At 68.4% G+C, this 45276-nt stretch carries 39 protein-coding genes and 1 tRNA gene (1 of these 40 only partly in view); 22 read left to right on the top strand and 18 right to left on the bottom strand.

The window, feature by feature from the left end; translation table 11 throughout:
• The 3 genes from B7L05_RS04795 to B7L05_RS04785 all read right to left on the bottom strand — a co-directional run.
• On the bottom strand, positions 1–2852 hold a 2852-nt coding region (locus tag B7L05_RS04795; protein ID WP_256926601.1), incomplete at its 3' end, for a TonB-dependent receptor.
• 382 nt (positions 2853–3234) lie between these two features.
• Positions 3235–5661: a zinc-dependent metalloprotease gene (locus B7L05_RS04790; RefSeq protein ID WP_085809039.1), complete on the bottom strand. Its 2427-nt coding sequence runs from the start codon at positions 5659–5661 to the stop codon at positions 3235–3237.
• A 98-nt stretch (positions 5662–5759) separates the two neighbouring features.
• Positions 5760–6647: a DMT family transporter gene (locus B7L05_RS04785; RefSeq protein ID WP_085809038.1), complete on the bottom strand. Its 888-nt coding sequence runs from the start codon at positions 6645–6647 to the stop codon at positions 5760–5762.
• A 41-nt stretch (positions 6648–6688) separates the two neighbouring features.
• Here B7L05_RS04785 and B7L05_RS04780 point away from each other — a divergent pair, with 41 nt between their 5' ends.
• From B7L05_RS04780 to B7L05_RS04770, 3 genes are all read left to right on the top strand, one after another.
• Positions 6689–6949, top strand: coding sequence for a hypothetical protein (locus tag B7L05_RS04780; RefSeq protein WP_085809037.1), 261 nt, complete (start codon positions 6689–6691; stop codon positions 6947–6949).
• A gap of 374 nt (positions 6950–7323) precedes the next feature.
• Positions 7324–7851: a VOC family protein gene (locus tag B7L05_RS04775; protein ID WP_179187117.1), complete on the top strand. Its 528-nt coding sequence runs from the start codon at positions 7324–7326 to the stop codon at positions 7849–7851.
• A 139-nt stretch (positions 7852–7990) separates the two neighbouring features.
• Positions 7991–8311, top strand: a complete 321-nt coding sequence (locus B7L05_RS04770; RefSeq protein WP_085809035.1) for a multidrug efflux SMR transporter — start codon at positions 7991–7993, stop codon at positions 8309–8311.
• A gap of 4 nt (positions 8312–8315) precedes the next feature.
• On the opposite strand, the gene B7L05_RS04765 is transcribed toward B7L05_RS04770, so the two are convergent.
• Positions 8316–9029 carry a hypothetical protein gene (locus tag B7L05_RS04765; RefSeq protein ID WP_144037124.1) on the bottom strand — a complete coding sequence of 238 codons (714 nt, stop codon included), beginning with the start codon at positions 9027–9029 and terminating at the stop codon, positions 8316–8318.
• A 135-nt stretch (positions 9030–9164) separates the two neighbouring features.
• Here B7L05_RS04765 and B7L05_RS04760 point away from each other — a divergent pair, with 135 nt between their 5' ends.
• Positions 9165–10052 (top strand): fatty acid desaturase family protein, encoded by an 888-nt coding sequence (locus B7L05_RS04760; RefSeq protein ID WP_085809033.1) that lies wholly within the window; start codon positions 9165–9167, stop codon positions 10050–10052.
• A 29-nt stretch (positions 10053–10081) separates the two neighbouring features.
• Here the strand turns inward: B7L05_RS04760 and B7L05_RS04755 are convergent, their stop codons facing one another.
• The 5 genes from B7L05_RS04755 to nadB form a co-directional block, all read right to left on the bottom strand.
• Positions 10082–10552 (bottom strand): PaaI family thioesterase, encoded by a 471-nt coding sequence (locus B7L05_RS04755; RefSeq protein ID WP_085809032.1) that lies wholly within the window; start codon positions 10550–10552, stop codon positions 10082–10084.
• Between the two features lie 20 nt (positions 10553–10572).
• Entirely contained in the window at positions 10573–12090 is a 1518-nt protein-coding gene (locus B7L05_RS04750; RefSeq protein ID WP_085809031.1) for a lipopolysaccharide biosynthesis protein, read from the bottom strand.
• A 55-nt stretch (positions 12091–12145) separates the two neighbouring features.
• On the bottom strand, positions 12146–14926 hold the full coding sequence (gene polA / locus B7L05_RS04745; protein WP_085809030.1) for a DNA polymerase I: 2781 nt from the start codon (positions 14924–14926) through the stop codon (positions 12146–12148).
• Between the two features lie 67 nt (positions 14927–14993).
• Entirely contained in the window at positions 14994–16124 is a 1131-nt protein-coding gene (locus B7L05_RS04740; protein ID WP_085809029.1) for a serine hydrolase, read from the bottom strand.
• Positions 16125–16245: 121 nt separating this feature from the next.
• Positions 16246–17823 (bottom strand): L-aspartate oxidase, encoded by a 1578-nt coding sequence (gene nadB, locus B7L05_RS04735; protein ID WP_085809028.1) that lies wholly within the window; start codon positions 17821–17823, stop codon positions 16246–16248.
• A gap of 131 nt (positions 17824–17954) precedes the next feature.
• Between nadB and B7L05_RS04730 the strand changes: the two genes are divergently transcribed.
• Positions 17955–19757 (top strand): aminopeptidase P family protein, encoded by a 1803-nt coding sequence (locus B7L05_RS04730; protein ID WP_085809027.1) that lies wholly within the window; start codon positions 17955–17957, stop codon positions 19755–19757.
• A gap of 33 nt (positions 19758–19790) precedes the next feature.
• Here B7L05_RS04730 and B7L05_RS04725 read toward each other — a convergent pair whose 3' ends face one another.
• Positions 19791–19976 (bottom strand): hypothetical protein, encoded by a 186-nt coding sequence (locus B7L05_RS04725; RefSeq protein ID WP_085809026.1) that lies wholly within the window; start codon positions 19974–19976, stop codon positions 19791–19793.
• Positions 19977–20070: 94 nt separating this feature from the next.
• Here B7L05_RS04725 and B7L05_RS04720 point away from each other — a divergent pair.
• Positions 20071–20145, top strand: a tRNA-Thr gene (locus tag B7L05_RS04720).
• A 63-nt stretch (positions 20146–20208) separates the two neighbouring features.
• Here B7L05_RS04720 and hslU read toward each other — a convergent pair.
• Both hslU and mutS read right to left on the bottom strand, forming a co-directional pair.
• Entirely contained in the window at positions 20209–21504 is a 1296-nt protein-coding gene (gene hslU, locus B7L05_RS04715) for an ATP-dependent protease ATPase subunit HslU (protein ID WP_085809025.1), read from the bottom strand.
• A 76-nt stretch (positions 21505–21580) separates the two neighbouring features.
• Complete coding sequence (gene mutS / locus B7L05_RS04710; protein ID WP_085809109.1) at positions 21581–24175, bottom strand: DNA mismatch repair protein MutS; 2595 nt, start codon at positions 24173–24175, stop codon at positions 21581–21583.
• 160 nt (positions 24176–24335) lie between these two features.
• On the opposite strand from mutS, the gene B7L05_RS04705 reads away from it, so the two are divergent.
• The 4 genes from B7L05_RS04705 to B7L05_RS04690 all read left to right on the top strand — a co-directional run bounded on the left by B7L05_RS04705 (position 24336) and on the right by B7L05_RS04690 (position 29301).
• A complete protein-coding gene (locus tag B7L05_RS04705) occupies positions 24336–24872 on the top strand; it encodes a methylated-DNA--[protein]-cysteine S-methyltransferase (RefSeq protein ID WP_085809024.1) in 537 nt (178 codons plus the stop codon).
• A gap of 48 nt (positions 24873–24920) precedes the next feature.
• Positions 24921–27185: an NADP-dependent malic enzyme gene (locus B7L05_RS04700; protein ID WP_085809023.1), complete on the top strand. Its 2265-nt coding sequence runs from the start codon at positions 24921–24923 to the stop codon at positions 27183–27185.
• Between the two features lie 104 nt (positions 27186–27289).
• Positions 27290–27703 carry a glycine zipper 2TM domain-containing protein gene (locus B7L05_RS04695; protein ID WP_144037123.1) on the top strand — a complete coding sequence of 138 codons (414 nt, stop codon included), beginning with the start codon at positions 27290–27292 and terminating at the stop codon, positions 27701–27703.
• A gap of 137 nt (positions 27704–27840) precedes the next feature.
• Positions 27841–29301, top strand: a complete 1461-nt coding sequence (locus B7L05_RS04690; protein WP_305852072.1) for an NAD(P)/FAD-dependent oxidoreductase — start codon at positions 27841–27843, stop codon at positions 29299–29301.
• 79 nt (positions 29302–29380) lie between these two features.
• On the opposite strand, the gene murA is transcribed toward B7L05_RS04690, so the two are convergent.
• Positions 29381–30679 (bottom strand): UDP-N-acetylglucosamine 1-carboxyvinyltransferase, encoded by a 1299-nt coding sequence (murA, locus tag B7L05_RS04685; RefSeq protein WP_085809021.1) that lies wholly within the window; start codon positions 30677–30679, stop codon positions 29381–29383.
• Between the two features lie 126 nt (positions 30680–30805).
• Here murA and B7L05_RS04680 point away from each other — a divergent pair, with 126 nt between their 5' ends.
• On the top strand, positions 30806–31540 hold the full coding sequence (locus B7L05_RS04680; RefSeq protein ID WP_085809020.1) for a Crp/Fnr family transcriptional regulator: 735 nt from the start codon (positions 30806–30808) through the stop codon (positions 31538–31540).
• Positions 31541–31563: 23 nt separating this feature from the next.
• Here the strand turns inward: B7L05_RS04680 and B7L05_RS04675 are convergent, their stop codons facing one another.
• The 4 genes from B7L05_RS04675 to B7L05_RS04660 all read right to left on the bottom strand — a co-directional run bounded on the left by B7L05_RS04675 (position 31564) and on the right by B7L05_RS04660 (position 34944).
• Positions 31564–31881, bottom strand: coding sequence for a hypothetical protein (locus tag B7L05_RS04675; RefSeq protein WP_085809019.1), 318 nt, complete (start codon positions 31879–31881; stop codon positions 31564–31566).
• 19 nt (positions 31882–31900) lie between these two features.
• On the bottom strand, positions 31901–32227 hold the full coding sequence (gene clpS / locus B7L05_RS04670) for an ATP-dependent Clp protease adapter ClpS (protein WP_085809018.1): 327 nt from the start codon (positions 32225–32227) through the stop codon (positions 31901–31903).
• Between the two features lie 192 nt (positions 32228–32419).
• Positions 32420–33091, bottom strand: a complete 672-nt coding sequence (locus B7L05_RS04665) for a phasin family protein (RefSeq protein WP_085809017.1) — start codon at positions 33089–33091, stop codon at positions 32420–32422.
• A 92-nt stretch (positions 33092–33183) separates the two neighbouring features.
• On the bottom strand, positions 33184–34944 hold the full coding sequence (locus B7L05_RS04660) for an alpha/beta hydrolase (protein ID WP_085809016.1): 1761 nt from the start codon (positions 34942–34944) through the stop codon (positions 33184–33186).
• 115 nt (positions 34945–35059) lie between these two features.
• Between B7L05_RS04660 and B7L05_RS04655 the strand changes: the two genes are divergently transcribed.
• The 9 genes from B7L05_RS04655 (at position 35060) to B7L05_RS04615 (ending at position 42903) form a co-directional block, all read left to right on the top strand.
• Complete coding sequence (locus B7L05_RS04655) at positions 35060–36268, top strand: LL-diaminopimelate aminotransferase (protein ID WP_085809015.1); 1209 nt, start codon at positions 35060–35062, stop codon at positions 36266–36268.
• Between the two features lie 97 nt (positions 36269–36365).
• Positions 36366–37145, top strand: a complete 780-nt coding sequence (locus B7L05_RS04650; protein WP_085809107.1) for a sulfite exporter TauE/SafE family protein — start codon at positions 36366–36368, stop codon at positions 37143–37145.
• Between the two features lie 79 nt (positions 37146–37224).
• Positions 37225–37668 (top strand): thioesterase family protein, encoded by a 444-nt coding sequence (locus B7L05_RS04645; RefSeq protein ID WP_085809014.1) that lies wholly within the window; start codon positions 37225–37227, stop codon positions 37666–37668.
• A 10-nt stretch (positions 37669–37678) separates the two neighbouring features.
• A complete protein-coding gene (locus B7L05_RS04640; protein WP_085809013.1) occupies positions 37679–37903 on the top strand; it encodes a DUF1272 domain-containing protein in 225 nt (74 codons plus the stop codon).
• A gap of 58 nt (positions 37904–37961) precedes the next feature.
• Positions 37962–39104: a bifunctional hydroxymethylpyrimidine kinase/phosphomethylpyrimidine kinase gene (gene thiD / locus B7L05_RS04635; protein WP_085809012.1), complete on the top strand. Its 1143-nt coding sequence runs from the start codon at positions 37962–37964 to the stop codon at positions 39102–39104.
• Positions 39092–39700, top strand: coding sequence for a ribonuclease HII (locus B7L05_RS04630; protein WP_085809011.1), 609 nt, complete (start codon positions 39092–39094; stop codon positions 39698–39700). The genes thiD and B7L05_RS04630 overlap by 13 nt, the downstream gene beginning before the upstream one ends.
• Positions 39701–39877: 177 nt before the next feature.
• Entirely contained in the window at positions 39878–41029 is a 1152-nt protein-coding gene (locus B7L05_RS04625) for a site-specific DNA-methyltransferase (protein ID WP_085809010.1), read from the top strand.
• Positions 41030–41114: 85 nt separating this feature from the next.
• Positions 41115–42161, top strand: coding sequence for a dihydropteroate synthase (gene folP / locus B7L05_RS04620; RefSeq protein ID WP_085809009.1), 1047 nt, complete (start codon positions 41115–41117; stop codon positions 42159–42161).
• Between the two features lie 25 nt (positions 42162–42186).
• Positions 42187–42903, top strand: coding sequence for an NRDE family protein (locus B7L05_RS04615; RefSeq protein ID WP_085809008.1), 717 nt, complete (start codon positions 42187–42189; stop codon positions 42901–42903).
• On the opposite strand, the gene B7L05_RS04610 is transcribed toward B7L05_RS04615, so the two are convergent.
• Positions 42900–44309 carry an amino acid permease gene (locus tag B7L05_RS04610; protein ID WP_085809007.1) on the bottom strand — a complete coding sequence of 470 codons (1410 nt, stop codon included), beginning with the start codon at positions 44307–44309 and terminating at the stop codon, positions 42900–42902. The genes B7L05_RS04615 and B7L05_RS04610 overlap by 4 nt on opposite strands.
• A 131-nt stretch (positions 44310–44440) precedes the next feature.
• On the opposite strand from B7L05_RS04610, the gene B7L05_RS04605 reads away from it, so the two are divergent.
• Positions 44441–45016, top strand: a complete 576-nt coding sequence (locus B7L05_RS04605) for an alpha/beta hydrolase (protein ID WP_179187115.1) — start codon at positions 44441–44443, stop codon at positions 45014–45016.
• Positions 45017–45099: 83 nt separating this feature from the next.
• On the top strand, positions 45100–45276 hold the start of the coding sequence (purE, locus tag B7L05_RS04600) for a 5-(carboxyamino)imidazole ribonucleotide mutase (RefSeq protein ID WP_085809005.1). Its footprint extends 300 nt past the window's final position; the window shows 177 of its 477 coding nt (coding positions 1–177); the start codon lies at positions 45100–45102; the stop codon falls past the right edge of the window.

Genomic DNA, 45276 nt, shown 5'->3' with positions numbered 1-45276 from the left:
CCGCGGACGAACCAGCGCTCGTCCATGCCGTTGAGCTGGATCTGCGCGTTGACCTGCTCGTAGCCCTGGATGCGATTGATCCGGCCGTTGAAGATGTTGCCGAAGCTTTCGCCGGTGTAGGTCAGGTCGGCGCGGGGCACGAGGCTCATGCCGTTGGCGAAGTCGAACGTCTTCTGCACGCCGGCGGAGAATTTCACCACCGGTGCCTGTGGCAGTTCGTTGCCCTTCAGGCTGACACCGATACCCTCCAGCACGCTGATCGCGCCCGCCGTGCCGGACGACGCGCCGGTCAGTACCGAGCAGAGGCCGAACGCGCCCGTCGCCGCGCCGAGATTGGCGTCGGTCGGGAAGGCCGCCGGCCCGCGCAGCCCGAGCGCCGCGTTGACGCCGGCGACGAATGCCTGCGCCGTCGCCGCGCCGCCGGTGTTGGCGCGAACCACGCAGTTCGAACCGTTGCCGATGTCCTTGATGATGACGGTGTTCGGGTTGCCGCCCGATACGTCGCGCTGGTTGATGAACGGCGCGTCCGAGGTGACTTCGGTATTGAGATAGCTCGCGCCGAAGTTGATCACCCAGCCCGGGCCCGGCCGCACCACCGATTCGAGCTCGACGCCCCAGATGTCGGCATCGATATTGTCGTTGATCGAAGTGCGCGCGACGATGCGGCTGAGCTGCAGCCCCTTATACTTGTAGTAGAAGCCGGTGAGATTGAGCGTCAGCTTGCCGTCGGCGAAGGTGTTCTTTGATCCGATCTCGAACGCGTTGATGATTTCGGGCTGGAACGCGTCGGGCACCGTCAACCCCGGCACCTGCACCGGCGGGTTGAAGCCGCCCGACTTGTAGCCGCGCGAGTAGGAGGCATAGAGCAAATTATTGTCGGTGATCTTGAAGTCGAGTACTGCGCGGCCAGTGATCTCGTCGAACGTCTTGTTGCGCACGGCATAGGGCTGGATACCGGCGATGACGGGGTCGGCGTCGTACAGCGCGGCGCGCGGCGCGTCGAACGCGCTGCCCGTCTGCGTGTATGGCACCGGGAAGCTCGCCAGTGTCGAGCGCGAGCGGACGAACTTCTTGTCGTTGTTGTAACGCGCACCCAGCGTCAGCTTGAGCGTGTCGGTGAAGTCGAAATAGGTTTCGCCGAAGATGCCGTAGGACTTCAGGCGGAACAGATCGGTGTTGCTGCGGAAGAACGGCGTCGCCGAGAATTCCGGCGCGCGGCCGGCGCCCAGCGCGCCGAACGTGCCGAGGATGCCGGTGACATAGTCGATCGCGAAGGCGTTGACGTAATAGTCACCGTCGCGGACCTTGGCGTCGACGTAGATGCCGCCGAGCAGGAAGTTGAACATGCCGTCGAAATCCGACGAGATGATCGCTTCGGCCGACCAGTCGCGCGTCCGCTGCACCGACCGGTCATAGGCATTGGGGACCGGCCCGCAGCGGCTAAAACCGCCATAGACGCCGAGGCCCGATTTCTCGGGCAGCGACGTGCACAGATCGCCCTGCGGCCCGTTGGGGATCAGCGCGCGCGCGATCGGTTGGAAATACGCCGCCGGCAGCCCGGGCACGCCGCCCGCCGCGGCCGCCGCCAGCGTGTTGAGCGTCGGCTGGATTAGCGAGCGGTTGCTGACGCCAAGGTTGTAGTCTTGCGATGAATCGACCGTCGTCTCGTGGTAGAAACCGGTCAGCTGTGCCTTGATCGGCCCGAAATTATGCTCGAGCCGTCCCTGCACCGTCAGTTCGTCGGTCTTGTAGGTCGGGTTGAACGCGGTGAACACCTCGCGCGGATCGGTGAGGATCGGGTTCCCGGCATAGCCATCCTGGCCGTACAGGCTGCCGAGGCCGAATGCGTTGCCCAGTGCCGGATTGGCGAAGGCGATCGACAGGAATTCGCGGCTGCCCAGCGTGCCGGTGAAGGTTGAGTTGGTATTGGTACGCCCCGCGTCGCGGCGATTGTTAAGGCAGCCGAGCACGCCGGTCGGATCGGTCTGGCACAGCTGCTTCTGGATGCGCAGGCGATCGTCGTCTTCCTTGAAGTACGACACGAGGACGTCGACGGTGGTGTCGACCGACGGCTCCCAACGGATCGAGCCACGCACCGAATACATATCGCGGCCGTCGATGCTGGTATTGTCGAAGAGATTGCGCGTGTAGCCGTCGCGATTGAGGTAGAAGCCCGCGAGGCGCACGGCGAGCGTCTCGCCCAACGGCACGTTGATCATCGCTTTGGCGCGGATCGAATCGTAGTTGCCGTATTCCGCCTCGGCCGAGGCGGCGAACTTGTCGGTGCGTGGCTTGGCGCTGATGAAGTTGACCACGCCCGACGATGCCGAGCGGCCGAACAGCGTGCCCTGCGGGCCGCGCAGCACCTCGACGCGCTCGAGATCGAAATATTCGGTCTCGAAGATGCGTGTGGCGAGCAGCGGCGAGCCGTTGAGGTGGATCGCGGTCGCGGCGTCGCACGAGATGCCGACGCACAGGTCGCCGATACCGCGGATGGTGAAGCTCGCACCCGAGAAATTGCCCTTGGAGAAGGTGACGTTGGGCAGCGTCAGCTGGAGGTCGGACGCGTTGTCGATCTGCTGCGCCTCGAGTGCGGCGGCGGAGAAGGCGCTGACCGCGATCGGCACTTCCTGCAGTGTCTGCGCCTGGCGCTGCGCGGTGACGACGATGTCGGCGCCGTAGCCGGTGCTCGAAGCGTCGCTGCCCGTACCTCCTGTCGCGCCCGTGCCCTGCGCCGGTGCCGCGCCCTGCGTCACCGTGGCATCTGCGGGCGCGTTCTGCGCCAGCGCCGCCCCCGGCAGCAGCGCGACCAACGCCATGGCGGTCGCGCCGAACAATTCGATCTTACGCATCGACATCCTCCCCTAAGGCCCGCGCCGGCTTGAGCCGGTCTACGGTTCATTCGTTATGCCAATTAAAACTGCGCCTGAAAATTTCGTGCGTCAAGTTGTTCGCGCAACGATGTTGCACAGTGAAACGGTCGTGTTTTCCGGAGCCTAGTTGAAAACCACTCGTTTGTGCGATGCGGCAGAGATGAAATTAAATTTGCAATTGAAAACACGATAAACTGTGAACGAACATTCCTTCTCATCGCGACTAGATAATGACGTTGCCGTGAGGCAGCAGCGTTGACCTACCCGGAGAAGCCCTTTGAATACCGCGGATGAGTAAACGGTCTTACTATACTATGTTATGCACGATCGCTGCCCGATCGGCCACGCTTGGGCCCGCCGGTCAAAGATCATCGCTGCCGATCGGCATGCCCGGCGGGATTTCGGGAGCCGCGTTCTCCCGTGCGAGTTCATCGCGCAGCGCGTCGCGATCGAGCAGCAGCCGCGCGGTCGCGGCGGCGTATCGCTCGTCCTTGCTGCGCCGCACCTGCGCCTGCGCCCAGTCGGTGACCGCTGCGTCGATCATGCCTGCGGCGAGCGTGCCCGTCGCCGGATCGCGCGCGGCCTTCGCCAGGCTCAGCAGGATACGCCGTCCGACCACCTGCCGTACCGCGTCCGTGCGCGGCGTCGCGGCGCGATTCGATGCGATCGCGATCAGCCGTGCGGCAAGCTCGGCGGGGCCGGGCACGCTTGAATCACGCCGGTGCTGATCGGCGATGCGGGCGAGCCGCGCGGGGGCGAGCAGTGCACCCAACGTCACCTGCGCGGCGACGTCGGCCGCGACGAGCGGGTCGAACACCGTGCCCCCCGCGGTGCGCATCACCTCGATATCGAACTGGCGGTCGTTGTCGCCCGACCAACCCGCCGACAGCGCGGGGATCAGCGCCTCGGGCACGTCGAGCGCGGCGGGATCAAGCGTCGCGAGCAGCGCGTCGAGCGCTGTCGCCTGCGCTGATCCGGGCACCGCCGCCGCCGCGCCGTGCCCGTCACCGGCCATCGCATATTCGGACTGCACCCCGCCGACGAGCTTCGCCGCCGCCTCCACCTGATAGCGGTGCAGCAGCCAGATTGGCACGAACTTGCGCCGGAGGTTCGCCGCCGGCTCGTCCGCGGCAAGCGCGCCCGGCCCGAACCGCGCGATCGCGGCGGCACGCACCTGCATCATCCGCGCGAGTTCGGCGGCGGGATCGGCGCCGTCGTCCCACAGGCTGCCCCAGGGCTGCGCACTCGGCGCGGCGCGCGCGTTCTCGTCCGCGACGAAGCGCAGCCCGCGCGCCTGCGCCGCGGCGGCCTTGGTGCGCGCCGCGGCGTCGGGATCAGCCCCCGCCGGATCGCCGTACAGCCAGTCGATCGCATAGGCGTCCCACGCGCCAAGCCCCACGCCATAAGCGTCCGACAGATCAGGCGCGCCGTCGACCAGCCCGATGCGCGGGGCGGGATAATCCATCACCGATGCGCGATCCTGCGTGCTGCCCGCGAAATTATGGAGAAGGCCGAGCGCGTGACCCACTTCGTGCGCGGCGAGCTGGCGGATGCGCGCGAGTGCGACCTGCGCGGGATCGTTCGGGCCGCCGCTACCGGTCTTCGCCGCGCCGACCAACCCCTCGTAGATAAGCATGTCTTGTCGCACGCGCAGTGAGCCGAGCAGCACCGCGCCCTTCAGGATCTCGCCGGTGCGCGGATCGGTGACGGCATAACCGTACGACCAGCCGCGCGTCGCGCGATTGACCCAGTTGACGACGTTGTAGCGCATGTCGAGCGGGTCGGCGTCGTCGGGCAGGATCTCGACGCGATAGGCATCGATATAGCCCGCGGCGTCGAACGCCTGCTTCCACCACGACGCGCCTTCTTGCAGCGCCGTGCGGATCGGCTCAGGCGCGGCATTGTCGATGTAGAAGACGATTGGCTTGGTGACGCGCGATCGCGCGGCCGCGGGATCGGTCTTCTCCAGCCGGAAGCGATTGGCAAGGTTGCGGACGATCTGCCGCCCGAGCGGCGCGCCAAAATCGAGGATTTGCGTCGAGAAGCTGCCGCCGCGCGGATCGAACGCGCGCGGCACGTAGCCGCCGGCGGGAAGGGCGACGAAGCTGTGCCGCACCACCAAAGTGAACTGGCGCGGATCGGGCGCGATGTTGCGCACCTCCGCGCCGGGCGTGTCGCTGGCAAAGGTTTGCCGCGCCTCGAACTCGAGGTTGAGCGGGAATGCCTTCACCGCATTGACGTCCGCAGCGCTCAGCTCGCCGACGAGCTTCCAGCCCTTCTCGCCGCCGGCCTTAAGCTGGTCGGCGATCCCCTTGGTATCGCGCGCGAGGAAGGGCGCAATGTCGACCAGCAGGCGGCCGTCGGCGGCGGGGATCGCGTCGCCCAGCCACAGCGTCGAGGTTGCAAAGGCGTCGCTAGCTGCCGCGGCCTCGGCGGCCGACGCGCCCGTCGCGCGGAAACGTGGATTTTCCAGCTCGAACGCCACCTTCTTGCCCAGCCGGCGGACGAGCAGCATCTGCGCCGGCCCGGGCTGCGCGCGATCGAGCCCGATCGGCGCCGAGCCGAGCCCGGTGCGCAGCGCAGTAGTGTAGAGCATCCGCGTCACCACGCCGTCCTTGCCCGCCGGCGGCAGCGACAGCAGGATGCGCCCGTCGGCGCGATCGACGTGCACCGGCACCAGCCCGTCGAGCCGCTCGGTGCCTGCCAGCGGATCCTTCGCCGCTTGCGCGGTCGCGACCGGCGCGATGGCCAGCGCCACCCCTAGCAGCAGCGTCGATCGGATTATCATGGCGTCGTTTCCCCCGAGAAGTGCGGACGACCGTAGAAACGTGTGCCGCGCTTGCAAATGCCTTTGCGCGAGGCCGCGGGGAGCTGCGGCGAAGGGGGCTAGGCCTGTTCGCGCTCCGCCAGCAGCGCGCTCGCCGGGCGCTGGCGCAGCGCCACCACCAGAACGCCGGCAAGCGCCAGAACCGCGCCCGCCACCATCCGCGCGTCGAGCCGGTCGCTCGTCAGCATCACGCCGAACGCGATCGTGAATATCGGCGTCATCAGCGTCAGCGGCGCGAGGAGATTGGCCTCGTAGCGCTGGATCAACCCATAGTAGCTCGTGTGCCCAAGCACCGAGACGACGAGCGCGGCAAACAGCACCGCGCCGACGAACGGCCAGCCGACCGCCGCCGCGCTTCCCCACTGGTTATGTTCGAACGCGGCGGAGGCGAGCGCGAGCGGCACGAACGAAACCAGCCCGACCCACGCCTGGAAGCGCAGCGGCTTCACGTCCTCCACCTGCTTCATCAGCACGGCGCCGAGCGATCCGGTGAACGCCGCGCCGACGACGAACCACAGCCCGGTCGACAGGGCGATACCGTCGGGGTTCCACACCACCAGCAGCACGCCGGCCAGCGTCAGCGCGATGCCAAGGGCGCGGCGCCAGTGGATCCGCTCGCCCAGCACCACGATCGACAGCAGCGTCGTGAACGGCACGCCGATCTGGATCACCACCGCCGCCGCCGACGGGCTGGCGCTCTGCAACCCGATGAACAGCAGTGCGAAATTGCCCGCACCCATCAGGATGCCGATCGCGACGATCCGCCAGCGCGGGCGCGGCATCGGCAGCAGCCACGGCAGCGTCGCCGCGATGACGATGGCGAAGCGGATCGCGGCGAAGAACAGCGGCGGCACCGCCCACTGCCCGACGACGATCTTGCTCAGCACGTTGCTATAGCCCCATACGAGGCACACCAGCACCAAGAGCAGGAAATCGCGGAGCTTCATCGTGGGGGCGCCGTGGCAGAGACGAGCGCGAGACGCCACCCATGGCCAGAAAGAAGCGATACCTGACGGCGACAATGCCCGACGGCTACACCAAGACGATCGGGCCGACCGCGGCGCCGTTCACGCATTACTGGCGGATCGTCGCCGAGTTGGCGAACGGCCGCACCGAGGTGTTTTGGGGGCATGAGAAATCGCTGAAGGATGCGCAGGCGAAGGACGCGGCGACACGCGACGCCGCCCGTCAGCGCGGCTGGACGCGCTACGTTTTCGAAATCGCGCCGCTGGTCGAGACCGCCGCGTGAGCCGGAGCCGCGATCCCGTCCCGCTCGGCTATTACGCATGGATCGTGCTGTTCGCGCTGTGGTGGCTGGTCGGCTACGTTATGGGCGAGCGCGGCGGCTGACAAACAGGACGCCTATCAGCCCGCGCCGAAGAACTTCCCCTTTCGCCGGCTGGTGAGGTGGAAGTGCCCGCAGCGATCGCAACGATACGATCGCAAGCTGCCGTCCCACGTCGCTGCCGCCAGCGCCACGTCAGCGCTGGGGTAGCGCGCCTTGCGCCGGCAGGTGCTCAGCTTGCTGCGCATTGGCTATGCGCCGGTGACGAGGGAAGCGGGCTTGATCATGCAACCGTCCGCCGCCCCCCGCTGTTCTCGCCTGCGTATCGGGAGACGCACGTGGGCAACATCAAGGGCATCGAACATATCGGCATCACCGTGCCGCAGATCGAACAGGCGGAGGAATTCTTCAAGGCGGCGTTTGGCGCCGAGACGCTGTACGCGTTGATCGAGAAGGGCGGCAAGCCGCAGGTCGGCGAGGAGATGCACGGGAAGAACGGGCTCGAGCCCGGTGCGCGGATCATCGCGATGCGGATGATGCGCATCGCCGACGGCGCGAATGTCGAGCTGTTCGAGGTCGACGGCGTGCATGGTTCCACTCCCGACGGCCCGACGCGCATGGGGCTGCACCATTTCGCGCTCTACGTCGACGATCTCGGCGCCGCGGCAGAGCGTTTTCGCCAAGCGGGCGGCACGATGCTCGACGGGCCGATTGATCTCGGCGGCAAGGAGAAGGGGCCTGGTAACCAATGCTGGTTCGGCAACACGCCGTGGGGGCTGCACGTCGAATTCGTCCATTTGCCCGCCCCGATTGCGCTCGACGATCCCGATCGCACCGGCCCGCGCTGGATGCCCGCCGGCGTCTGACGTGCCGGTCCGGCGCTGAATAGCGCCGGGTGGACAGGCGGGCTGGGGCGCTCTATCGCGCGCGGCGTCGCGTGCGCCTCTTACGGGTTTCCGGCCGCCGCATCTTCAACAGAGCCCGCAAGATCAGGAGCCAGGCCATATGGCATGGGTCATCCTCGGCGTTGCCGTCGTCACCGAAATCATCTGGGCGCTGAGCCTCAAATGGGCCGCGATGCAGGGGACGCTGCTCGCCTCGGCGGTGCCGATCACGCTCAGCTTCGTCAACATGGGGCTGCTCGCGCTCGCGATGCGCGGGCTGTCGGCGGGTACCGCTTATGCGGTGTGGACCGGGCTCGGCGCGGTCGGCGTCACCATCTTCGGCGCGGTGATCTTCGGCGAGCGGCTGGCACCGATCCAGATCGGCTTCATCGCGCTGATCATCGTCGGCGTCGTCGGCACCAAGTTCTTCGCGCCCGCCTGACCGTTCAGTCGATCTTCGCCCATGCGGCTTTGCCGATCGCGTCGTAGCGGCGCATCGCCGCGATCATCGCCGCGCGCAGATCGGTGTCGATCATCGCAGCGGGCAGCAGCGGATCGCGGTTGATCGCGCGGATCACCGCCTGGCCGAGCAGCAGCGTCTCGCGCGCCGCCGCCTCCGGCGACAGCGCGGGGAGGCGCGCCTCGCTCGTCGCTATTTCGGCGATCCAGTGGCGATAGCCGCACTCGATCGCGGCGGCCGGCCACAAGTTGCGCCACGCCGCATTGTCTGCCGCCGCGGCACTCGCGTTGCCGAGGATCGTCGCCCCGTCATCGAGCCCCAGTGCCACCAGTCGTGCAGCGATCGCGTCGCGCGATGCGGCGAGATTATCGGGGCGCACCCACGCGCCCCAGTCGGTCCGTGCCAGCCCCTGCAACGCGAGCGCGCGCTCGCGCTGTCGCAGCCGGCGCTTGTCGGTCCGCCCGAGATGATCGGTCACCACCACCAGCCACCCGCCGTGCCAGTCGCGCACCCGGGTCTCCGCCGTGCGCCAACCGCGCGCGAGATCGTTCAGCGCGACCCCCGTCGTGCCGATCGCATAGACGCCGCGCTCGACCTGGCGCACGCGCCCCTCGCGCACCAGCCGCGCCAGCGCCATGCGCACCGCCGCGGCATCCGCGCCGACGATCCCCGCGCGCCGCACCAGCGCACCGACGCGCATCGTCGCCCCGCCGCTGGTCGACAAAAAGGCAAGAACCAGCGCCCGCGCGGTCGGTACCTCATGCCAGTCTTGTAACTCGAATTGACTCAGAGCGGCGCTCGCTGTTACATGATGATCGAACCGAGGGCCTATAGCATGACCGCCGCACGCTTCACCGATGTCTTGTCGCGCGACGAGCTCGCCGCGCTGACGCGCGCGTCCGACTGGCGCGGGGCCTGGACGGTGGCGGTCAACTGGGCGCTGATCGCCGGTGCCTTCGGGCTTGTGGCGGCGTGGCCCAATCCGCTGACGATCGTGCTCGCGATCCTGGTGCTGGCGGGGCGGCAGCTCGGACTCGGCATCATCGTCCACGACTGCGCGCACCACGCGCTGTTCCGCTCGCGCCGTCTCAACGAGCGTGTCGGCCAGTGGCTCGCGGGGGTGCCGATGAACACCTCGCTTGCAAAGTATCGCAGCTACCACCTCAAGCACCATCAATACGCCGGCACGCCGCGCGATCCCGACATCGGCTTCGTCAAGAGTTACCCGGTCGAGCGCGTGTCGCTGCGGCGCAAATTCGTCCGCGATCTGACGGGACGCACCGGCATCCGCGACCTGCGCCAGTCGCTCGCGCGGTTCAGCTGGCGCGAGCAGGGGCCGTGGGTCGGTTTCCACCTCGCATTGTTCGGCGTGCTCGCCGCGGCGGGCGCGGCCTGGACCTACGCCTTGTGGTGGGTCGCCTATCTGTTCGTCTATCCCGCGATCGTCCGGCTGCGGCAGATCGGCGAGCACGGTGTCGCGGCGGACCGCGGCGAGCTCGACCCACGGCGCAACACCTCGACGACGCTTGCGCGCTGGTGGGAGCGGCTGTTCGTCGCGCCCAACCACGTCCATTACCATCTGGAGCATCACATGGCGGCGACGGTGCCGCCGTATCGCCTCGCCGCCATGCACCGGCTGCTCAAGGCGCGTGGCTTCTACGACGGGCATGATTGCGTGCGGCGGGGCTATGGCGACGTGCTGCGCCGTGCGGTGCGCGCCTGACGCGCGGGTGCGCCTGATTTGAGGGGGGCCTAGTCGGCGCGCCCGCCCGGCCGCCGCGTGATCTTCTTGATCACGCCCGAGAAGCTCATCACCGGCTCACCTGCATCGTCGATTAAACCGCGTACGAAAATGAGGCTGCGTCCCGCCTTGGTCACCTCGCCGCGCGCCGTCAGCAGGTGATCGGGGCGGGCGGCCCCGACGAATTCGGCGTTGAGCGTCGCCGTCACGCCGTAGAATTCTGGCAGCGCGGCGGACGCGATCATGAACAGCGAGAAATCGGCAAAGGTCAGCAGCGCGCCGCCGTGGACGTTGCCGCCCCCGTTGCGGTTCTTCGCTTCCGGCCGGAAGCCGCACTCGATCGCCCCGTCGGCCGTGTAGCGCGCGAAGAACGGCCCGGTATGGTCTTCGAACGGGTCGGTGCCCGGCCAGCGCAGCCAGTCCTGCCACGGTCCATCATTAACCGGCACCAGCCGGACGCCCGGCGTCGTCGTCGTATCCAAGTGCTTTCCCCCTTATCCGTCTAGCGCGCGGGCGAGCCGACATGCGGCAGCGTCGCCTCGTCGGCGCGCGGCATGCGACCGAACAGCGCGCGATCCTCCGGCCCGAATGCCCAGCGCCACAGGATGAGGAGGTACGTCGCCGCGATCGCCGGAATGCCGATCACGATCTCCGCCCATTCGAAGCGCTGCGGCAGCGCGGTGAACGCCGCGCCGACCGCGAGCGCCGCCAGCGTCGCCCACAATAGCGGCCAGCGCAGCGGCGAGACGGGCGCGGCCAGGATGCGCTTCAGCAGCCAAACCTTGATCGCCGACGTCAGCCCGACGCTGATCATCAGCGCCACCGCCGGCCCCGCCGCCTGGAACGCGGGCGGCCAGCCCAGACCACGCATCGCGCCGATCAGCGCGAAGCTCAGCACCACCTGGAAACCCAGCATCACCGCCGAGATCATCAGGTTGCGGTGCCGCGCGGTATAGACCAGCGCGGTCTCGCAAACCGCGCCGGTCGACGCGAGCACCTCTGCGGTCAGCAGGAAGACGAGCGCGGCGGTACCGGCGACGAATTGCGGGCCGACGATCCCCATCACCGCCTCGCCCGGGATCGATCCCATCAGCGTCAGGCAGCCCTGCGCGGCGACGATCCAAAACGCCACCTGCCGCACCTGCCGTGCGATCGCGGGCAGATCGTTCGCGGCAAGGCTCTTGGTGATGACGGGGCCGAGTATCGGATCGAACGACGTCTTCAATTTCTGCGGCAGGCTCGCGACCTGCTGCGCCATGTAATAGATGCCGACCACCTTGGGTTCGAACATCACGCCCAGGATGAAGCGGTCGACGTTGCGCGTGCCCCATTCGAGCGCGTCGGCGCCGGCGAGCGGCACGTTGTCGCGGATCAGCGTCAGCAACTCGGTGAAGTGCGGCTGCCAGCCGCGCGGCACGCCGTAACTGCGCACCAGCGGCACGATCGACGCGATCAGCGCCGCGATCATCGAGGCGACGTAGCTCAGCACCAGCCCGTCGCGCGTGGTAAAGAAGGAGAAGACCCATGCCGCGATCGAGATCGTCCACGGCTCAACCACCGCGCGCGCCGTCACCGCCGCTTTCACATTGTGGCGATAGGCGAGCGCGGCGAGGCTGACGTCGGACCAGGCGACCGCGAGGATGATCAGCGGCAGCCAACGGTCGAGCCCGACGATCGGCGTGTTGGGATACATCACCTGCGGGAACAGCCACAGCACCGCGCTGGCGATCAGCGACAGGATCGCCGCCACCATCAGCGCGTCGCACACGACGTGCGCGTGCGGCCGCTCGGTGCGGCTCAGCGCCTGCGCCAGCCCGCGCTTCAGGCCCAGCGTCGCGACCAGTGCGGCGAGCTCCACCACGACCACCGCGATCGCGAACCGCCCGACGAGATCGGGGCCGTAGAGCCGCCCGGCGATGAACAGGAACGGGATGCGCGCCGCGAGCCGCAGGATGAAGCCTGCAACGTTCGTCCGCCCCCCCTTGGCGAGCTGCGCGATATCCTGCGACGTCTCGGTCACCGACGCGGCCTTCCGGCCACGGCGGTGACGAGTATTGTCCGCGTGCGCCCGCGCACTAGTGCGCCGCGCCCCAGCTCGCGCCCGTGCCGATCTCGACTGCGAGCGGCACGTCGAGCGTGACATAGGGCTCCGCCGCGGTTGCCATCACGCGCTCGATCACTGGCTTCGCAGCCTCGACTTCGGCGTCGGGCACCTCGAAGACGAGTTCGTCGTGCACCTGCAGCAGCATCCGCGTGCCGGTGAGCCCGGCGTCGGCCAAAGCCGGCTCCATCCGTGCCATCGCGCGCTTAATGATATCGGCGCTCGTGCCCTGGATCGGCGCGTTGATCGCGGCGCGCTCGGCGCCCTGCCGCTCGTGCTGCACCTTGCTCTTGATCCGCGAGAAGTGCGTCTTGCGACCGAACAGCGTCTCGGTGAACCCCTGTTCGCGCACCGATTGCAGCGTCTCGGCGATGTAGCGGTTGATGCCGGGGAAGCGCTCGAAATAGCGATCGATCATCGCCTGCGCCTCGTCCGCGCTGACATCCAGCCGCCCGGCCAACCCCCAGCGGCTGATGCCGTAGAGGATCGCGAAGTTGATCGTCTTGGCACGCCCGCGCGTGTCGCGATCGACGGTACCGAACAGTTCCTGCGCGGTCAGCGAGTGGATGTCGTCGCCGCGCGCGAAGGCTTCCTTCAGCGCCGGCACGTCTGCCATGTGCGCCGCTAGCCGAAGCTCGATCTGCGAATAGTCCGCCGCCAGGATGACGTGCCCCGGTTCGGCAACGAAGGCGTCGCGGATCTGCCGCCCCGTCTCGGTGCGGATCGGGATGTTCTGGAGGTTGGGATCGGTCGAGGACAGGCGCCCGGTCTGCGCGCCGGTCAGCGAGTAGCTGGTGTGGACGCGGCCGGTGGCGGGGTGGATCTGCTCCTGCAGGCTGTCGGTGTAGGTCGATTTGAGCTTCGACAGCTGGCGCCATTCGAGCACCTTGGCGGCGATCTCGGCGCCCGGGCCGTCCTTGTCCGCCGCAATCCGCTCGAGCTCGTTGACGTCGGTCGAATAGACGCCGCTCTTGCCCTTTCGCCCGCCCTTGATCCCCATCTTCTCGAACAGGACGTCGCCCAATTGCTTCGGGCTTCCGATTGTGAACGGCGCGCCGGCGATGCCGTGAATCACGCCTTCCAGCTGCGCCATCTGCGTCGCGAACTCGCCCGACAGCTGCGCCAGCCGCTCGCGATCGACCTTGATCCCGTGCCGCTCCATCCGCGCGATGACGGCGACGAGCGGCCGGTCGACCATCTCGTACACCCGCGTCGCGCGCTCGATCGGCAGACGTGCGCGGAAACGCCGCCACAGCCGCAGCGTCACGTCAGCATCTTCCGCGGCGTAGCGCGTCGCCGCCTTCAGATCGACCTGATGGAAGCCGATCGCCTTTTTGCCGCTACCGGTCACGTCCTTGTACGCGATGCAGCTGTGCGACAGGTGTGTCGCCGCGAGCTCGTCCATCCCATGACCGTGCAGCCCGGCGTCGAGATCGAAGCTCATCACGATCGTGTCGTCGTACGGCGCGACCGCGATGCCCAGCCGGTCGAGCACGATCATGTCGTATTTCAGATTGTGCCCGATTTTGAGCACCGCCGGATCCTCCAGCAGCGGCTTCAGCGCCGCCAGCGCCGCGTCGCGATCGAGCTGCACCGGCCGGTCGGCGAACATGTCGGCGCCGCCCGCCTCGCCCTCGTGGCCGAGCGGCACGTAGCAGGCGCGATTGGGCGCGAGTGCGAGCGATACGCCGACCAGTTCGGCCAGCATCGGGTCCTTCGCCGTCGTCTCGGTATCGATCGCCAGCCACCCCTGGTGGCGCGCTGCCGTGATCCATTCGTCGAGCGCCGACTCGTCGACGACGGTTTCATAGCCGTCGTGGTTGCACGGCGGCTCTTCCTCGTGCGGTACGCCGCTCGGCTCGGGCGGCGTCGGATCGACGCCCTCGTTCTGATCCGCCAGCAGCTTGGCGAGCAGCGATTTGAAACCGTGATGCTCGAGGAACGCACGCAGCGGCGCCTCCGGAATGCCGTCGAGCGCCATCTCCTCGAGCGGCTGCGGCAGCGGCACGTCGCACGCGAGCTCGACCAGCTTGCGCGACAGGCGCGCCATCTCGGCATGCTCGATCAGATTGTCGCGCAGCTTGCCCTTCTTCATCTCGGGCGCCGCGGCCAGCACGCCCTCGACGCTGCCGTGCTCAAGGATCAGCTTCGCCGCGGTCTTGGGGCCGACGCCCGGCACGCCGGGCACGTTGTCGACGCTGTCGCCCATCAGCGCCAGCACCTCGCCCAGCTTGTCGGGGAGAACGCCGAACTTCTCCTCCACCTCGGCCGGTCCGAAGCGTTTGTCCTTCATCGTATCGAGCATGTCGATGCCGGGCTCGGTCAGGAGCTGCATCAGGTCCTTGTCCGAACTGACGATCGTCACCTGCCAGCCCTGCGCCAGCGCGGCCTTGCTGTACGACGCGATCAGATCGTCCGCCTCCCAGCCTTCCTCCTCGATGCACGGCAGCGAGAAGGCGCGCGTCGCATCGCGGATCATCGGGAATTGCGGCTTCAGATCCTCGGGCGCGGGCGGGCGGTGCGCCTTGTACTGATCGTACATTTCGTTGCGGAACGTGCTCTCCGACTTGTCGAGGATCACCGCCAGATGGCTCGGCCCGTCCGCCTTGTGGAGATCGTTGGCGAGCTTCCACAGCATCGTCGTATAGCCGTAGACCGCACCAGCCGGCTCGCCGTGCTTGTTGGTGAGCTTCGGCAGCACGTGATAGGCGCGGAAGATGAAGCTCGATCCGTCGACGAGGTAGAGGTGCGGCATGCCGCGCGGCTTAGCGGATAGAGGCGGGCGGAACAAACGGTGAGGGCAGGGGATCGCGGACGGCCGCTCAGCCCTCCGGGTCGTCGCCCTCGCGCGTCGCGATCGTCGCTGCGCCGCGATAGCCCGTTACCGTCGCCGCGACCGCCTGGATCAGCTGCTGGCGCACGCGCATCGGCTGCGTCGTGTCGCCGATCATCACCGCGACCGCGTAGCGCCGCCCGTCGGGCGAGGTGATCACGCCGACGTCGTTGAACCCGGCGTTGCGGCGGCCGAGCTCCTGACCGGTGCCGGTCTTGTGCGCGAGCGTCCAGCCCGGCGCGATGCCCGCTTTCAGCCGCGCGCGCCCGGTACGGCTCGATTCCATCGTGCTGACGATGAGGCGGGTCGAGGTTTCCGACAGCAGTTCGCCGCGGAACAGCCGCGCGAGCGCGTCGGCGATCGCCAGCGGCGCCGCGCCGTCGGGCGGATTGACGATGTAGCGCTGCATCGCCGCCTGCCGCGCCTCAGGCGACAGCCGCGAGCGCATGATTTCGAACGTATTGCCGACGCTCATCGACTGGTTCCACGTCAGCCCGGCGGTGCCCGCCTGCAGCAGCCGCTCGCCTGGGCCGAAGCGGATATCGCCGAGCTGCTTGCGCTCGATGAAGTCGCGCACCGCCGACGGTCCGCCGACCAGCGTCAGCAGCCGGTCGTTGGCGGTATTGTCGCTCTGCGTCAGCGCGCGGAACAGGAGGTTTCCGACGGTGGTCTCGAAGCTGCCGCCCTTCACCAGATAGGCGATCGGCTGGTGAAACAGCGTCAGATCGGCCGGGGTGACGCTGATCGGATCGTCGAGCCGCAGCCGCCCCTGGTCGCGCTGGTCGAGGACGGTCATCGCGACCCACAATTTGCTGACGCTCTGCTGCGGCAGCTTGAGCCGACCGTTGGCCTGCACCGTCCAGCCTTCGTCAACCGCGCGGATCGCGACACCCGCGGTGCCCGGGAACTCGCGCACCAGCTGCTGGATCGACGCTGTCAGTTGCCGCGGCGCGTTGTCGGTCGGCAGCCGGCGCGGCGTGGGAACGGGAATGGCAACGACGTACGACGGTGCGTCATAGGCCGGCTGCGCTGGCGCTTTCGCCGACTGCGCGGGTCGCGGCTCGACGCATCCCGCTAGCATCGCCGTCATCGCCGCCGCGGCGGCCAATCGTCCCAACATCTTCTCGTACGTGCCCCGCCCTGACCCAGACGTGCACGCTACCGGCAAATCACTCATTGAAAACGAGGCGTTACGCGATCTGCGATGAATAGGGCCTGACGTACGCCAGGTCGCCGCCGCATCACGGAACGAGTACCGTGTCCACCGGCTGCGGCAGGGTTTCGGGCCAGTCTAGCGTGAAGTGCAGGCCGCGGCTCTCGTGACGGTGCAACGCCGATCGCACGATCAGGTCGGCGGTCTGCAGCAGGTTGCGTAGCTCGATGAGGTCGGGCGTCACGCGGAAGTGGCCGTAATAATCTTCCACTTCGCTGGTCAGCAGCTTGATGCGGTGCTGCGCGCGCTGGAGCCGCTTGGTCGTGCGCACGATGCCGACGTAGTTCCACATGAAGCGGCGGATCTCGGTCCAGTTCTGCTTGATCACGACTTCCTCGTCGGAATCGGTGACGCGGCTCTCGTCCCACGGGCGGATCGCCGGCACGGGGGGCAGCGCGTCCCAATTGGCCGCGATGTGCTTCGCCGCCGCCTCGCCGAACACAAAGCATTCGAGCAGCGAGTTTGACGCCAGGCGGTTCGCGCCGTGCAATCCGCTCTCGGTACATTCGCCCGCGGCGTACAGGTGCGGCAGATCGGTGCGCCCGTCCCGATCGACGACGATCCCCCCGCAGGTGTAATGCTGCGCGGGCACGACGGGGATCGGCTGCACCGTCATGTCGATGCCGAGCCCCTTCAGCTTCTCATAGATATTGGGGAAATGCCCGCGCACGAAATCGGCGGGCTGGTGGCTGATATCAAGGTGGACGTAATCGAGCCCATAGCGCTTGATCTCAGCGTCGATCGCTCGTGCCACCACGTCGCGCGGTGCGAGTTCGAGCCGTTCGGGATCGTAATAGGTCATGAAGCGCTTGCCGGTCTGCGGGTTGATCAGCCGTCCGCCCTCGCCGCGCACCGCCTCTGTGATGAGGAAGTTCTTGACCTCGAGATTGTAGAGGCAGGTCGGGTGGAACTGCATCATCTCCATGTTGGAGACGCGCGCGCCGGCGCGCCACGCCATCGCGATCCCGTCGCCGGTCGCGCCCCGCGGCGCGGTGGAGAAGAGGTACGTGCGCCCCGCGCCGCCGGTCGCGAGAATCGTCGCGCGCGCGGTGTAAAGGTTCACCCGTCCGGTCTGGCGATCGACCGCGTAGACGCCCCACACGGTGCCGGCGCCCGAGTAGCGCTGTTCATGCCGCCCGGTGGCGAGGTCGATCGCGACCTGATCGGGCACCAGCGTGATGTTGGGATGCGCCTCGGCGGCCTTCTGCAAGGCTTCCTGCACCGCCCATCCGGTGGCGTCATCAACATGCACGATGCGGCGGTGCGAATGTCCTCCCTCGCGCGTCAGGTGCAAAGCATTGCCGTCCTGCGCGAACGGCACGCCGAGCTTCTGCAGCCGCTCGATCGCGGCGGGCGCGTTCTCGACCACGAACTCGACGATCTCACGATCGTTGAGCCCGGCACCGGCGACCATCGTGTCCTCGACGTGGTTCTCGAACGTGTCGCCCGGCTCGAGCACCGCGGCGATCCCGCCCTGTGCCCAAGCGGTCGACCCTTCGTTGAGCGCGCCCTTGGCGAGTACGGTGACCTGGAAGCGATCGGCGAGGTTGAGCGCGGCGGTGAGCCCGGCGGCGCCCGATCCGATGATGAGGACGTCGGCGTTCATGCGCGGGGCGGGGTAGAGGCGAGCATCCGCGCTGCATGGCACGAAGCGCGCGTATCTGCCATATCGGGGCGGTAACGAACCTGCCCCGCCCGCCGCCGGTGAGGGGGGCGGGTGGCCGATCGAGGAGCCCCATGTCCACCTACACCGACCGACTTGCCGCCCTGCGCGACCAGCTCGCCCGCCAGCAGCTCGACGGCTTCGTCGTGCCGCTGACCGACGAGCATATGAGCGAATATGTCGGCGCCTATGCGCAGCGCCTCGCCTGGCTCACCGGCTTTCAGGGATCGGCCGGCACCGCGGTGGTGCTGCCGGCGGAAGCGGCGATCTTCACCGACGGGCGCTACACGTTGCAGGTGCGCCAGCAGGTGTCGGCGGACGACTGGCAGTTCGTCGGCGTGCCCGAGACGAGCGTGTCGGGCTGGCTTGCCGGGCATGTGAAGCAGGACGCGCGGATCGGTTATGATCCGTGGCTCCACACGCGCGCCTGGGTCGACGAGGCGTCGAAGGCGCTCGCCGCAGTCGGCGCAACGCTCGTTCCGGTTGATACCAATCCGGTCGACGCGATCTGGCCTGATCAGCCGCAGCGCTCCGACGCGAAGCTCGCGGTGCACGATGATCGCCATGCCGGGCGCTCGTCGGGCGAGAAGCGTGCGGCGGTCGCCGACTGGCTCGGCGAGCAGAAGGCCGACGCGGTCGTTCTCGCCGCGCTCGAATCGATCGCCTGGGTGTTCAACGTGCGCGGCGGCGACGTCTCACGCACCCCGGTCGCGCTGTCCTACGCGATCGTCAACGCCGACGGCACCGCGGACCTCTTCGTCGCGCCCGAGAAGATGACGGAGGCGGTCGCGCAGCATCTCGGCAATGCGGTCCGGGTCCACGATCGCGCCGCGTTCGCCGATGCGCTCGGCGGTTTTTCGGGCAAGCGCGTCGCGGTCGACCCGGCGTTGTCGGTTGCCGCGATCCCGCTCGCGATCGAGGCGGCGGGCGGACGCGTCCTCGCGCTGCGCGATCCCACCGTCATCCCCCGCGCGGTCAAGAACCCGGTCGAGCAGGCGGGGCACCGCGCCGCGAGCATCCGCGACGGCGCGGCGCTGACCCGCTTCCTGCGCTGGATCTCGATCGAAGGCCCCAAGGGCAAGCAGACGGAGCTATCTGCTGCGGCGCGGCTGGAGGCGTTCCGGCGCGAAACCGGCGTGCTGCGCGACCTGTCGTTCGACGCGATCTCCGCGACCGGCCCCAACGGCGCGATCCCGCACTATCACGTCACCGAGGAATCGAGCCTGCCGATCGAGCCGGGGCAGCTCTACCTGATTGATTCGGGCGGCCAGTATGACGACGGCACGACCGACGTGACGCGCGTCGTCCCGATCGGCGCGCCGACCGCCGAGATGCGTGATCGCTACACCCGCGTGCTGAAGGGGCATATCGCGCTCGCCACCGCCGTCTTCCCGCGCGGCACGGTGGGATCGCAGCTCGATATCCTCGCGCGATTGCCGCTGTGGCAGGCGGGGCTCGATTTCGCGCACGGCACCGGCCACGGCGTGGGAAGCTACCTCTCGGTCCATGAAGGACCGGCGCGGATCGCCAAGCCGAGCTATCCCGGCGGCGGCCCGTCCGAGCCGCTACTGCCGGGCATGATCCTCTCCAACGAGCCCGGCTATTACAAGACGGGCGATTACGGCATCCGCATCGAGAATCTGCTGCTGGTCGAGGAGCGCCGGATCGACGGCGGCGAAGACGTGATGCTCGGCTTCGACACGCTGACGCTGGTGCCGATCGAGCGCGATCTGATCGACCCGTCATTGCTGACGGCGGACGAGCTGGCGTGGCTCAACGCCTATCATGCGCGCGTCGCGGCTGCACTTGGTGCGGTGCTCGACGGCGCGGACCGCGCGTGGCTCGAGGAGAAGTGCGCGCCGATCGTTGCTAGCTGAGCACTGTAAGGCACCGCGAGCGCGTTGGGCGGCTCAGGTGCCAGACGCGTCCTCGTCGGGGCGCGGCGCTGCCGATGCCGGCTTGCCGGCGGGAAATGCCGTTTCGCCTGCGTCGGTCGCGCCGGCGTCGGCGATGCCGCGTGCCTGCTCCTTGCGGCGGCGCAGGTTGGCGCGCAGCGCCGCGGCGCGGCGGGCCGCGCGATCCTCGTTGCTGTCCATCGCGGTTGCTATCGCGCGCCGTCAGCGCCTTGACAATCGGGTCCCGCTCGTCTCTAGGGCGCCCTCGCTCGCAGCCGATCGGCGCGCGGGCAGTGCTGCCGTAGCTCAGTGGTAGAGCGCATCCTTGGTAAGGCTGAGGTCGTGAGTTCAATCCTCACCGGCAGCACCATTCTTTCCGCCGTTAGCGCCACTCGCCCCGCCCGACTTCGTCGGCCGGGCGGGGCGGCGGACGTTACAGCACGAAGCGGCTGAGATCGGTGTTGCGCGCGACGCTGGCGAGTTGCTTGTCGACATAGGCGGCGTCGACCGTCAGCGCGGTGCCGCCGCGATCCTCCGCGTCGAAGCTCACCTCCTCGAGCAGCTTTTCCATCACCGTCTGCAAGCGGCGCGCGCCGATATTCTCAATCTCGCCGTTCACCTCCGCCGCGATCCGCGCGACCGCGCGAATGCCATCGTCGGTAAAGGTCACGTCGACGCCCTCGGTGCCGATCAGTGCCTTGTACTGCGCCGGCAACGAGGCCTTGGTGTCCGACAGGATGGCGACGAAATCGTCCTCGGTCAGCCCCTTCAGCTCAACGCGGATCGGCAGGCGGCCCTGAAGCTCGGGCAGCAGGTCGCTCGGCTTCGCGACGTGGAACGCGCCGCTCGCGATGAACAGGATATGGTCGGTCTTCATCGGGCCGTATTTGGTCGACACGGTGGTGCCCTCGATCAGCGGCAGCAGATCGCGTTGCACGCCCTCGCGGCTGACGGATCCACCGCGCACGTCGCTGACCGCGATCTTGTCGATCTCGTCGAGGAAGACGATGCCGTTCGCCTCCGCGTCGGCAAGTGCGATTCGGCTCACCTCGTCCTGGTCGAGCCGCTTGTCGGCCTCCTCCTCGACCAGCTTCTCCCACGCCGATGGCACCAGGAGCTTGCGCCGCTTGGTCTGCCCGCCGCCGAGCTTGCCGAACATCTCGCCGAGGTTGATCATCCCCATTTGCGCGCCGCCCGGCAGCTCGAACGGCATCTGCGGCGCAGCCTGCAGCTCGAGCTCGATCTCGGTCTGGTCGAGATGCCCGTCGCGAAAGCGCTGGCGGAAGCTCTCGCGCGTCGCCTGGCTCGAATCCTTGCCGACCAGCGCATCGAGCAGCCGCGCCATCGCGGCCTCCTCCGCCTTGTCCTTCACCGCAGCGCGGCGGCGCTCCTTCTCCAGCCGGATCGCCTCCTCGACGAGGTCGCGCGCGATCTGCTCGACGTCGCGGCCGACGTAGCCGACCTCGGTGAACTTGGTCGCTTCCACTTTCACGAACGGCGCATCGGCGAGCTTCGCGAGGCGGCGGCTGATCTCGGTCTTGCCGCAGCCGGTCGGCCCGATCATCAGGATGTTCTTGGGCGTCACTTCGTCGCGTAGGTCAGGGCTCAGCTGCTGGCGCCGCCACCGGTTGCGCAGCGCAACCGCTACCGCGCGCTTGGCGTCCCGTTGTCCGATGATGTGTGCGTCGAGAGCGGCGACGATCGCCTTGGGCGTGAGATTGTCCTTCATCGCCGCGGCATATCGGGGTGCGGCGGCGAGGGATCAAGCAGGGCGGGGCGCCGATCGGAGTGCCGGACGCTGCGCCTCAGCCCTCGCGCACCATCGCCTTCAGCCGGTATAATTGATCGAGCGCCTCGCGCGGGGAGAGCGTGTCGACGTCGAGCCCCTCAACCGCTTCACGCAACGGATCGCGCGCCTCTTCGCTCTGCGCCGCCGCGGCGGCCGCGAACAGCGGCAGATCGTCTAACCCCGCGGCGAGCCCACCGGTCTTGGCGCGGCCTGCTTCCAGCTTCGCCAGCACCGCTTTGGCACGCGCGACCGTTGCCGGCGGCATCCCGGCCAGCCGCGCGACGGCAAGCCCGTAGCTGCGATCCGCCGGCCCGTCGGCGAGTTCGTGAAGCAGCACCAGCTCGCCCTTCCACTCGCGCGCGCGGACGTGATGGAGCGACAGCGCTTCGCAGCGCTCGGCGAGCCGCGTCAGCTCGTGGTAATGAGTCGCGAACAGGCAGCGGCAGCGATTGTCCTCGTGGATCGCCTCCACCACCGCCCAGGCGATCGCCAGCCCGTCATAGGTCGACGTGCCGCGGCCCACTTCGTCGAGGATCACGAAGCTCGCCGGCGTTGCCTGCGCCAAAATCGCCGCGGTCTCGACCATCTCGACCATGAAGGTCGACCGTCCGCGTGCGAGATTGTCCGACGCCCCGACGCGGCTGAACAGGCGGTCGACCAGCCCGAGCGTTGCGCTGGTCGCGGGCACGTAGCTTCCGGCCTGCGCGAGCACGGCGATCAGCGCGTTCTGCCGCAGGAAGGTCGACTTGCCGCCCATGTTGGGGCCGGTCACCAGCCATAGGCGTGAGCTTTCCGACAGCGAGCAGTCGTTGGCGACGAAGCGATTAGCCGATTTCGCCACCGCCGCCTCGACCACCGGGTGCCGGCCGCCGACGACGTCGAAGCAGGCGTGATCGACCAAGGCGGGCCGCGTCCAGCCGCCCTCCGCCGCGCGCTCGGCGAGGCCGGCGGCGACGTCGAGCCGCGCGAGCGCGTCGGCGGTCGCCGCGATCGGCTCGGCACAGGCGAGCGCGGCGGCGATCAGATCCTCGAGATGCGCCGCCTCCGCCGCGATCGCATGCGCGCCCGCCTGCGTCACGCGGCTCGCCACCTCGTGCAGCTCGGGCGCGTTGAAGCGAACGACGCCGGCGAGCGTCTGGCGGTGCGTGAACTCCGAATCCGGCTTCATCAGCGGGTCGGCGCTGCGCGCGGCGACCTCGACGTGATAGCCAAGTACGTTGTTGTGCCGGATCTTGAGCGCGGCGATGCCCGTCTCCTCGCGGTACCGCGCCTCCAACGCGGCAATCGCGCGCCGGCCGCCGCTGCCCGCATCGCGCAGATCGTCGAGCGCCGCATCATAGCCCTCGGCAATGAACCCGCCTGCCGCTGCGTCGATTGGCGGAACGGGGACGAGCGCGCGCTTGAGCAGATCGATCAGCGCGCCGTGCCCGCGTAGCTTCGGCGCGAGTTGCGCCAGCAGATCGTCGCCGGCATGCTCGACGAGCCCGGGCAGCGAGCTGCCGAGCGTCTCGCCGAGCAGCCACGCGCCGTCGAGCCCGTCGCGCAACTGCCCGAGATCGCGCGGGCTGCCGCGCCCCGCGGCGATCCGGCCGAGCGCGCGACCGATGTCGGGGAGGGCGCGCAGCCGATCGCGCAGTCGCGCGCGCGCGTCGCTGTCGTCGTGGAAGAAGGCGACCAGCGCTAGCCTCGCTTCGATCGCGGCCTTGTCCATCAGCGGCGCGCCGATGTCCGCGGCGAGCAGGCGCGCGCCAGCGCCGGTCACCGTGCGGTCGACCGCGTCGAGCAGGCTGCCCTTGCGCACGCCGCCCGCGCTGCACGTCAGTTCCAGGCTCTCGCGCGTCGCTGCGTCGATCGCCATCGCCTCTGCGCTGCGGCGGATCACCGGCGGGCGCAGCAGCGGCAGCGTGCCCTTGCCGTTGTGCTCGAGATACGCGACCAGCCCGCCCGCGGCGGCGAGCATCGCGCGGTCGAATTGGCCGAAGCCGTCGAGCGTCGCGACGCCGTGCAGCCGGCGCAGCCGCTCCTCGCCGCGCGTGCTGTCGAAATCGCCGCGCGGCCGCCATACCGTCGCGGGCGCGTCGCTCCCTTCCGCGGCGATCACCTCCGCCGCGCCGAGGCGCGCGAGTTCCGCCCCCAGCGCCTGCGCGCTGCACGCGATCACCTCGAACCGCCCGGTCGAGATGTCCGCCGCCGCGACGCCGACGCTGCCCGCCGCTTCGCCCACCGCGACGCACCAGTTCGCCGCGCGCGCATCGAGCAGCGCCTCCTCGGTCAGCGTGCCCGCGGTGACGAAGCGGACGATCGCGCGATTGACCAGTGCCTTCGATCCGCGCGCCTTGCGCGCCGCCTCGGGGCTCTCGGTCTGCTCCGCGATCGCGACGCGGTGTCCCGCCTTGATCAGCCGCTGGAGATAGGCCGTCGCAGCGTGAACCGGCACGCCGCACATTGGAATCTTTTCCCCTGCGTGCTCGCCGCGCGCCGTCAGCGCGATGTCAAGCACGCCGCTAGCGATCCGCGCATCGTCGAAGAACAGCTCGAAGAAATCGCCCATTCGATAAAATAGCAGGCAGTCGCCCGCCTCTTCCTTGAGCGCGAGATATTGCGCCATCATCGGCGTCGGGGCGGGGGCGTCGGTCATGGCGGGCGAAGAATCTATCTGGCGCGGAGTATAGGAAGCCCGCGGCTTACCCAGCGCATGCCCGGTTGGCGAGGGAGGCTTTGAGCGCAAGCCGCGGGATGCCGGCACGCACAGCACACGTTAGGAGACGCGTATGAGCTATGCCGCGACCATTATCGCCTCGCCGACCGGCGACCTCACGCTCCTCGCCAGCGACCGCGGGCTCGCCGCCGTGTTGTGGAACGACGATGCTTCGATGCAGCGGCGCTACGCCCCGCGAACCGATGGGCGCGATCATCCGGTGCTCGCCGCCGCCACGCGGCAGCTGGCGGAGTATTTCGCGGGTACGCGCACCGCGTTCGACCTTCCGCTCGATCCGATCGGCACCGATTTCCAGCGCGCGGTATGGGCAGCGCTGCTCGCCATCCCCTACGGCGAGACGCGCAGCTACCGCGATATCGCGGCGGCGATCGGCCGGCCGACCGCGACGCGCGCGGTGGGGGCGGCGAACGGGCGCAATCCGCTGTCGATCGTCACCCCGTGCCATCGCGTGATCGGCGCGGGCGGCGCGCTGACCGGGTTCGGCGGCGGTCTGCCCAACAAGCAGCTGCTGCTCGCGCTCGAGCGCCGCGTCGCGGGTGCCACCTTCGGTCAGCCCGATCTCTTTGTCGCCCGCGCGGTTGCATCGTGACCATGCGCCCGTAAAGGTCGCGGGCGAACCTCTCCCCCGGGTGCCCGCATGACCGATCAGACCAAGACCAACGTCCAGTTTTCCGAGCGCGAGGCGCTGCTGTTCCATTCCGAAGGACGGCCCGGCAAGATCGAGATCGTCGCGTCCAAACCGATGGCGACACAGCGCGATCTCGCGCTCGCCTATTCGCCCGGCGTCGCGGTGCCGGTGCAGGCGATCGCCGATGATCCCGCCACGGCCTATGACTACACCACCAAGGGCAATCTCGTCGCCGTCATCTCGAACGGCACCGCGATCCTCGGCATGGGCAATCTCGGCGCGCTCGCGTCAAAGCCGGTGATGGAAGGCAAGGCGGTGCTGTTCAAGCGCTTCGCCGACGTCGATTCGATCGATCTCGAGGTCGCGACCGAGGATGTCGACGCCTTCATCAACTGCGTCGCGTTGCTCGAGCCGTCGTTCGGCGGGATCAACCTCGAGGACATCAAGGCGCCCGAGTGCTTCATCATCGAGCAGACGCTGCGCGAGCGGATGAACATCCCCGTCTTCCACGACGACCAGCACGGCACCGCGATCATCACCGCCGCCGGGCTGATCAACGCCTGCCTGCTCACCGGGCGGCGGCTGGGCGACATCAAGGTCGTCGTCAACGGCGCGGGCGCGGCGGCGATCGCCTGCACCGAACTGATCAAGGCGATGGGCGTCGGCGGCGACAACGTGATCCTGTGCGATCGCAAGGGCGTGATCCACCAGGGGCGCGAGAGCGTCAACCAGTGGCAGTCGGCGCACGCCGTGCCGACCGAGGCGCGCACGCTGACGGAGGCGCTGGTCGGCGCCGACGTGTTCCTCGGCCTCTCCGCCGCCGGTGCGCTCAAGCCCGAGATGGTCAAGGACATGGCGCCCGCGCCGATCATCTTCGCGATGGCCAATCCCGAGCCGGAGATCCGCCCCGAGCTTGCCAAGGCGGCGCGGCCCGATGCGATCATCGCCACCGGCCGGTCGGATTATCCCAATCAGGTCAACAACGTGCTCGGCTTCCCGTTCATCTTCCGCGGCGCGCTCGACGTGCGCGCGACGGGGATCAACGAGGAGATGAAGATCGCCGCGGCGCAGGCGATCGCCGAGCTCGCGCGTGAGCGCGTTCCCGAGGAAGTCGCCGCCGCGTACGGCGTGCAGCACGTCTTCGGTGCGGACTATATCATCCCGGCGCCGTTCGATCCGCGGCTGATGGAGATCGTGCCCGCCGCGGTCGCCAAGGCGGCGATGGATTCGGGCGTCGCGACGCGTCCGATCCTCGACATGGAGGGCTATCGCCAGAGCCTGCGCGCGCGGCTCAACCCGACGACGTCGGTGCTCAGCCTCGCCTATGAGGGCGCGCGCGCGCATCCCAAGCGCGTGCTGTTCGCCGAGGGCGAGGAGGAAGTGGTGCTGCGTGCGGCGGTCGCTTTCAAGGAGGGCGGCTACGGCGTGCCGGTGCTGGTCGGGCGCGACGACGTCCCCGATCGGCTCCGTGCGCTCGGCATCAGCAATCCGGAAGAGTATGAGCTGCACAACAGCCGCATCTCGCCGCTGGTGCCCGAGATGGTCGACTTCCTCTACAAGCGCCTCCAGCGGCGCGGCTATCTGCGCCGCGATTGCGAGCGGATGATCAACCAGGATCGCAACACGTTCGGCGCGGTGCTGCTGCAGATGGGCCATGCCGATGCGATGATCACCGGCGTAACGCGGACCTGGGCGCAATCGATGAGGGAGGTGCGCCGCGTGATCGATCCGGCGCCCGGCCGCACGCCGTTCGGCATCCACCTGATGGTGGGGCAGAGCCACACGGTGTTCATCGCCGACACCACCGTGAACGAGCGGCCGACGCCCGAGCAGCTCGCCGACATCGCCGAGCAGACCGCCGCCGTCGCGCGCCGCATGGGGCACGAGCCGCGCGTCGCGTTCCTCAGCTATTCGACGTTCGGCAATCCCAAGGGCACCTTCCTCGACAACGTGCGCGAGGCGATCACCGTGCTCGACGGGCGCAACGTCGGGTTCGAGTACGAGGGCGAGATGACGCCCGACGTCGCGCTCAACCCGGCGCAGCTTGCCAATTATCCCTTCGCGCGCCTGTCGGGGCCGGCGAACGTTCTCATCATGCCCGGCCTCCAGTCGGCGCACATCTCGGCGAAGCTGCTGCGCGAACTTGGCGGCGACAGCGTGATCGGGCCGATGCTGGTGGGGATGGAGAAGCCGGTCCAGATCGCGCCGATGACGTCGTCGGCGAGTGATCTGATGACGCTGGCGGTGCTCGCCGCGGGCGGCATCGCCCGCTGACGCGGCATCTTCGCGGCGCGTGAAAGTACCGCCGTGATGCTGATCCGGCGCAACCAAGCGCCGGATCGACGATTACGTCTTCACCCAAACAACAGGAGAAGACGATGCGGAGTGTAGCGTTGGCCGCGATCGGCGCGGCGGTGATGGTGACGGGTTGCGTCGGCGACCGCTATGGCGGCGGTCCCGGCTATGTCGACAGCGGCTACAGCCGGTACGACTACAACAATCCCGATCCGGCCTATGGCGGCTACGAGGCCGACCGCTATTATCGCGACGACGCGCGCTATCGCGAGCGCCGCTTGTCCAACAACGATCGTGTCTATGCGGGCCGCGACGGACGCTACTACTGCCGCCGTTCGGACGGCACCACGGGCCTGATCGTCGGCGGCATCGCGGGCGGCGTGCTCGGCTCGGCGATCTCGCCCGGCGGGTCGGGCTTGCTCGGCGCGCTGCTCGGCGGCGCGGGCGGCGCAGCACTCGGCAAGTCGATCGATCGCAACAACGTGCGCTGCCGCTAACGAAACGACGGGTGTCGGCGTTGCCGGCACCCGTTTTCGGCACGATCTAACGCAACCGACTTAAACCCTCTTCCATCACTTCGCCGGACACGGCATCGTGCGCGCCGAGCGGAGCAAAACCGCCGATGGAGAGCGTGATGAGCAAGCGGGTTGCGGTGATCGGTGCGGGCATGGGCGGGCTGTGCGCCGCGATCAAGGCTCGCGAGGCCGGCCACGACGTCACCGTGTTCGAGCACGCCGATTCGGTTGGTGGCACGTGGCGTGCGAACCGCTACCCCGGCGTCGCGTGCGACGTGCCGGCAATCCTCTACCAGTTTAGCTTCGCGCCCAATCCCAATTGGAGCCACAATTACGCGCGCGGGGCGCAGATCCACGACTATACCAAGGGTCTGGTCGAGCAATTTGGGCTGCACGACGCGCTGCGCCTCAACGAAGGGGTGTCGAGCGCGACGTGGGACGGCGCGGCGGGCGAGTGGATCGTCGAGACCGAGCGCGGCGCGACCGAGCGGTTCGACGCGATCGTTCCCGCGCTCGGCCAACTCAGCCGACCGTGCTTTCCCGACATTCCCGGTGTCGAGGATTTCGCCGGGCCGAAATGGCATGCGGCGGCGTGGGACGACAGCGTCGATCTTGCCGGCAAGCGTGTCGGTGTGATCGGGTCGGCCGCCAGCGCGGTGCAGTTCATTCCGGAAATCGCGAAGGAGGCGGGGCACCTCGTCGTCTTCCAGCGTACCCCTAACTGGGTCGTGCCGCGCAACGACCAGCATGTCACCGACGAAACCAAGGCGCTGATGGCGACCAACATCGACGTCGCGATGAAGCTCGGCGCGGCGCAGCGCGCGATGATCTTCGACAATGCCGACAATTTCTTCTGGCAGGCGTTCAAGTGGACGCCCGAAGGCCGCGCCGCCTACACGCGCACTGCGCTCGATCATCTCGAGGCGCAGGTGCCCGATCCCGACCTGCGTGCGAAGCTGACCCCTGATTACCCGATCGGGTGCAAGCGCATCCTCATCACCGACGATTTCTACCCCGCGCTGATGCGCGACAATGTCACGCTCGAAACCGTCGGGATCACGGGCATCGAGGCGAACGGCGTGCGCACCGCCGATGGCTTCCACGAGCTCGACGTGCTGATCTTCGCCACTGGTTTCGAGACCACGCAATGGGACTGGTCGATGTCGGTCACCGGCGAGGGCGGGCGCACGTTGAAGGACACGTGGCGCGAGGGACCGGAAGCATATCTTGGCATCATGGTCGCGGGCTTTCCCAACATGTTCATCCTCTATGGACCGAACACAAACCTCGGGCATAATTCGATCAGCTTCATGATTGAGCAGCAGGTCGGCTACATGCTCAGGACGCTGGAACTGGTCGAGGACAGCCAGGCGAAGGCAGCAGCGGTGAGCGAGGACGGGCAGCGGCGCTTCAACGAGCGGATCCAGCAATTGCTGTCGAATACCGTATGGGCCGATCCGCACTGCCGCAGCTGGTACAAAGCGGCGAACGGCCGCGTGTACCAGAATTGGGCCGGCGACTGCGCGAGCTACGCCGAGATGACGGCAACGGTCGATCGCGAGGCCGTGCTGGTGCGGTAGGAGCCCGCGTCCGCTAGCCTGGGTCAGACAGGGAAAGCGCTGGCCGGGCTGTCGGGCAGGTTCGCGAGCGAGGCGCGGCTTATCCGTCGCTGACGCGCTCGATATCGGCGCCGACCGCCGACAGCTTCTCCTCGAGCCGCTCATAGCCGCGATCGAGGTGATAGACGCGCGCGACCGACGTCTCGCCCTCCGCCGCAAGCCCGGCGAGAATGAGGCTCATCGACGCGCGCAGGTCGGTCGCCATGACTGGTGCTCCAGCGAGCCGCTCGACCCCGCGTACCACCGCGGTGCGCCCGCTCACGGTGATGTCCGCGCCCATCCGCGCCAGCTCGGGCACGTGCATGTAGCGGTTCTCGAAGATCGTCTCGGTCAGCACGCTCGCGCCCGTCGCCTTGCACAGCATCGCCATGAACTGCGCCTGCATGTCGGTGGCGAAGCCGGGGAAAGGCGCCGTCGTCAGCGTCAGCGGCTGCAGCGGACCCTGCGCCGTCACCGTCACCGCATTCTTCTTGAGCTCGACCAGCACGCCCGCATCGGCGAGCGCGGACAGCGTCGCGCCCATACTCTCGGCATCGACGTTGAGGAGTTCGAGGCTGCCCCCGGTGATCGCCGCGGCGCAGGCGTAGCTGCCTGCCTCGATCCGATCGGGCATCACCGCATAGGTCGCACCGTGCAGCCGGTCGACCCCCTCGATCTCCAGCGTCTCGGTGCCGATCCCCTCGATCTGCGCGCCCATCGCGACGAGGCAGCGGCACAGATCGACGATCTCGGGCTCGCGCGCGGCATTCTCGATCCGCGACGATCCCTTCGCCGTCACCGCCGCCATGACGACGTTCTCCGTCGCGCCGACCGAGACGACGGGGAAGCGATACCGGCCACCGCTCAGACGCCGCCCGCCCGACGCGGTCGACGGCGCGCGTGCGGTGACGTAGCCCGCGCTCATCTCCAGCTCCGCACCGATCGCCTCCAGCGCCTTCAGGTGCAAGTCGATCGGACGGTTGCCGATCGCGCATCCGCCCGGCAGCGAGACGCGCGCCTCGCCGGCGCGCGCGAGGATCGGGCCGAGCACCAGGATCGACGCGCGCATCTTTCGAACGATGTCGTACGGCGCTTCGGTCGAGGTCAGCTGGCCGGCGCGGATCGTCATCACGCGGCCGAACTCGTCGGGGCGCGTGCCCTCGATCGCGGTCGATGCACCGAGCTGGTTGAGCAGGTGGCCGAACCCGTCGACGTCCGCCAACCGCGGCAGGTTGCGCAGCGTCAGCGGCTGGTCGGTCAGCAGCGCGCACGGCATCAGCGTCAGCGCGGCGTTCTTCGCGCCCGAAATCGGCAACTTGCCCGACAGCCGCTGGCCGCCGCGAATGAGAATACGATCCATCCGCCGCGTCTACCCAACCGCCGCGCCCTCGCCAAGCGACGGGTGCGTAACGGTGTTGATCGACTTTAATGCGCCCTCCCCGAGGGTGCGACTAGCGTCGCGGCTATAGAAGGGGATCGTCACCGGGTGCCAAGCAGTTCTTTCGCCGATCGGCTCGGCGAGCATGTGGTTCTGACCGAAGAGGAACGAACGGCGCTCCAGCGGCTGGAGGATCGCGAACGCGCGCTGCGGCGCGGCAGCGCGCTGTGGCGGGAGAACGATGCGGTCTCCGACGTCTTCTTCCTGAAGCGCGGCATGCTGATGAGCTTCGTCATCCTCAACGACGGCAGCCGTCAGATCCTGCGCTTCATCTTTCCGGGCGATATCGTCAGCCTGTCGACACTCGCCTATACCCGCGCGACCGAGACGATCTCCGCCCTGGCAGACAGCGTCGTCGGGATGTTCGACCGTCCGGCGCTGACGCGCGTTCAGCGCGATCACCCGCGCCTGTACGCCGGTATCATGGCGCTCGAGCAGGTAACGTGCGCCGCGCTCAGCGATCGGATCGCAAGCCTCGGCCGCACCTCGGCGCGCGCCCGCGTCGCGTCGGTGCTGCTCGAGATTCGAGACCGTACACGCCGGCTCGATCCAACCTGCACCACCAGCTTCACGCTGGGGCTGACGCAGGAGGAGATCGGCGATGCGACCGGGCTGACCGCGGTGCACGTCAACCGCATGCTGCGGCAGCTGGAGGACGAGGGGTTGATCGCGCGCGACGGTGCGCGCGTGACGCTGATCGACGAGGCGCGGCTCGTGCGCGCGGCGCACTACATCGATCGTGCGGGCAGGGTCGACCTATCGTGGCTGTCGTCCCCGGCGTAGCGCCGGACGACGCTATTCGCCGGTCAGCGCAGGCGGTCGACGAAGCCGATGACGTGTTCGTAAGCGGCGCGATCCTCCTGTCCGAAGCGCGCGGCGAGTGCCGCGGCGTCACCCCCCACGGTGCGCGATCGCCACAGCGCGATCTGATACGCCTTGCGCTCGGTGCCGCACGCCTGCTCGGTCTGCAACGCGATCGTCGCGGTCGTGCCCGTGCTCGCCATCGCGACCTGCGCGTAATCCTCGAGGCAGGCGTACCACGCGGCGCGCTCGGGCGCGGCAGGGACGGCAGGCGCAGCCGCGTCCGCGGCGAGCGCAATCAGCAGGGGAGAGAGGAACGGCAACGCGCTAGCGACCCGGCGGTCAGGCCTTCTCGAGCGTGCATTGCAGCGGGTGCTGGTTCTGCCGCGCGAAATCCATCACCTGGCTGACCTTGGTTTCCGCCACTTCGTAGCTGAATACGCCGCACACACCGACGCCCTTCTGATGGACGTGCAGCATCACGCGCGTCGCCTCTTCGGACGTCATGCGGAAGAAGCGCTGCAGGCACAGTACGACGAATTCCATCGGCGTGTAATCGTCGTTGAGCATCAGGACGCGATACGGCGTCGGCTGCTTGGTCTTGGCGCGGGTACGCGTCGCGATGCCGACGCCGGTTCCCTCACCGCCATCGTCGCGCCGCTCGGCCATGGTGATCGGAAGGCTGGTCATGGTCACGCCGCAAAATATGGCAAGCGGGCGGGCGAGGGCAAGGGCCCGTCGTCCGAACACGTCACCCATCAAACGAAAACGACCGGGACAGGATATCCAGGCCGCAGACGAAAACGGGCGGCCGCTGCGAAGCGACCGCCCGGTTACGCGGTTACTGAAGGACGACGCGGGTTACGCGGCGACCTTGATCTTCTCGGCAGCGAGCGCAACGCGGTTCGAGATCGGCTGGGCGATCTCACCGGCGAGCTTTAGCGCCGCTTCGGTCGAGCGCGAGGCTTCGGCGACGAACGCGTCGAACGAGGTACGCGCATAGTCGCTCTGCAGCTTGAACAGTTCGGTCGGCGACTTCACCGTCGTCATCGACTTGAACGCGCTCGACGCATGCTCGAACGAGGTCTTGGCATAGGCAGCGGCGTTCTGGCCCATCTGCTCCATGCCCTTGGCAGCGATCTTCGACGATTCGACGATCGCCTCGATGTTGCCCTTGTTGAAGGTGGCGACGTCCTCGAGCGCGCGCGCGCCCTTCTCCATCGAAGCCTTGGCGCGCTCGTTCACGTCGGCGAACGCGGTCTTCGTCTTGTCGGTCATCATCTCGATCGTTTCGACCATCTTGAATTCCTTCATCCTGCGGACCGCCGGAGCGGCTGACTGATTGGGTTCGGCAACGGGCTGCGCGTCTGCGACGGTCTCGGGTGCGGGCGCGGCAGTCTTGGCCACGGCCGGCTTCTTGGTGGCCGGCTTCGCGGTCGGCGCCTTGAGCACCGGCGGCACCGGGCTGGGCCCGTCTTCGGCATTCGGCACGACGATCTCATCGAGGCTGATCGGCGTCGGGATATCGGTCATGCGTGAAAGCTCCACAATGCTGCACTGCACAAATAGGCGGCTGCTTACATCGATGCAAGTGTCTTTTGTGCGCTGCAGCAATAAAGCCGCAATCAGCGCGCGCGAACGTAGCGTCCGGGCGCCGGCTCGATCGCGGGAAGTGCACCTTGCCCCGGCTGCCGCGCGCCGTCGGCGGCGACACGCGCCGCATCATGCGCCTCCAGCCAATCGAACCAATAGGCCCACCAGCTACCCTTGGTCTCGGTCGCGCCGGCGACGAACGCGTCGAGTGTGTCGGCGGGCGCGTCATTGGTCCAATATTGGTATTTCTGCGCCGACGGCGGATTGACGACCCCGGCGATATGCCCCGATCCGGCAAGCAGGAAGCGCACGGGCCCGCGGAAATGCCCAGTAATCTCCCACACGCTCTCCGCCGGGGCGATATGATCCTCCCGCCCCGCCTGGACAAAGCTCGGCGTCGCGACGCGCGTGAGGTCGATCGGCGTGCCGTCAATCGACAGCGCGCCGGGCTTCACCAGCAGATTGTCGCGATACAGGTCGGTCAGGTAGCTCCGGTGCCACTTCGCCGGCAGGTTGGTAGTGTCACCGTTCCAGTGCAGCAGATCGAACGGCGCGTAGTCGTTGCCGAGCAGGTAATTGTTGGTGACGTAGTTCCAGATGAGGTCGCGCCCGCGCAGCAGGTTGAACGTCGCCGCCATGTAGCGCCCGTCGAGATAGCCCTCGCCCGACAGCGACCGCACCAGCGCCAGCTGCTCGTCGTCGACGAAATGCTTCAGTTCGCCCGCGCGCGCGAAATCGACCTGCGCGGTGAAGAAGGTGGCGCTACGCACCTTGTCGGCTTCGCCGCGCGCGGCGAGCAGCGCGAGCGTCGCGGCGAGCGTCGTCCCCGCGACGCAATAGCCGATCGCGTGCACCGCCGGCACGTCGAGCAGCGCGCGGATCGTGTCGATCGCATCGATCTGCGCGGCGACGTAATCGTCCCACACCATGTCCTTCATCGTCGCGTCGGCGGACTTCCACGATACCATGAACACGGTGATCCCGCACTCGACGCACCAACGGATGAAGCTCTTTTCGGGCGTCAGGTCGAGGATGTAGAAGCGGTTGATCCACGGCGGGAAAATGACCAGCGGCGTGGCGAGGACGTCAGGCGTCGCCGGCGCATATTGAATCAGTTCGTAGAGCGGGGTGCGGTGGATCACCTGGCCGGGGGTGACCGCCAGGTTGCGGCCGATCTCGAACGCGCCGCCGGGCGTATGCGTCAGCTGCCCGCGGCCCATGTCGGCGAGCATATGCTGCAGGCCCTTGAGCAGATTCTCGCCGCGCGTCTCGATCGTCTTGGCGATCACCTCGGGATTGGTCAGCGCGAAGTTCGACGGGCTCATCGCGTCGACGAAGCCGCGCGTTGCGAAGCGCAGCTGTTCCTTCTGCCGCTCGTCGACGCCGTCGAGCGCGTCGATCCCGCGCAGCATATGATCCGAGATCAAGAAGTACGACTGGCGGATCCAGTCGAACATCGGATTGTCGCGCCACGCGTCGGCCTTGAAGCGCTTGTCGCGCGCCTGCGCGCCGGACTCCTCAGGCTTCGGCCGGGCGGGATCGAGGAAGCGCTGCCACAGCGCGAGGCTGTCAGCCCAGAAATCACGTACCTGTGCGGCGAGCGGATTGGCGGCGGGCGCGGCGTCGAGCGTCGCCAGCCCCTGTTCCAGCATCATCTGCTGCGCCCGCCCCATCACCCACGTCCAATGCTGGAGATCGGCGAGGCTGGGGACGGAAGCGCCGGCGACGGCTTTCGTCGGCGCATCGGGGGCGCCTGCATCGGAGCCGGTAGCGGAATGGGGTCGATCGGTCATGCAATCCTCTTCCACCCAACAGCATAGCACGGCTTCGCGGCGGCGAAACCCCGGCTGCCTTCCGCTCGCCCGATGCAGCCGCTATGCCGGGCGCTCCCGAAACGAGGGTACGCCCATGTCCGACGAATTCTACCGCATCAAGCGCCTGCCGCCGTATGTCATCGCCGAAGTGAATGCGATGCGGGCCGCGGCGCGTGCGGGCGGCGAGGACATCATCGATCTCGGCATGGGCAACCCCGATCTGCCGCCGCCGCCGCACGTCATCGACAAGCTGGTGGAGGTGGCGAAGAAACCCGACGCGCACGGTTATTCGGCGTCGAAGGGGATCCCGGGGCTGCGCCGCGCGCAGGCCAATTACTACGGTCGCCGCTTCGGCGTCGACATCGATCCCGAGACCGAGGTCGTGGTGACGATGGGATCGAAGGAGGGGCTCGCCAGCCTCGCCACCGCGATCACCGCGCCGGGTGACGTCGTGCTCGCGCCCAACCCGAGCTACCCGATTCACACCTTCGGCTTCATCATCGCCGGCGCGACGATCCGTGCGGTGCCGACGACGCCCGACGAGCGCTATTTCGAAAGCCTTGAGCGCGCGATGGCCTTCACCGTCCCGCGGCCGAGCATCCTCGTCGTCAACTACCCGTCGAACCCGACGGCGGAGGCGGTCGATCTCGCCTTCTACGAGCGGCTGGTCGCCTGGGCGCGCGATAACCAGGTGTGGATCATCTCCGACCTCGCCTATTCGGAGCTTTATTACGACGGCAATCCGACGCCCTCGATCATGCAGGTGAAGGGCGCGAAGGACGTCGCGATCGAGTTCACTTCGCTCAGCAAGACCTATTCGATGGCCGGCTGGCGGATCGGCTTCGCAGTCGGCAACAAGACGCTGATCGCGGCGATGACACGCGTCAAATCGTATCTCGATTACGGCGCCTTCACGCCGATCCAGGCGGCGGCCTGCGCGGCGTTGAACGGCCCGCAGGACATCGTCGAGCAGAACCGCCGCCTCTACCACAAGCGCCGCGACGTGATGGTGGAGAGCTTCGGCCGCGCCGGCTGGGACATCCCGTCCCCGCGCGCCTCAATGTTCGCCTGGGCGCCGCTGCCGCCCGCACTCGCGCACCTCGGCAGCCTTGAATTCTCCAAGCAGATGCTCACCCACGCCAAGGTCGCGGTGGCACCGGGCGTCGGCTACGGCGAGAACGGCGAGGGGTTCGTGCGCATCGCGATGGTCGAGAACGAGCAGCGGCTGCGCCAGGCGGCGCGCAACGTGAAGAAGTATCTCGCCAGCATGGGCGTCAACACGCCGGCGCGGAACGCGGGTTGAGCCACCCGTCCGTACGGCGGCCGCAACGCGATCGCCGCGTCGCGGGCCGCCGCGGCGAGCCTGTGCGATCGCCGGTGCAGCCGGTCGCCGCCACGTGATCGCCGCGTACAACCCGCTCTACTCGCTCGTGGGCGTACTCGTGGGCATGCTCGTCGGGCTGACCGGCGTCGGCGGCGGATCGCTGATGACGCCGCTGCTCGTGCTCGCCTTTGGGTTTCATCCGGCGACCGCGGTCGGCACTGATCTGCTCTACGCCTCGGCGACCAAGACCGTCGGCGGCGCGGTGCACGGGCTGCGCGGCACGGTGGACTGGGCGATCGTCCGCCGGCTGGCGATCGGCAGCGTGCCGGCCGCGGCGCTGACGCTGCTGGTGCTGAGCCGGGTGAACGCGCACACCAGTGAAACGGGCACGACGATCGCGGCGGTGCTGGGAATCGCGCTGATCCTGACCGCGCTCGCCACTTTCTTCCGTACGCGGATCGTCGCGCGCGTCGGGCCGCGCTTTCGCGGCATGAGTGCGCGGCGGCTGGCGGGGCTGACGGTGCTGCTCGGGGCGCTGCTCGGCGTGCTCGTCTCGCTCACCTCGGTCGGGGCGGGCGCGCTCGGCATGACGGCGCTGCTGATCCTCTACCCCACGACGCCGATCAACCGGCTGGTCGGTTCGGATATCGCGCACGCGGTGCCGCTGACGCTGATCGCGGGGACTGGGCACTGGTGGCTCGGCTCGGTCGACGCCGCGCTGCTCGTTTCGCTGCTGGCGGGTTCGATCCCGGGAATCGTGCTCGGCAGCGTGATCGCCTCGCGCGTCACCGACCGCGTGCTGACACCGATCCTCGCGACGACGCTCGCCGTCGTCGGGCTCAAGCTGATCCTGTAGCAGCGCGTTCACGCAGCGACGCGGCGCGGACACTGCCGCCGCCCACGCCCCTAACAGACACAGGTATCAGGATCATCGCATGACCCGTCCCGGCTTCGCCTTCTCGACCGCGCTCAAGGTGCGCTACGCCGAAATTGACGGCCAGCGCGTCGTCTTCAACTCGCGCTACCTCGAATATGCCGACGTCGCGGTCACCGAATATTGGGACTGGACCGGGATCGCCCACGCGCTCGGCGAGACGTGGCGCGAGATGGAGTTCCACGTCCGCCGCGCCACCGTCGATTATCTCAAGCCGCTGATGCTCGGCGACACCGTCGACGTGTCGGTGCGGATCGACCGCGTCGGCACGTCGAGCATCACCAAGCGCTTCGAACTCGCCAATCAGCACGGTGATCTTTGTAACGTGATCGAGATCGTCAGCGTCAACGTGCACCTGCCCACCGGACGCCCGGTGCCGATCGACGGCGACGTACGCCGCTTCATCGAGGCGCTGGTGGTGGCGCAGCCCGATCGGGTGGCGTAGAGTCGCGGCGATGCTAGAGATGCGCCCCGATTGCGAACGCTGCGGCACCGATCTTCCCGCCGACGAGGGCGGGGCGTTCATCTGCTCGTTCGAATGCACCTTCTGCGCCGACTGTGCCGATGCGATGGACGAGCGCTGCCCCAACTGCGGCGGCGAACTGCTCGACCGCCCCGCGCGCGTCGGTGCGGCGCTGAAGAAACATCCCGCCTCGATGACGCGGTTCCACAAGGGGTGAGCCGGGCGGCCCGCCCGCTGCCGGTCGTCCGATCGACAGGCGCGCCGCGAGGTCGTCGATGACGGCGCGGATCCTCATCGTCGCCGGCTCCGATTCGGGCGGCGGGGCGGGCATCCAGGCCGATATCCGCACCGTCACGATGCTGGGCGGCCATGCGATGACGGCGGTGACCGCGATCACCGCGCAGAATACGCTGGGCGTGCAGGGCGTCCACCCGATCCCGCCGGCGATGGTGGTGCAGCAGATGCGCGCCTGCCTCGACGATATCGGCGCCGATGCGGTGAAGATCGGGATGATCGGATCGGCCGAAACGGTGCATGCGGTCGCGGGCGTGCTCGAAGGATTGCGCGGCGTGCCGATCGTGTTCGATCCGGTGATGATCGCGACGTCGGGATCGGTGCTCGCCGACGACGCGACGATTGCCGCGTTCGATCGGCTGATGCGCGGCGCGACGCTCGTCACCCCCAATCTGCCGGAGCTCGCGGCACTCGGGGGCGAGGCGGCGGTACTCACGACCGGCGCGGCGTTGCTCGCCAAAGGCGGGCACGCGGAAGGGGCGACGATCACCGACCGGCTGATCACGCGTGACGGCGAGGTCGCGCGCTGGTCCGCCCCGCGGATCGACACGCCGCACACGCACGGCACTGGCTGCACGCTGGCGAGCGCGATCGCGGAAGGATTAGGCCGCGGCCTGCCGCTGCCTGCGGCGGTCGATTGCGCGCGACGCTTCGTGCGCATCGCGCTCAAGGACGCGCCGGGGCTCGGCAGCGGGCACGGCCCAATGGGGCATCACAAGGTCCGCCTCGACTGCGATCTCGGGGGCGCGACGATCAATCAGGTGACGCTCCCCGCGACCAACCACGCAGCCAGCTTCGCCTTCTATCGCGCGCTCGGCCTCACCCCGATCGTCGACAGCGGCGGCCGCTACGCGCGGTTCGAGAGCGCGGGTGGCACCACGCTGTCGATCGAGGCGGCAGCGGAGGTCGACGAACGGGCGATCGTGTTTCTCGAGGTCGGCGATCTTGATGCCGCGGTCGCTGCGGCGCGCGCGCAGGGTATCGCGGTCGCCGATCCGATCGATCAGTCGTGGGGCTGGCGCGAGGCGGCGCTCGTCGATCCCGCGGGCAATCCGCTTCGTCTCTACACCGCTGGCGAGAACCGCCGCTTCCCGCCATGGCGGGTCGCATCATGCCCGGATTGAAGCACGAACGCCTGTATCTCGCCCCCGTCGCCGGCGTCGACGAAGCGGGGAGGGGGCCGCTCGCGGGGCCGGTGGTCGCCGCCGCGGTGATCCTGCCCCAACGCGGTGTGCCGCGCGGGATCGATGATTCGAAGAAGCTCGTCGCCGCCGAACGCGGGCGGCTGTGCGCGCGAATCACTGATTGCGCGACCGTCGGTATCGGCATCGTCGAGGCGGACGAGATCGATGCGCTCAACATCTACTGGGCGACGATGAAGGCGATGACGCTGGCGGTCGATCAGCTCGCCGCTACGCTTGGCTGCCCGCCGGGGCACGTGCTGGTCGACGGCAACCGCCTGCCGCGCTGGGGCTATGCCGCGACGCCGATCGTCGGCGGCGACGCGTTGAGCCGCTCGATCGCCGCCGCCTCGATCGTCGCCAAGCATACGCGCGACACGATCATGCTCACGCATCACGAATCATATCCGCACTACGACTGGGCGTCGAACAAGGGCTATGGCGCGCCCGCGCACCGCCGTGCGCTGGCCGAGCACGGGCCGTGTCCGCTGCACCGGCGCAGCTTCGCCCCGGTCGCCCAGACGGTTCTGCCGCTCTAGAGTCTTTTGCGCCACACCCCACGGCTTGAGTCAAATCGTGTCGGCGGACTCAATATCTGGGAGGGGCCGCGCAATGTTCCGCCGCGTTAACGAATTCGCAACCGCGATCGTTAACCAATGTACGCTTGACGACGAGTCCACCGCGCGGCGACCATCGCGTGCGAACAGGGGGAATCAATGGGGGTCATCGAGAAGACGCGCGTCCGCCGCGTGAAGGCAGCGCCGTCGGCGCCGGCCGCGGCCGCGCCGGCAGTCCTGCCGCTGGACGAGATCCTGATGGGCGACTGCATCGCGCACATGCGCGCGCTGCCGGCGAAGTCGATCGACATGATCTTCGCCGATCCGCCGTACAATCTGCAGCTCGGCGGCGAACTGTTCCGGCCCGACGGCAGCCACGTCGACGCAGTGACCGATGATTGGGACAAGTTCGACAGCCTGAAGCATTACGACGCCTTCACCCGCGCGTGGCTGGCCGAGGCGCACCGCATCCTGAAGGACGACGGCACGATCTGGGTGATCGGCAGCTATCACAACATCTTCCGCGTCGGCGTGGCGGTGCAGGATCTGGGCTATTGGATCCTCAACGACATCGTGTGGCGCAAGAACAACCCGATGCCCAATTTCCGCGGCACGCGCTTCACCAACGCGCACGAGACGCTGATCTGGGCGTCGAAGGGCGAAAAGGCGAAATACACCTTCAACTACCGTTCGATGAAGACGCTCAACGACGAACTGCAGATGCGCTCCGACTGGGAATTCCCGATCTGCGGCGGGCAGGAGCGGCTGAAGGACGCCGAGGGGCACAAGGTGCATCCGACGCAGAAGCCTGAGGCGCTGCTGTACCGCATCCTGCTCGCCTGCACGAAGCCGGGCGACGTGGTGCTCGATCCGTTCTTCGGCACCGGCACGACCGGGGCGGTCGCCAAGCGGCTCGGCCGGCGCTGGATCGGCGTCGAGCGCGAGGCCGATTATGTCGCGGCGGCGCGCACGCGCATCGCCGCGGCGCTGCCGCTCGACGAGTCGGCGCTGACGACGATGCAGAGCCCGCGCCAGCAGCCCAAGGTGGCGTTCGGCGCCTTGGTCGAGAACGCGTACCTTCCCGCCGGCAGCATCGTCACCGACGCCAAGCGGCGCTGGCGCGCCACCGTGCGCGCCGACGGCAGCCTGGCGAGCGAGTGCGGCACGATCGGCTCGATCCACAAGCTCGGCGCGACGCTGCAGAACGCGCCGGCGTGCAACGGCTGGACCTTCTGGCATTACGACGCGGGCGGTGCGCTGGCGCCGATCGATACGCTGCGTCAGACGTATTTGCTCGCCACGCAGGTTTGATGGCCTGACCAAGGACGGGCGTGCGGCAGGCTTGCCGGCCGGTGCCGCGCGACGCATGAGCGGCGGCGCATTCTGAAAGGCTGTCATGCACCTTCGCCCGGTCCACTTCCTCGATGCGCCGTTCGCCTATCCCGATGGCGCGGCGGTGCGGCTGGCGGGCGGCCTGCAATGGTTCGCCGCCTATGAGGTGATCGAACAGGGTGCCAAGCGCGTCGTGCCGGTGGCCGAGATCGCGACGCTGGGCGCGCGCGCGGCGCAGATTCACGCTCGCGTGATCGCGGCGCGCCCGCCGCTGACGCTGGGCGAGCGGACGCTGCGCTTCGACCAGCCGGTCGTCGCGGGCATCCTCAACCTGACGCCCGACAGTTTCTCCGACGGCGGCGTGCACCGCGACGATGTTGCCGCGGCGACCGCCGCGGGCATGGCGATGGCGGGCAGTGGCGCCGCGATCGTCGATGTCGGTGGCGAATCGACGCGTCCAGGCGCGGCACTGGTGTGGGAGGAGGACGAGGCGGCGCGCGTCGTGCCGGTGATCGAGCGGCTTGCTGCGGCAGGCGCGCTCGTCTCGATCGACACGCGCAAGGCGCTGGTGATGGAGCGCGCGCTGGGAGCGGGCGCGGCAATCGTCAACGACGTGTCCGCGCTGCTGTGGGACAAGCGCGCGGCCGAGGTCGTCGCGCGCGCCGGCTGCCCGGTGATCGTGATGCACTCGCCCGATCCCGCCAAGGGACCGCACGGCGGCAGCGGCTATCGCGACGTCGTGACCGAGGTGTTCGACTGGCTCGACGCGCGCGTCGCGGCGATCGTTGCGGCAGGAATCGATCGATCGCGCATCATCGTCGATCCGGGCATCGGTTTCGGCAAGTCGCTGCAGGACAATCTCGCACTGCTCAATGCGCTGGCGATGTTCCACGGGCTCGGCTGCCCGATCATGCTGGGGGCGAGCCGCAAGCGGCTGATCGGCGCGCTGTCGAACGAGGCGCCGGTGGGTGAGCGGCTCGGCGGATCGGTGGCTCTTGCGCTTACCGGCGCAGCGGCGGGAGTGCAGCTGCTGCGCGTCCACGACGTCGCCGAGACGGTGCAGGCGCTGCGCGTGTGGCGCGGGCTGCGCGACCGAGCGTTCGTCGGATGATGCGTCGCACGGCGGAGCGCGGCTGATGTGCGTCGTCGCGCTGGCGATCGACGCCGATCCGCGCTGGCCGCTGATCGTCGTCGGCAACCGCGACGAGTTCCACAGCCGGGCGTCGGCGCCGCTGGCGTGGTGGGACGATGCGGATGGGGTGCTCGCCGGCCGCGATCTGGTGTCGGGCGGTACGTGGATGGGTGTCTCCGCGGCCGGGCGATTCGCGGTCGTCACCAATGTCGCGGGTTACCCGCGCGGTGCCGATGCGCCCTCGCGCGGCGCGCTGGTGGCGGATTATCTCCGCGACGGATCGCTGCCGGACGACGCAGCGCTGCCGGCCTACGGCGGGTTCAGCCTGATCACTGTCGGTGACACTGTGACGTTCCGTACCAACCAGCCGGAGCCACGGATCCAGCCGCTGGCGCCCGGCCTGCACGGCATCGCCAACGGCCCGCTCGATCCGCCTTCACCGCGCACCCGGCTGTTGCAGGCGTCGCTCGGTGGCTGGCTGGCGGCGGCGGGAGAGGTCGAGACGCTGCTCGATCTGCTCGCCGATGAGACGCCCGCTGTCACCGGCGAGCGGCCGGTGTTCATCCGCGACACCGTCTACGGCACGCGGTGCAGCACGATCGTCGCGGTCGATGCCGCCGGCCGCGGGATCATGATCGAGCGGCGCTTCGGACCGGGCGGCGCGGCGGAAGGCGACACCCGGCTGGCGTTCGACTGGCCCGAAGGTGCCGCGCGAGGTTAAGCCTGCGCCTTCCCCTCGAGGCTGTTGCGGCGCCCGTAGAGGAAATAGATCGCCAGCCCGATCACGTTCCAGATCACGAAACGGCCGATCGTCGCCGAGGGCAGGCTGAACAACAGGTACACGCAGCCGGCGATCGCCAACGTGCCGACGAGATAGGGCTGCGGGCAGCGGAACAGGCGGTGCGCGTCGGGCGCGCGGCGGCGCAGCACCATCAGACATGCGCCGACCGCGATAAAGGCGAGCAGCGTTCCCGCGTTGGCGAGCTCGGCGATCTCGTCGAGCCGGAAGATGCCGGCGACGATCGCGATCGATACGCCGGTGACGAGCGTGATCAGCGTCGGCGCGCCGGTCCGCTCGCTGACCGTGGCGAGCCGACGCGGCAGCAGACCGTCGCGCGCCATGGTGAAGAACACGCGGCTCTGCCCGTACATCATGACGAGGATCACCGAGGGCAGCGCGATGACGGCGGCGAGCGCGATAAGATAGGCCGCCTGCGGGTGATCGAGCGAGCGCAGCACGAGCGCGAGCGGCTCGGGCGAGTTGGCGAGGCTGGTGAACGGCAGCGCGCCGATCGCGGCGACCGCGACGAGCATGTAGATCAGCGTGCAGACCAGCATCGATCCGACGATGCCGATCGTCAGGTCGCGGCCCGGGTTCTTCGCCTCTTCCGCCGACGTCGCTACCGCATCGAAGCCGTAGAAGGCGAAGAAGACGATCGCCGCCGCCGCCATCACGCCGCGCTTCTCGCCGCCGGTTTCGACCGAGCCGAAGCCATAGGGCATGAACGGCTGCAGGTTGCCGTCGTCGAACGCAGGCAGGGCGAAGGCGATGAACACCGCGAGCGCGGTGAGCTTCACCACGACGAGGACGATGTTGAGCGTCGCGCTCTCGCGCGTGCCGGCGATCAGCAGACCCATGACGGCGAGCGCGACCGCGACGGCGGGCAGGTTGATCAGGCCGCCGTCGTGCGGGCCGGACAGGAGCAGCGGTGGCAGCGTGACCCCCGCGGCCTGGATCCAGCCGACGAGATAACCCGACCAGCCGACCGCGACGGTCGCGCAGGCAAGCGAATATTCGAGGATCAGGCTCCACCCGACGATCCACGCCAGCGCTTCGCCCAGCGCGGCATAGCTGAAGGTATAGGCGCTGCCCGCGGCGGGGATCATTGTCGCGAGTTCGGCATAGGCGAGCGCGGCGCAGGCACACACCGCGCCGGCGATGACGAAGGCGAGGATCACCGCCGGGCCGGCGCGCTCAGCGCCGACGCCGATCAGCGTATAGATGCCGGTGCCGACGATCGCGCCGACGCCGAGCGCGATGAGGTGCGGCCAGGACAGCGTCTTGGCGAGCGCGTGGCGTGCATCGTGCTGCGTCACCGATTCCAGCGACTTGCGTGGACCGAACATCTATTCCCCCGTGAACCGTGCGATCGACCGTGACGTGTTAGCGGCGATCAGGCAACCGTCGCCGTGCATGGCATTGCCGCGGGCCCCGCCCGCATGGCATGATACGAGTCGCCTTCGTTCGGGGAAAAGCGATGTCCACCGCCGTACTGCCGATGCCCAGCCGTTTCTCGATCATCACGATCGCCGCGCCCGACGTCACGGCGCCGGCATGGCACGCGCGGCTGCGCTGGCCGAGCCACGGCGACGAACACGTCACGCTCGACAGCGGCGCACGGCGCGGGATCTGGGCGGCGCAGCTCGACGCGGCGGTGATGCGCGCCGATCGTGCAGTGGTGCTCGTCGCCGAGGGTATCGGCTGCCACGCGGCGTCGTGGTGGGCGCGCCTGTCGCCGGCGGGCTACGTCGGGCGGGTCGCCGGCGCGCTGCTGTTCGATCCGCCGGGCGATGGCGCGGGGGCGAAGGACGATTACGCCTCCCCCGCGATCGCGCTGCCCTTTCCGTCGCTGGTGCTTACCGACACGAGCGGTGCGCCGCCGGCTGACGCGATCGAGGGCTGGGGCAGTCGGCTAATCGACGGGCATCGCCAGCGGCAGGGCGAGCTGCGCCCGTGGCGCAGCGCGCAGCGGCTGGTGGAACGCGTGACGGCCAAGGTGATCGAGCGCGACGTCGAGCGGGTTTTCGCGCTCAATCCGCGCGCGCGCCGCTGAGCGGATCGCGCGGCAGCGCGCAACCGGCGGACGCCCCGCAGCTTCCAGTTGCCCTCGTTTCCGCGGCTCGCTAACCGCCGAGCATGGCGCAGGTCGGCATCATCATGGGCTCGACGTCCGATTGGGAGACGATGCGGCACGCCGCGGAGACGCTCGACGCGCTCGCCGTCCCGCATGAGACGCGCGTCGTCTCGGCGCATCGCACGCCGCAGCGGCTCTACGATTACGCCACCGGCGCCGCCGATCGCGGCATCAAGGTG

Origin of the sequence: Sphingomonas sp. TZW2008 (assembly GCF_002117915.1) — a bacterium.
Classification (GTDB): domain Bacteria; phylum Pseudomonadota; class Alphaproteobacteria; order Sphingomonadales; family Sphingomonadaceae; genus Sphingomonas.
This window is presented reverse-complemented; position numbering and strand designations above follow the sequence as displayed.

Coding starts and splice junctions, on each gene's coding strand:
- B7L05_RS04790 (WP_085809039.1), bottom strand. CDS start 5,661: ATGATAATCCGATCGACGCTGCTGCTAGGGGTGGCGCTGGCCATCGCG.
- B7L05_RS04785 (WP_085809038.1), bottom strand. CDS start 6,647: ATGAAGCTCCGCGATTTCCTGCTCTTGGTGCTGGTGTGCCTCGTATGG.
- B7L05_RS04780 (WP_085809037.1), top strand. CDS start 6,689: ATGGCCAGAAAGAAGCGATACCTGACGGCGACAATGCCCGACGGCTAC.
- B7L05_RS04770 (WP_085809035.1), top strand. CDS start 7,991: ATGGCATGGGTCATCCTCGGCGTTGCCGTCGTCACCGAAATCATCTGG.
- B7L05_RS04765 (WP_144037124.1), bottom strand. CDS start 9,029: ATGCGCGTCGGTGCGCTGGTGCGGCGCGCGGGGATCGTCGGCGCGGAT.
- B7L05_RS04760 (WP_085809033.1), top strand. CDS start 9,165: ATGACCGCCGCACGCTTCACCGATGTCTTGTCGCGCGACGAGCTCGCC.
- polA (WP_085809030.1), bottom strand. CDS start 14,926: ATGCCGCACCTCTACCTCGTCGACGGATCGAGCTTCATCTTCCGCGCC.
- B7L05_RS04740 (WP_085809029.1), bottom strand. CDS start 16,124: ATGTTGGGACGATTGGCCGCCGCGGCGGCGATGACGGCGATGCTAGCG.
- nadB (WP_085809028.1), bottom strand. CDS start 17,823: ATGAACGCCGACGTCCTCATCATCGGATCGGGCGCCGCCGGGCTCACC.
- B7L05_RS04730 (WP_085809027.1), top strand. CDS start 17,955: ATGTCCACCTACACCGACCGACTTGCCGCCCTGCGCGACCAGCTCGCC.
- B7L05_RS04725 (WP_085809026.1), bottom strand. CDS start 19,976: ATGGACAGCAACGAGGATCGCGCGGCCCGCCGCGCCGCGGCGCTGCGC.
- hslU (WP_085809025.1), bottom strand. CDS start 21,504: ATGAAGGACAATCTCACGCCCAAGGCGATCGTCGCCGCTCTCGACGCA.
- mutS (WP_085809109.1), bottom strand. CDS start 24,175: ATGATGGCGCAATATCTCGCGCTCAAGGAAGAGGCGGGCGACTGCCTG.
- B7L05_RS04705 (WP_085809024.1), top strand. CDS start 24,336: ATGAGCTATGCCGCGACCATTATCGCCTCGCCGACCGGCGACCTCACG.
- B7L05_RS04700 (WP_085809023.1), top strand. CDS start 24,921: ATGACCGATCAGACCAAGACCAACGTCCAGTTTTCCGAGCGCGAGGCG.
- B7L05_RS04695 (WP_144037123.1), top strand. CDS start 27,290: ATGCGGAGTGTAGCGTTGGCCGCGATCGGCGCGGCGGTGATGGTGACG.
- B7L05_RS04690 (WP_305852072.1), top strand. CDS start 27,841: ATGAGCAAGCGGGTTGCGGTGATCGGTGCGGGCATGGGCGGGCTGTGC.
- murA (WP_085809021.1), bottom strand. CDS start 30,679: ATGGATCGTATTCTCATTCGCGGCGGCCAGCGGCTGTCGGGCAAGTTG.
- clpS (WP_085809018.1), bottom strand. CDS start 32,227: ATGGCCGAGCGGCGCGACGATGGCGGTGAGGGAACCGGCGTCGGCATC.
- B7L05_RS04665 (WP_085809017.1), bottom strand. CDS start 33,091: ATGACCGATATCCCGACGCCGATCAGCCTCGATGAGATCGTCGTGCCG.
- B7L05_RS04660 (WP_085809016.1), bottom strand. CDS start 34,944: ATGACCGATCGACCCCATTCCGCTACCGGCTCCGATGCAGGCGCCCCC.
- B7L05_RS04655 (WP_085809015.1), top strand. CDS start 35,060: ATGTCCGACGAATTCTACCGCATCAAGCGCCTGCCGCCGTATGTCATC.
- B7L05_RS04645 (WP_085809014.1), top strand. CDS start 37,225: ATGACCCGTCCCGGCTTCGCCTTCTCGACCGCGCTCAAGGTGCGCTAC.
- B7L05_RS04640 (WP_085809013.1), top strand. CDS start 37,679: ATGCTAGAGATGCGCCCCGATTGCGAACGCTGCGGCACCGATCTTCCC.
- thiD (WP_085809012.1), top strand. CDS start 37,962: ATGACGGCGCGGATCCTCATCGTCGCCGGCTCCGATTCGGGCGGCGGG.
- B7L05_RS04630 (WP_085809011.1), top strand. CDS start 39,092: ATGCCCGGATTGAAGCACGAACGCCTGTATCTCGCCCCCGTCGCCGGC.
- B7L05_RS04625 (WP_085809010.1), top strand. CDS start 39,878: ATGGGGGTCATCGAGAAGACGCGCGTCCGCCGCGTGAAGGCAGCGCCG.
- folP (WP_085809009.1), top strand. CDS start 41,115: ATGCACCTTCGCCCGGTCCACTTCCTCGATGCGCCGTTCGCCTATCCC.
- B7L05_RS04615 (WP_085809008.1), top strand. CDS start 42,187: ATGTGCGTCGTCGCGCTGGCGATCGACGCCGATCCGCGCTGGCCGCTG.
- B7L05_RS04610 (WP_085809007.1), bottom strand. CDS start 44,309: ATGTTCGGTCCACGCAAGTCGCTGGAATCGGTGACGCAGCACGATGCA.
- B7L05_RS04605 (WP_179187115.1), top strand. CDS start 44,441: ATGTCCACCGCCGTACTGCCGATGCCCAGCCGTTTCTCGATCATCACG.